Raw genomic sequence first — 56,747 nt, forward strand, 5'->3', positions numbered from 1 at the left:
TTATAAAGATGCCGGATTCAGAAGTTATTAAATATGCACAGGAGATGCAGCATCTGCATGATTCAAAGCTGCAAGCACTCTTACGTGATGCAGCACATACGCAAATCGGTGATATGTTAAAATTTCTAAAACCGAATATTCATCTGCTGCGAGGTTTGCCAAATAAAATCATTCCCCAGTTTGCCCAAAAACTGCAAATTGATTTGATTGTTATGGGCACTGTCGCGCGAACAGGTTTGGCCGGAGTCATTATGGGAAATACAGCAGAAGACATACTCAACCAGATAGACTGTTCGGTTCTTGCCATCAAGCCTCCGGGATTTAAAACTCCTATATCCCTGTAGGTATGCAAATGATGAATATTATCTATACAGGTCTTGTAGTATTTTTGTTTCTAAACCTTATTGCAGGCATATGGCGTCTTGCCTATGGTCCGACAAATGAAGACAGAATCTTGGCATCACAGTTATTTGGTACGATTGCCATCATTATTTTGCTTTTGCTTTCGCAAATAAACGGACATGCCGCTTTGCGCAACATAGCACTGCTTTTTGCTTCACTCGCTGCTGTCACTGCAATAGCCTTTGTCCAAAGCAGTAGCAGAAAAAAACACAAAAGGCATGAAAATGATTGACATTCTCTCTATCATATTTCTCCTGTTCGGAGCAGTTTTCTTTTTAGCCGGCACAGTCGGGCTTTTACGGCTGCCGGATGTTTATACCCGATTGCATGCTTTGACAAAAGCTGACAATATCGGTGTCGGTTTCATTGTACTTGCACTCTGTTTGCAGGCAGATTCGTTCTTTGAGATAGAAAAACTGCTGCTTATCTGGTTTTTGGTTTTTTTGGCAGGAGCAGGTGTCTCACATTTAATCGCAAAAAACGCATTTCGCAACGGAATAAAAATATGGAAACGTTAGCAATCGTAGAATTTGTCTTTGACATGTTACTCTCAAGTTCATTGTTGTTTGTTGCCTATAAAACACTTACATGTAAAGACTTGTTTCAGGCTATTGTCTTTTTTATCGTCTTTGGTTTGTTAATATCTGTTGCATGGGGACGGTTGGGTGCTTACGATGTTGCTATGGCCGAAGTGGTTATTGGTGCCGGACTTACAGGGGCACTGCTGTTAAGTGCTTTGGTCAAACTCAAGAAAATGAATATAGATTAAAACAAGAGAGGGTATAAAGTATGGTACGTTTTTTTACATTCATTTTAACAGCCCTTCTTTTTGCAGGCTTAACGTATACCGTTTTATCTTTACCTCAACAGACACAGGGTCTTGCCCAAACAGTAGGCTCACAAATGCAAAACAGCGGTGTTTCCAATCCTGTAACAGCGGTATTGATGAACTTCCGTGCCTATGACACCCTCCTTGAGATGGCGGTTTTGTTTATTGCTCTTTTGGGAGTTTATTCATTGGGCAGTTCAGCAAGAGAGGCGAAGTCTCTTTTAAAAAGTCCTGTATTAAAAAGATTGGGAGGGATTTTGGTTCCTGTATTGCTTTTGCTGAGTGCTTATATTTTATGGATTGGAGCACAGGCTCCAGGCGGTGCTTTTCAGGCCGGTTCTATTTTAAGTGCTACTGGAATTTTAATCTTTTTAAGCGGGTGGAAACTTGATTTGTCTTATAAAAATTTCTTTGTACGACTTCTTGCAAGTACAGGTTTGCTTGCTTTTGTTCTTGTTTCGGCAATCACACTACTGTTTTCTGATACACTTCTTGAATTTTCTGCAACAGAGGCTTCTTATTTCATTTTTATTCTTGAAGCCGCTGCAACTGTTTCAATAGCAATAACTCTGTTTAATCTTTTTTTTACTATTTTTGCACAACCAAAGGAAGAGAAGTGAGCACACTGTTTTTCTATGCTGTCGCTGGAATCGGACTTTTTTGTACAGGTTTGTATACACTCATTGTACAGGCCCATCTTTTGCGAAAACTGCTTGCCATAAACATTATGGGAAGCGGTGTTTTTCTTTTACTTGTCTCCCTCTCCATGCGCACTGCAGGCACACAGCCGGACCCGGTACCGCATGCCATGGTCATTACGGGGATAGTTGTTGCTATATCCGCAACAGCCCTGGCCCTGGTTTTTATGATAAAAATTGCATTAAAAACAGGCAAAGCAGAGCTTTCAAGCCTGGAAGAAAAGTGATGTATTTAAAACTTGTATTAGCAACCCCTTGGGAAGTTTTTTTGATTTTATTGCCGATTTTAGGAGGATTATTCTCTTTTCTTTTGCCGAAATTCAATAAAGCTATCGGTATTTCCACACTCATACTCACACTCTTTTTTGTAGTTTTTATTGCTCTGAAACTACGTACGCAAGGTGCTTTTTATCATCTTGTAGGCGGCTGGGATGCACCCTTGGGTATAAACCTTTACATAGACGGTTTAAGTCTTGTTATGCTTGGACTGACTGCACTCATCGGAGTCGGAGCAAGTGTCTATGCAGGAAAATATTTTACGCAGACACAGTCTCTTTGGTTTTGGCCAATCTGGCTGTTTCTCATAGCCGGGATTAATGCTCTTTTCTTATCGCAGGATATCTTTAATTTTTATGTAACTTTGGAACTTATCGGACTGGCCTCTGCTGCCCTGACTGCTTTGAGCAATACAAAAGAGGCACTGACAGGAGCTATGCGGTATTTGTTAGTGACACTGCTTGGCTCGCTTGCTTATCTTTTAGGCGTCGCTCTGTTGTATCATGGTTTTGGAAGTGTAGATATTGCCATTCTTTCAAATACAATAGAATCTACCCCTGCAGCATGGGCTGCAATGGGTCTGATGAGTGCCGGTTTGCTTCTTAAAAGCGCTCTTTTTCCTTTGCATTTCTGGCTTCCGCCTGCACATGCCAGTGCTCCTGCCCCTATAAGTGCAGTATTGTCGGCGCTCATCATCAAAGCTTCCATATATATACAGCTGCGCTTATGGATATCTCTTTTTTTTCCTCTGCATAATTTTTATTTTGAAATATTTTTTGCTGTACTTGGATCCATAGCCGTTTTATGGGGCTCCGTTCAGGCACTTGTGCAGACTCGGCTGAAACTGCTCATAGCCTACTCCACAGTAGCGCAGGTAGGCTATCTTTTTCTTGCTTTTTCTTTGGCTTTGGGAGGGGTGTCTGTAGCATGGAGCGCACTTATCTATCTTATGCTCTCACATGCACTGGCAAAAAGTGCTTTGTTCCTTGTAGCAGGAAATTTATTGCATTTTCACGGGCATGACCGTATCATTGATTTGGACCGTATTGCACAAAGGCTTCCTTTGAGTACTGCTGCTTTTGCTTTAGCGGGAGTGAGTATTATCGGATTACCCCTCAGTGGCGGTTTTATAGGCAAATGGTTTCTCCTTGAAGCATCACTTGCAGACAACAACTGGGGAATAACCGCAGTAGTTCTTCTGGGCGGATTGTTGGCTGCAGGATATATTTTCAAGGTTTTAGGGTTCACTTTTACAAAGACCACTCGTACACAAAAGGCACAAAACATTCCTCTCTCAATGGAACTTGTACCTCTGTGTCTTGCGATAATGGCAATTTTGACAGGTTTTTTTGCCACACCACTGCTTTCGCTGATACATATCGGAAATCCTTTTGGAAACATTGGAGCAGCCCCGTGAGTTTTAACACATACATTCCCCTGTTTGTAGTTTTAAGTTCATTTCTGCCTGCTCTGATAATCTTCAGACTTTCAGAAAAGCAACATACTCTTCGTACACTTTTGAACCTTTCAGGGATTTTTATAACACTTGTTTTAGTCATATGGATGTTTGTCGGTGTCTATTACGGAGAACATTATGAAATACGTTTTGCGCTTATCCAGAATCTTGATATCAGTTTGCGTGCCGGACCTTTTGCTCTTTTTTTTACAGGGCTTTCAAGTGTTTTGTGGTTTATAACCACAATCTATGCTATTGGTTATCTGGAGGGATCTGCGCATAGCAGCCGTTTTTTCGGGTTTTTCAATCTTTGTATTACGGCCACTATTGGCATTGCCTTATCCGGAAACCTCATCACTTTTTTGCTTTTTTATGAAATACTGACACTTTCTGCCTACCCTCTTATTATCCATAGAGGTACTGAAGAGTCCCGTCTTGCAGGCAGCAGATACCTTCTCTATACTCTGATTGGAGGTGCCTTGTTATTGCTGGGAACAGTATGGCTTTATACATTAACCGGTACACTTGAGTTTACGCCAAAAGGATTTGTGCAAACAATACTGCAAGAGCATTCTTCGGCTCTTGTAATAATTTTCATCCTTTTAATTGCAGGATTCGGTGTCAAAGCAGCACTCTTTCCTCTGCATGGATGGCTGCCGCAAGCCATGGTGGCTCCGGCACCGGTAAGTGCTCTCTTGCATGCAGTCGCCGTTGTCAAAGCAGGAGCATTCGGTATAGTACGCGTTGTATATGAAGTATACGGACTTGAAACAGCAGCTTTTCTTGGTTTGACAACACCTCTGGCTGTTATAGCTTCCATCACTATCATATACGGCTCTCTCAGAGCACTTTTTCAGGATAATCTCAAACGAAGGCTGGCTTTTTCTACAATAAGCCAGGTTTCTTATATCATCCTTGGTATTGCCATAGTGGGTCCCATCGCAACAACAGGGGGAATTATACATCTTGTGCACCAAGGTGTTATGAAAATCACTCTCTTTTTTGGAGCAGGAAATTTTGCAGAAACACTTGGCGTATATCAGGTAAGCCAAATGAACGGCATCGCAAAACGCATGCCCTGGACTATGGTGTCTTTTACTATCGGCGCCCTTGGCATGATCGGTATACCTCCGATTGCAGGATTTATTACGAAATGGTACCTGGGACTTGGTGCTTTGGAATCCGGGCAGGGGTGGGTAATAGCTGTACTTGCTGCGAGCAGTCTCCTGAATGCAGGATACTTTTTACCTATACTTTATCGAGCATGGTTTTTGGCACCTCCAAAATCCTGGCCTGATGAACATAATTTTTCAAAAGGGGAAACAAAACTCAGTCTCTTATGGCCGCCGCTTATTACAGCATTTTTTGCTCTTTCTTTTGGTCTGTTCGCCGCTTCTCCCTGGAGTCCTTTAGCATGGGTGCATCTCATTACCCAGCGGGAGTTTTTTTAAAATGTATGAAACGTCTGTAAACAGCCTGCTCTTATTGGGTGTACTCTGGCCTCTAATGCTGGTTCCCCTGTTGTCTCTAAAAAAAATCCGTCCTATAACTTTATCGCTTGCTGCATGGGCAGGTATCCCTGCACTTTTTGCCGCTTTACTTGTCTCGCCTAGCATCGCTCATTGGAATTTTCCATGGTTGCTTCTTGGTATGAAAATCGGACTCGATGCCACAGGAACTCTTTTTTTGCTTGACAGTGCACTCCTTTGGTCTGTTGCCGGCATCTACACAAAAGCATATTTTTCCAAAGAAGACAGACAGATCTCTTTTTATAGTTTTTTTCTGCTTGCAATGGCCGGAAACTTTGGACTTGTAATATCTCAGGATATTTTCAGCTTTTATCTTTTTTTTACTTTAATGAGCTTTGCTTCATATGGACTTGTCGTCTTTAATAAAGACAAGGAAGCCTTTGATGCAGGATTAGTCTATATAATTTTGGTTGTTATTGGCGAAGTGATGCTTTTTGTTGCTTTTTTATTACTGGCGCAGACATCTGATGTAACTTCATTTGAATCTGTACGAACAGGATTTATAAACAACCCGAATAAAAATTTAGTAATCCTGTTGCTTTTTACTGCTTTTGGTATAAAGGCAGGGATTATCGGTTTACATGTATGGCTGCCTCTTGCGCATCCCGTAGCGCCCACACCTGCAAGTGCAGTTCTCTCCGGTGCAATGATAAATGCCGGACTTTTGGGATGGTTGCGATTCCTTCCATTAGGAGAGATCATCTCCCTCTACTGGGCAGCAGGCATTATACTTTTAGGTCTTTTAGCACAATTTTACGGAGTCATTATAGGCTTGACACAACGTAATCCCAAAACACTTTTAGCCTATTCAAGCATAAGCCAGATGGGGATTATGACTATGCTTATAGGTTTTGGATTTTATCTGCCTGAGCATTGGAAGAGTATCTTGGCCGGTATCACTTTTTTTGCTTTGCATCATGGCCTCAGCAAAGGAGCTCTTTTTTTAGGTGTCGGCATGCTTGGCAGCACAAATAAACTGCAAAGATATGCGATATGGCTCGGACTCTGTATACCTGCTCTTGCATTGGCAGCTGTGCCCTATAGCAGCGGCATGACAGCAAAATATTTGGTAAAAAGTTATACCGCGTACTTTGCAGCACCTTGGAGCAGTATGCTTTCCGTACTTCTTGTTATCGGCACTGTAAATACAACATTGCTTATGATAAGATTGCTGTATTTGGTTCGGCCGGCTGCAGCTCCTTTTGGGGTCAGTACAAGTTTTTCTCTGCTTTGGCCTTGGATTTTGCTTCTTGCAGGCATTCTCTCTTTGCCATTTTCTTTAGACTTTTCTGTAGAAATTATGAGAGAGCTGAATGCCCTCCCTTTCCTGTACCCCTTGTTTTTGAGCATCTTTATCACTCTTTTTATAAGGAAAATAAAAAAGTTTCAAAATATAAAACCTGTACCGGCAGGTGATATAGTCCTTTACTATGAAAAAGTTCTTCTTTTCTTAATCAGAAATGGCAAAAAATTTAATTTTATTTTGCTTTACTACACTCGCTTTCTCTCTTTTTTAACTGCCAAAATCACAAAATTCTCAGATAAAATAGCAGCATGGATAAAATAAACCAGCTAAAAAAGCATCCTACTATTTACAAATTAACAAATATATTTGGTATAATATATTATTACTTTTAAAATAAGTAATAAATATGGGGCTGACCTGGTTTCGACGGGATCTGGTGGCTCCCAACTGCATGTCGGACTGAGCATTCCGTTAGACGGCTCACAATTGCTTAAACGCAAACAATACAAATTATCGCCCAGCTTTAGCAGTAGCTTAAGTTTTAACCCCTCGTAAGAGGCGGGCTGCTTCACCTGTGGATTCTAAATAAGCAGGACTCGAAGTATAACCCTTCATTTAGATATATCTTAAGTCTGTCTCAGCTCAAGACGAATCCTTGAGACTGGTCTTGCGTAGCTTTGCAGGTTGTGTGAAGCAAGACGAGATTAAACAACCTTTCTAAGCATGTAGACGTTGGGAGTAGCCAGGTTTCGGACTGCGGTTCGATTCCGCACAGCTCCACCAAACAGGACTGCAACATCTTTGGTAAAAAACTTGAATACATTTTTATAGCTGTCATCTTTATTTTTGGGAGTATTCTCATTTTCAACTCTTACCAAAGCTATCAATTTAAGCACAATCCTCTTCCACAAACATATATCAATCAAATACAGGCAAAAGAGCAGGATGTTTTACAACACATGCAGGACAATTTTGGTTTCATTTACAGGTTTCCAATTATTATTACAGATAAAGTGCCGGGAAGACTTTATGGTCTGACCTCTTACAAAAACGGAAAGATAAAGATATTTTTAAACAAAAAGGTAATGCAGGAGAGTATGCCTTATATGATTTCGGATGTAATCCCTCATGAATATGCCCATGCTCTTCTTTTTAAACTCCATCAAAATGCTGTAAGAAATGATGGGCACTCCAGACTTTGGCAAGAAACCTGTAAAAGTCTGGGAGGAAAAAACTGCAGGCGCTATGTAGATCAAAAAGAGATTATCATGTCAAAAATGCCCTTTAAATAATCTCCCTATTCGTCAATATCTCTTTGGGCATCTTGAAAATAATATCCTGGAAATTCTATTTTTTGTAAAGATTTCAGCCCCTCTTCATTTTCTATGACTTTATACAGTTCCCCGTAAATAATCTGCGGTTCAAAAACAAAATTTTCTACAGTAGCTTTATTCTCCTGTGTTGCCAGGGATTCTGGTAAAAAAGTATCACAGACTACATCATAGTAACTCTCACGCAATAAATCATACTCATCCAGGTCTGTACTGCAGTCAAAATAGGAAAAGCTCATAGCCTCATCGCTGTTGTTTATTTCAAGACTCAGCATTATATTTGCTTTTCCCTGCTCTTTTCTTAGATATATTATATCGCCCTTGCATGCCTTTGTTAAGAGGTTTTTAATAGGTTTGAGTGTTTGATTGACCAGTTTAAAACTCTCCATTGAAATTTCTTTTTCTTCATTCTCTTCATCAGCACATGCAAGATACTCAATCTCCTCACCGTTCATGACTTTATATGTACATACGTCAGTTACAGCATCAAGCTCACCGCTTTGCGCATAAGCATCAATCTCTTCCATAATGCTTTTTATTTCTGATTCTTCGTTGATTTCCTCGTTTTCTAAATTAAATTCCTCAAAAGTCCCGACATTGCTCAGACTTACTATAGAAATATCACCTTCGATTATAATTTTTCTTTCCATTGTATACTCCTGTCTGTTTTTTATGATTATACATCTTTTGGAATAAAAAGCAATGGAACTTAAGTAACAAATATGTGATTTTTTTATAAATTTTGTTATGATGGTGCTCGATACTGGATTTGAACCAGTGACTCCTACCTTGTCGAGGTAGTACTCTACCACTGAGTTAATCGAGCTGTAGTAAATGAAGAGTAAAATTCTACCAAAAAATCCTTAAACCAATTTTCTTTTTCAAACTTTTTGCGAATATCTTTTTCTTTTCTATAATATTTTGAAAAACAATCTATTTTACTTTTAATTTATGTTTAGAAGTAGTATAATTTCGCTCTAGAGATGATACACTGCTAAAAAGTATCAATTATTACATATACCACAAGGTAAACTATGAGCATAACAAAAGAATTAGAAGATTTAGGACTTAAAAATGTCGGAAAAATTTATCATAACCTTGACTATGATGAATTAATCAAGCATGAACTTGAAAATGGTGAAGTAAGAAAAACCAAAACAGGTGCAACTGCTGTAGATACAGGTATATTTACAGGCCGTTCACCCAAAGACAAATATTTTGTTGACCGTGAACCATCTAATAAATACATAGCATGGGGAGATGTCAACCAAAAAATCAGTGAAGAAATTTTCAATGAGCTTCTGGATCTTTCCCGTGAACAGCTTTCTGGGAAAAATCTTTATGTGACTGATGTATACAGTGGCGCAAGTCCCGCTTCAAAAAAATCTATTCGTTTTGTGACAGAGATTGCCTGGCAGTCTCATTTTGTTAAAAATATGTTTATTCGCCCCACTCCTTCCGAACTTGCATCATTTAAATCTGATTTTACTGTTTTAAATGCCTGTAAAGCTGTCAATGACAAATGGAAAGAACACGGCATGAACTCTGAAGTTTTTGTTCTCTTTGATATCGAAAGAAACATGGCTATAATCGGTGGTACCTGGTATGGCGGTGAGTTGAAAAAAGGTATTTTTTCAATGATGAACTACTGGCTGCCGCTTGACGGAAAACTCTCCATGCACTGTTCTGCAAATGTTGGAGAACGCGGAGACACTGCTCTGTTTTTTGGACTGAGCGGAACCGGAAAAACAACACTTTCAACAGATCCAAAACGTGCCCTCATCGGTGATGACGAACATGGTTGGGATGATTACGGCGTCTTTAACTTTGAGGGGGGATGTTATGCAAAAGTCATTAACCTTGACGCAAAAAGTGAACCTGAAATTTACGGTGCAATCAAAAAAGATGCACTTTTGGAAAATGTTGTTATGCATGATGACGGTGAAGTTGACTATGATGACGGTTCCAAAACCGAAAACACCCGTGTTTCTTATCCTATTGAACACATAAAAAACCACAAGCCTGATTTAATGGCAGGACACCCTGAAAACATTATCTTTCTCTCTGCCGATGCGTTTGGTGTACTGCCTCCGGTTTCAAAACTGACCCGAGAACAGGCAATGTACTACTTCCTCAGCGGATACACTGCAAAAGTTGCCGGAACAGAACGTGGTATTACCGAGCCGGTTGCAACGTTCTCTGCATGTTTCGGTGAAGCATTTATGACGCTGCATCCTACAGTGTATGCCAAACTTCTCGGCGAAAAAATTGACAAACACAATGTAAATGTTTATCTTGTCAACACAGGTTGGACCGGTGGAGGATACGGTGTCGGCAAACGTATGAGTTTAAAAGACACCCGTGCATGCATCAATGCCATACTTGACGGTACCATCAATGAAAGTGAATTTGATACAACAGAAACATTCAGACTGCAGGTACCTAAAACGCTGGGAGATATCAACCCTGACCTTTTAAACCCCAGAAATGCCTGGGAAGACAAAGAGGCCTTTGACGCAACCCGCGACAAACTTGCAGATATGTTTGTGGAAAACTTTAAAAGATACCAGGATGCCGACAGCGAATTTGACTTCTCTGCAGCAGGTCCCAAGGTAGAAAAGTAAAAAGCTTTTTGGCTTTTTACTCTTACTCTCTTTCAAGCTATTTTTTTTTCGTAGCCTTTTCCAGATAGATCCAAACTGCTCCGCCGATAGTAAGCAAAATTACAGGGGCTATCCATTTGTTATCATTAATATACAGGGCAAACTTACTCAAAACAGCCCCGAAGTAGTAACTGCTCAAACCAAATGCCAAAGCCCACACAGCAGCTGCAAAAATATTTAATATTGCAAACTTTTTAAAGTCATATTTTGTCAATGCTATTGCAATCGGTACGACAGTTTTTAAACCGTATATAAACTTTTGAATAAAAATAACCCAATCCCCATGTTTTTTTATAAGTATATGTGCAAGTGCGAGTTTACGTCTATGTTTACGCAGCCCCTCAACCATCATAGACTTCTGGTATCTTGTCAGCCAAAAAAGTAAAACATCTCCAAGCGCATTGCCCAAAAAGGCAATACTGATTGAAAGTGTCAAATCCATCTTCCCCATAAAACTCAAAACACCTGCTGCTACAAGTCCGATGAATCCGCCGCCTAAAGAGTATAAAAAAAGTCCTATATACCCGTATGTTGCCAAATTACTGAATGTATCTTCCATATTTTATTGTTGCTCCTTATTTATTGCTTTTTGCTTTCTAAATTGCTATATTTTTTTGTAACCCAGTCTTGAATCTTGAAAGACACAAAGCCCGCACTGAAATACGGGTTCCAAAAAGCAAATCTAAAGTTTTTTAATTTTTGTGATTTCATCACGCAGTCGTGCCGCTTCTTCAAAATTTAGCTCACGGGCAGCCTCTTTCATTTTTAAGGAAAGCTCTTTTATCATTGCTTTTCTTTCACTTGGCGGTATTTTATCCTGTTTTTTGTATTTTTGGTAGAGCCCGCCATGATCTTCAACTTTAAGATTTTCATCCAGGGCCCGTTTTGTTGTTTTTGGCGTTATGCCATGCTTCTTGTTATACGCTTCTTGAATTGCCCGTCTTGCATTTGTTTTGTCGATGGCTCTTTGCATAGAGCCTGTCATTTTGTTTGCATACAGAATAACCCGACCGTTTTCATTTCTCGCTCCGCGTCCTATAGTCTGTACAAGTGCCGTTTCACTTCGTAAAAATCCCTCTTTGTCCGCATCCAAAATTGCCACAAGAGAAACCTCCGGCAGATCCAGACCTTCACGCAACAGGTTGATGCCTATAAGCACGTCAAACTCACCCAGACGCAATGAACGAATAATTTGGTTTCGCTCGATTGTATCAATATCTGAGTGCATATACTGTACTTTAATGCCCAAATCCGCCAAATATTTTGTCAGGGCCTCTGCCATTTTTTTCGTCAAAACCGTAATTAAAACACGTTCGTCTTTGACAATGGTCTTTTTAATCTCATCATGGATATCTTCTACCTGATTGTCTGATGGTTTTATCTCTATAACAGGGTCAAGCAGTCCTGTGGGACGGATAATCTGTTCCGCTTTGACTGCCGACATTTCCAACTCATATTCAGAAGGCGTTGCTGAAACAAAAAGATAATACGGTGCTTTGTTTATATACTCTTCTGCCTTTAGCGGACGGTTGTCGAGGGCTGACGGCAGACGAAAGCCGTAATCGACAAGCACCTCTTTTCTGGCTCTGTCACCCGCATACATCCCCCTGTATTGCGGCAGAGAAACATGGGATTCATCTACGATAACAAGATACTCTTTATGGTTTTGTTCAAAATAGTCAAGCAATGTAAAAGGGGCTTCTCCCGGTTTTTTATTTGTCAAAAGTCTTGAATAGTTTTCAATACCCTTGCACATTCCGGTTGTCTGCAACATCTCCAGGTCAAATTCGACACGCTGTTTGAGTCTTTGATACTCGACTAATTTTCCCTCTTTTTGAAAATATGCCAAACGTTCATCAAGCTCTTCTTCTATGCGTTTGACAGCCACAGCCATTTTTTCCTGAGAAACACTAAACTGTGAAGTCGCATAAACAGTAACACTTTTATGCTCTTCAAGACGTTTGTTATCTATGACATCAAAGGTATAAATTGCCTCTATTTCATCACCGAAAAATTCGACACGGATTGCTTCTTGTTCAAAATACGGCGGATAGATATCTATGCTTTCTCCGTTCACGCGAATATGCCCGCTGTCAAAATAGCTGTCATTTCGGGAATATCCCATTTCCACCAAACGCAAAAGCAGTTTCTTCTGCGCTATTTCATCACCGACGGCCAAAGACTGCACCATGTTTTGGTACTCCTCAGGATCTCCCAAACCATAGTTTGCAGAAACAGAGGCGATGACGATAACATCATCATACGAAAGCAGGTTTGCCGTAGCGGAAAGTCGAAGACGTTCAAGTTCATCATTGATAGCGGAATCTTTTTCTATAAAAAGATCCTGACGCGGGATGTAGGCTTCAGGCTGATAGTAATCATAATAAGAAACAAAATATTCGACATGATTGTTTGGAAAAAACTGACGAAATTCTGAGTAAAGCTGTGCGGCAAGCGTTTTATTGTGTGTCATAATGATAGTCGGCATTTTTACATTTTCTATAACGCGTGCCATCGTATGGGTTTTTCCGCTCCCCGTGACCCCTTCAAGTGTCTGATAGCGATTCCCTTTCAGTATGGAGTCGGAGAGTTTTTTTATAGCTGTCGGTTGATCACCCGCCGGTTCATAGGGTGATACTACTTTAAATTCTGGTTTCTTTTTCATTAATGGAATTATAGCCAAATGAAAGAAACATCAAAGATTATAATGTATTTCTGATTGATTTATATCAAGTAAACCTCTGCTATTATATAATATAATTTTATACAAAACAGACAAACGAGGTTTTATGCAATACCAAACTATTACGAAAAAAAACATTCGCGTTATGGTTGACCGCTTTTACAGCAGTGTACTCAAAGACGACCTTATCGCTGATTTTTTTATTGAAAAACTTGGGGATGAGATGATTTCGGATGAATGGCAGCATCATCTTAATCTTCTGACAGACTTTTGGGCAGCGATGACAACAGGCGACAACAGTTATAACGGTACCCCATAACACCGCACTTGGATATGCCCGGACTTAACAAAGAGAGTTTTCAAAGATGGCTGGAACTTTTTTCAGAAACTATAGACAGACTGTATGAAAAAAAAGCCGCAGATATTTTTAAGATCAGAGGTGAAATGATTGCAAATAATTTTATGAAACAATTGAAACTTTAAATTTTTTATTTTATAAATTTAGCACAACTGTAGGCACTTGAAAATGCCCACTGAAAATTATAGCCCCGAGTTCGCCCGTTACATCTACAACTTCGCCTATAAAATAGAGACCTTTTACTTTTTTTGATTCCAAGCCATTATATGTAAGCTCATCTGCCAAAACACCGCCTCTGCTTACCTCCGCTTTGCTAAAACCAAAATTTCCCGCAGGAGTAAAGGTATAATTGTGCAATGTTTTTAATGCCTCTTTGTCATGTTTGCTCAGTTTTGTACACTCTTTGTCTTTAAAATCTATCGCGGACAAAAGAGCTTTTGCAAGTCTTTTTGGCAAGGGGATGAGTGAACTCACCAGTTTTTTACTCTTTTGCACCAAATCTAAAATATTTTTATTGGGCAAAAAGTCTATGCTTATTTCCCCTTTTTTCCAATAGAGTGAAGCAGAAAGTATGGCAGGACCGCTAATGCCTTTATGCGCAAAAAGCATCTCTTCTTTGAGCATTTTATCTGCCACCTTTACATGTACATAGCAGCTCAGCCCGCTGAGCTCTTTCATCCAAAACTGCTCTTTTTGCAGTGTAAGCCCGACAAGTGCAGGCGTAAATTCTTTCACACCGATACCAAAGCTTTTTGCAATTTGCAACCCTACATCACTTGCACCAAGCGTTTGAAAACTTTTTCCACCGGTGGCTACAACAACTTTTTTTGCCGTGTATTTGTTTTTGTCTGTCGTAACTGTAAAAAAATCTTCTGATTTGCTTACATGTAACACTTTGTTGTTCAAAATAATTTCACTGTTTTTTGCATTTTTTTTCAATACATTGATAATATCATCCGAAGAGTTTTTACAAAAATAGTAGCGTCCTTTTCTCAGCTCCAACGCTACCCTGTTTCTGTCCAAAAAGTCCAATAAATCATCTTTCGTGAATTGTTTAAAGGCTGCTGAGAGTAATCTCTCTTCACCGTCAAAATTATTTATCTGCACATTGACATTGGTAATATTACATTTACCTCCACCGGAAATTTTGAGTTTCTTGGCAGCTTTTTCATTGCCCTCGATTATAGCGATGCTCATTTTTTTACTTAGACTGCCTGCACACATCAGTCCACTCGCCCCGGCACCAAGAATAATTACATCATAGTTTTTCATAGGCTAATTATACGGTATAATTACACAAATATATCGTAATTTAAAATCAATTTTGATCTTATTGCCTTAAATGAAGCAGCTTTTTTGGAACGCGGACTTCAGTCCGGGCTGAGAGTGGCAAGACTATTGCAACAGCCGGCACTGAAGTACCGGTTCCAAGAGGGCATTAAAGTACGGGTTTCAAAAAAGCCATTCAGAAAATGAATTTTAAATTGCCATGAAGCAAAAACAATACAAAGAAGAGATATGAGCAACAAACTCCACATAGTTTCACTCGGATGTACCAAAAACCTGGTCGATACAGAAGTGATGATGGGAAAACTACAAAATTTTGAACTCACAGACAATAATGAAGAAGCCGATGTCATTATTGTCAATACCTGCGGTTTTATTGACGCGGCAAAAGAAGAATCAATCAATACCGTGCTTTCTCTGCATGATGCACGAAAAGAGGATTCACTTCTTGTGATGGCAGGCTGCCTGAGCGAGCGCTATCAAGAGGAGTTGATGGAGCAGATTCCCGAGGTTGATATTTTTACCGGTGTGGGTGATTATGACAAAATTGATGAGCTTTTGGTTGAGAAAAAGAGCCGTTTTTCTGATGAAGTGTACCTTATTGACGGTGCTGAGCGTGTTGTAACAGGTTCTACATACCATGCCTACATCAAACTCTCAGAAGGGTGTAATCAGACATGCAGTTTTTGTGCGATTCCCTCTTTTAAAGGTAAATTAAACTCGCGTAATTTAGATTCTATCGCCAAGGAAGTTGAAGGACTTGTCAAAAAAGGCTACTGGGATTTCTCTTTTGTTTCACAGGATTCAAGTTCTTATCTGCGTGACCAAAATATCAAAGACGGACTTTCTCTGCTTATTCAGAGAATTGAACTGATTGAGGGTGTCAAATCTGCGAGAATTCTCTATCTCTACCCTTCAACTACAAGCATGAAACTTCTGAAAAATATTGCAAAAAGCAAAGTGTTTCACAACTATTTTGATATGCCTATCCAGCACATTAACGATGAGATGCTGCGTATTATGAAACGCGGATTCGGCAAAGAAAAAACACTCAAACTGCTGAACTACATGAGAAGCCTGCCAGACTCTTTTGTACGCACAAGTTTCATCGTCGGACATCCGCATGAAACAGAGGCAATGTTTGATGAGATGTGTAATTTTGCACAAAATTTCGGCTTTGACCGCATCAATGTTTTTTCCTATTCTGATGAAGAGACGACTTCAGCCCATGATATGCAAGATAAAATCTCAGAAAAAGTCAAAGCTGAACGTGCACAGATTCTTGGTGATATTGCAGCAGAGTGCACAAAAAAATCTCTTCAAAAAGAGGTCGGCAAAACCACACAAATCGTCATAGACGGGGAGAGTGATGAACATGAGTATCTTTTAAGCGCAAGAGAACTTATCTGGGCACCGGAGATTGACGGTGAAATTTATGTCAATGACAGAACGCTTGATGAAGATTTGGATTTTGGCAAGATTTATCCTGCTAAAATTACCGAGCTAGTCGGAAATATTCTTACAGCAACCGTAGACAATGCTCAAAAGCAAGACTAAAAAGGCCTTACAAACAACAAAAAACCTGCTGGCATTTTCTGCCGGAGGCGACTCTACTGCCCTGCTCTTTCTTCTTTTGGAAAATGACATCAAATTTGATATTGCTATTGTTGATTACGGAATAAGAGAACAAAGCAAAGAAGAGGTAGTCTATGCAAAAGCCTTGGCAAAAGAGTACGGCTTTACATGTAATGTCCATCACGCACAAAAAATTACAACTAATTTTGAAGCCAATGCCAGACAAATTCGCTATGATTTTTTTGAATCTCTTATACAGCAGAATAGTTACGACACCCTCCTTACAGCCCACCATTTGGGAGACAGGTTTGAATGGATGCTTATGCAGTTTTGCAAAGGTGCCGGTTGTGCAGAACTTGCCGGCATGCAGGAAAAAACACAGCGCAACGGCTATATGCTTTACAGACCACTGTTACATGTAAACAAAGAGGAACTTCTTGAATATTTGCATGGAAACAACATTAGATATTTTGAAGATGCAAGTAATGCGGACGAAAAGTATACACGCAACATTTTTCGGCACAACTACACAAACCCTCTTTTACAAAAATATGCACAGGGTATCAAAAAAAGTTTTGCCTACATGGATGCGGATGTAAGGGATTTGATACAGAGTACTTCCTTGCAAAAGATAAATGAACTCGCCTGCTTTCAAAAAACACCTACAAGAAGAAATGACATCTATCATATTGACAAATATCTCAAATCAATCAATCATCTCATGAGTGGCGAAGAAAAAAAATTGCTACAAATTCTAGACAGTTTAGTCATAGGCAGAAAGTATGTGGTGACGATGATGGCAGAGTATATTTTGATTGCACCCTATATAAAACCCGTCAATATGCCAAAAAATTTTAAAGAAAGAATGCGTTCTTTACATGTAGAACCGAAATTACGGGGCTATTTACTCACAGACCCGGAAGCAGTAGAATTTTTATCTTTGTTATTGGTATAAACTTTCATTGTGAATGATGACTTAATCATTTCTCCCTCACGCTTAAAATCTATAGGAAAATTTACGCCTATAATCCAGTCAGCCTTGTTGAGTGCATCTAAAAAATTATAGAAATTTTTTGGTGAACTGATTTTGGATGTTGTATTAACTTCATATGTTGCAAAACCCTCTTCATCTTTTGAGCGCTCCACTTTCATTACATGTAAGGATGAAAAAAAAGTTTTATATTTTTTTTCAAACCTGTCAGGGTTAAATGTCATATCAAATGCAGTTATAATATGTCTGTTCTTACTCTGTAAATCTTTGAGTGTTTTGAGGGTTTTGTCATAAAAATCCTGATATTTACGCAACTCTGCATTCTCTTTTCGCAGCTCAAGCCTGGATTCGCGATACTCTTTTCCTTTAGGAATAAGCAGTCCAAAAGAAAAAACAAGCACAAACAGAAACAGAAAAACAGATATCAGTAAAATATATAAATAGTGACGGGAAATTTTAATTTTCACTGTCTAACTCCTCTGTCTGTGATTCATCCATATAGTTTGTCGATACAAACATAAGCCAACCATTCTTTGCAGGATAAAAGCTGCTGTATGTTTTATGAAAAATTGAACGTAATGGCGCCTGGAGCATAAAATTATAAACATCTTTGTTTGGTGTTATACCATACAGTATCAAACCGTTTTTTAAAAGTTGTGCCCGCGAAAGCGTGATGCGTTGCGGCACCAGGTCAAACAGGTTTGCGATAGAATCTTTTAATACCATATTTTGTGTAAATACTTTTTCTGCTAAAGCCTTTTGCTTTTGAATAAAGCTTATTTGATTCTGCATATGACTGATACTGGCTTCAAGTTCTTTTTTGTGTTCTATGATTGATTGCTTATCCTGTATGAATGTATAATCTTTATAAAGCAAGAACGAATATGTTGCAAGAAGCATTAACAGTGTCATCGCAAAAAAAGTGAACACTATTTGCAATTCCGGTGTCAGAGGCGTCTTTTTTCTTGGTTTTATATAGCTGTATTTCATAAACCAAGCTCCAGCTTTGTGAGTTCACATAACTCGGCTCCAAGATCAGCCTGTCTTACATAAACATTAAAGAACATCTCTTCTTCAAGGTACTTTTTTAAATCGTTTGTCACCCCTGTACCATCGGCAATATAGACATTCTCTACAAATCTGCTTTCATATTTTTCATCTTTGTAAAAGTGTGAAACAGCCAACTGAATGAGTGTAAACCGCTGATAGTCTTCATTAAAAGATTCATTTTGTTCATCTTCAGGCAACGCATTCTCACTCTCAAACAGTTCTTCTTCAACATCTTTACTTTCGGAAAACTCATCGATGTCCTCAATCGAATCCAGATCTTCAATATCACCAAAATCATCTAAAGAATCCAAGTCATTCTCATCAACATCTATATCTTCCAAATCAATACCCTCATCAAGGTCCAGATCAAGATTTGTATCAATATCTTCATCTATTCCTTCATGAAGTGTAATATCTTCAGCTTCATCAGATGCAATCATATCCAGATGTTCTGCATAAAGAAGATTTGAATGTTCAAAAATAGCCACAGAAATTACATTGTTTTGAACAAGAACATACATTGCAAGATTTCCATTAATTTTATCCTGAAAAAAATTTGCCAAAAGAACAAAAGGAGAAAATATCATATCAACACCAATATCTTCATATTTGCGTTCTATCTCATAAATATCATTTTTTGCAGTATAAAAAGTCCATCTGTTTTCAAAGCATTTGTATTTTGACATAGACAAATCAAAATAATGGTCCAACTTGTTTTTTTCACATGAAGGAAGAGCTCCCTGCACCAAAGATGTATCTAAAACAGCTATGTAAAAGTAGGGAGACTCTTTTGTGTATTCAGAAATAAAATCATACATTTGTGTGGTGAGAGAGGTTGTTTGAAATTCAGAGTTTACCTCATCGATTACTCCTTTTTTTCCATATAATTCTATATGAACCAGGGTACTCTCTTTTTGGACAACAATATTCACCAGGACTTTAAGGTAAAAAGATTCCAGTAATCTGCTCAGCACTCGTTCTCCCCTAAGGGGTGTGCTTTGTTGTAATTTTGTTGTTTCAATGCACTGCCTAATTTTGTATATATCTGCGTTGTTGCCATGGATGCATGTCCCAACAGTTCACTGACATCCACTATCGGTGCACCTCCGTTTAACAAAGAGGAGGCATAAGAGTGACGAAGCTGGTGGGGTGTGACTTTCAAGGCTACACGCTTAAATATTTTAGTTATCATATATCTTAGACTATTTTCGCTTAATCTTTCGCCATTTTTTTCAAAAAGAAATTTTTTTAGCACAAAAGTTGACAAATATTCATCAATGAGTGTTCTTGTGGATTTGAGAAGCGGTATATCTCTTTGTTTATTACCTTTTCCTGTAACCCGTATCCATTCACCCGAAATATTTTCCAGTTCCAGTGATGCAAGCTCAGAAATACGCAACCCCACAGTATAGAACATACTCACCAGCAGTTTTTCTTTTAAATCACACTTTTGCAAAGCTTCCAAAATATGTTCATGAGAGATGGGCTTTGGCAGTGTCTTTGCAACCTTTATACTCTCATCCGCCTGCAAGGTTACATGTAAACCCTGTTCTTGTACAAATGCAACAAAACTTCGAACAGCGCTTAATTTTTTACTAATTGTTTTTGCATTTAAACCAGCGATGAAAATCCTGTAAGGCATCAAATTTAAAACGGTATGCCCGTTTTCCTCCACTGTCTCTATGTATCCGAATGCTTCACTCAGAACATCTGCATAGGTTTTTATCGTTAAATCTGAATAGCCTCTGTGCTCTTCCAGGGAGGTGAGAAAATCTTTTTTGTATTTATCTATTGACTTTTTCAAGAAGCTTCTCAAAATCTTTATAATATTTTGCTGCTTCACGTACTAACTTTTTATCTGTAATTACGCTTGGAGCAAGTTTTTTATAAGAATCCACCATTATCTCACTCATCAGTTTTATTTTGGCTCTGTCCGCATCACTTATGGTCTCTTTAGCTGCTATAAGATTAATCTCAGTCATATACTCTTTTGCCTGATCTATGTATTTTTTATACTTTATGGAAGTTTTGGACTGTGCCATTATTGTTGCAGCCATGCGATTGTATATGTCTAGGCTGAAGGCCTCATTGGCACGTTTATAGGCTTCTTCATAATCACCAATCTCATAATAATATTTCGCTTCTATAGACTTTTCATAAGAGGGATTGACCAAAAAGTAGATACCCATAATTACTAAAAAAAGAGCAGCCAAAGCCGGAAAAAAAATTTTATTGTTCATGTTTGAGTAACCCCTTTTTAATCAAGTCTCTGGCCTCTTCAAGTTCAAGCCCTTTTATATCCAGCAAATCACTTATATAATAGGTAATTGTACCAAAAGGTTTGGGAATTACAAACTTATCCCATGAATTCAGCTGCCAGTAACTGCTCGGTTTGATCTCTACAAGGGTAATTTTCACATCTGCTTTTTGTGCCATGACGATGATCCCGTCAGCAACCTCATGCCGTGGGCCTTTTGGCCCATCCGGGGTAATGCCCAGGTCATATCCCTCTTTTAAAGCCTTTATCCCTTGCAAAAGCGCTCTTGCAGCATTGCGTCTGCTTGAACCCCGAATCGTTTTAAAACCAAAATAACTGAGTATTTTTGCGATGAGTGTGCCATCAAAATGATCTGAAATTATAAGTTTTACATGAGGAGTTTTTCTGTAGTGTAAATAGGCATAGGGAATCATCAAAAGTTCCCCGTGCCAGCAAGCCATTATGAAGTTCTCTTCACCAAGTGTTGCAGGCGCATGAAAAACTTTTTTATTTGTAAGGTAGAGTAGTTTTATAAGCAAAGAGCCTGTAAAGGGAAGGAGGTAAAGTGCAAGAGAACGGCTTGTCTTCTTAAGCAACGACTTCGCCTGTTAAAATTGTTCTGCCGATAGAAGTAATTTTAACATCTCTAAACTCTCCTAACAACTCTTCGCTCCCTTTGACTTTGATTACGAGGTTATTATCACTTCTGCCTGAAACAAAATTATCTTTATTTAGATTTTCAAAATAAACACGAAAAGTTTGTCCCAAATACTTTGCATTGATCTCATCTAAAAGTTCATTATGCAATGATTGCAGATACGAAAGTCTCTCTGAAGCTACTTCTTCATCTACCGTATTTGTAAAATGCTGTGCTTCTGTTTCAGGACGAGGAGAATATTTGAATGAAAAAATCTGATCAAACTTTACCTGTTTCATCACATCAATTGTATCTGCAAAATCTTCATCACTCTCACCGGGAAAGGCTACTATAATGTCTGTTGATATACTTACATCAGGACACTCTGCACGCAGTTTTTGCACACGGTTTAAGAACCACTCTTTTGTGTACCCGCGTTTCATATCTTTGAGCACTTTGCTTGAACCGCTTTGCAGTGGCATATGCATAGATTTGCAGATTTTAGGATTTTTGGCAAATTCTTCTATAAATTCATCATCCATATGAAAAGGGTGCGGTGAAGTAAAACGGATACGTTCCAGGCCCTCTATTTTTGAAAGTCTTCGCAATAATTCCGTAAAATTTACCTTTTCATGTTCACTTGATGAAAAACGGCGCCCGTAATTGTTGACATTTTGCCCGAGTAAAAATACTTCTTTTGCACCGTTGCTGACTGCGCGTTTTGCTTCATTTATAATCAAATCATCAGGAATCGAAATTTCATCTCCGCGTGTTTTTGGAACAATACAAAATGTACACCGCTTGTCACAGCCTATTGAAATGTTGATATATGCTTTATAGGGGGATGTTCTAAAATCATCAAAAGCAAATTCACTCTCATCATAATTTATGTCTATTTCCACAGCTTTGTCTTTATGTAAGACTTCACCGATTTTAGAAACATTTCTTGCACCCAGAACAAAATTAACATAGGGTGCCCGTTTTATAATCTCTTCACCGAGATGAGAAGCGGTACATCCGCATACACCGATTTTAGCCGAAGGTTTTTTTCGTTTGTTAAAACCGCCGAGCTCGGAGAAAAGCTTATGAACAGGACGCTCTCTTACAGAACAGGTATTTATCAAAATAAGGTCGGCCTCTTCAAGGGTCTGTGTCGTTTCATACCCCTCTTTTTCGCGTAACTGTGCTATCATATGTTCAGAGTCACGAGAGTTCATAGCACAACCCAAGGTTTCAATAAATAACTTTTTACTCATAAACTGCTCTTTAGCTCATGATGTGAACTTGGTACATGTAGTCATTGTCTGACAATCCGTACTTTACTTCACTCATATAAAAACTTTTTCCCATTGCTTCGTAATGGTCTTGCAGTTCGAGTAAATCTTTATGTGAATTTTCTCTGTCAAAATAAAATATTATACTCTCATTTTTTTCTACTTCTGCATCCAATTTAGCTAAATCAACTTTTTTCGGTTTTGCTTCTAAATCAGTTCTTGCAAATTTCAAATCCATTACTTATTCCTTTAATTTATTCTATACATTCAAGGGAACCTTTTTATTCCCTATTTACATGCCAAAGAAAATATACCCTCATGGGGTACCTTGATTCCTTTGACTGCGTTAATACCCCGAGGGTACTTCCTCGCTTCACTTACAGCGCACAGGTTTCCTTCGACAGGAAGTCCACGCCGCATTGCGGCTTTTTATAACTCATAAAAGTTTTGGATTATACTCAAAATCTACTAAAAATTGGGTTAAAGCTATTTTTAGTAGATTTTGGATACAATTATATACTTCAATTAAGAAATCCCCCGTCATAGCAATTATCAATGTCAGATTTCTTAAAAATACTAAGGAAATACCTATGGAAAAAATTTTAGATATAGCCGAAGCAATCGGTCATGAAAAGGGTTTACAACCTGAAAAAGTAATGGAAGCACTGAAAACTGCTTTTGTACAAACTGCAAAACGTGTAATCGGACAAAACTTTGCTTTTGAAGCAGATGTTGATGAAGATACAAAAAATTTAAAAATTATTCAGACAATCACAGTTGTTGCTGATAATGATGAAAAACTCCAGGATGAAGAGATTGCCCCCGCATATATTTCACTTACCGAAGCAAAAGAGTATGATGATCAGGTAGAAATCGGAGATCAACTCCAAATTGACCATGACCTTGAGGACTATGGCAGAACAGCCGCTTCACAACTTCACCGTGAAATAGAGTACCATATACAACGACTTGTGGAAGATGAAATTTATAACAAATACAAATCCAAAGTAGGTACACTTGTCAGCGGTCGTGTTACACGTGTTGATGCACAAAATAACACATACATCGAAGTGGATGAAATTCGTGCAGTTTTACCAATGAAAAGCCGTATAAAAGGCGAAATATTTGAAGTGGGTGATCACATAAAAGCGGTTGTAAGGCGTGTAAATATGGACAAAGAAAACGGGATGCAAATCGAACTTTCTCGGACAAGTCCAAAATTTTTAGAAGCACTCTTGGAACTTGAAGTGCCAGAAATTGCAGAGGGTTCGGTCATCATAGAAAAGTCAGCCCGTATTCCGGGTGAGAGAGCAAAAATCGCTCTTATAAGCACACACCCGCAAGTGGATGCTGTCGGTGCAACAGTCGGTGTCAAGGGTGTGCGTATCAATGCGGTAAGCCAAGAGTTGATTGGTGAAAACATTGACTGTATAGAGTATACTACCATTCCTGAACTTTTTGTATCACGTACAATGAGTCCGGCTATCATCTCTCATGTAGAAATTGTCAAAAACGAAGAGGGCGAAAATGAAAAAGCCATCATTACACTGCCTGCCGACCAAAAAAGCAAGGCAATCGGAAAAAGCGGTATCAACATCCGTCTGGCTTCAATGCTCACAGGTTTACAGATAGAACTTGTAGAAAATGATGCTGTCACTACAAATGAAGACGGTACCGTAGAAGAGAAAAAAGAGAGTGTTGATGCGTTGGAGGCACTTTTTAACTAGAAAAATTTTTGGAATCGGTGCATTAATGCCGGCTGTTGTTACACTTATACCAATTTCGGCCCACCCTACAGAAAAAAATTTAGTTTTTTTCTAAGTTATGCTTTAGCATTAAAAGGATGGGTTCCTTGGGGTCCGGAATCGGTACTGCAGTGCCGACTGTTCTTGCTTACTTATGTTCTATTCATATAAGGATTTAATTTCAACAAAAGCAGATCTGCCAACATATTTCCCAGTAGTGTCAACAATGCTGTTATCATCAAAATCCCCATAATGATGGGGTAGTCTCGTGATAATGCCGAGATGTAAAAAAGCTGTCCCATCCCCTCTATACCGAAAATAGACTCCAAAATAACACTCCCACCGATGAGTCCGGGCAAAGAAAGCCCCAACAGAGTTATAACAGGTGGCATCAAATTTGGTAAAATATAATATCGCAACAGCTCTTTTTTTCCTAAGCCACGGGCACGTGCAAAAAAGTAATAATCACTTTTGAGTATCTCCAGAGTCAGTGACCGGATATAAATTATCATACTTCCCAAGCCTGTAAAAATCATTACCGACACTGGCAAAGTCACATGCCATGCCATATCTGTATAATTTGCAAAACCCTCTTTTGCTTCAATCGAATGAAGTCCCGCTATAGGAAACCATTCAAGTTTTATGGCAAAAAGAATAATAAAAATCAATGCAAGATAAAATGAGGGCATAGAAAAAGAGACTAAAGATATTTGACGAATAATATAGTCGCTCTTTTTTTCATACGAGAGTGCTGCTTCGATACCCAGATATAAAGATAGCACAAAAACAACAACCAAAGAGATACTGTTCATCCAAAGAGTTACAGGCAGGCGTTTGAGTATCTCAGAACTTACATCCTGACCACTTACAAATGATATGCCAAAATTAAGCATAGTAATGTTTTTCACCCAAGAAATATACTGCTCAAGAAGTGGCTTGTCCAGTCCATACACAGCTTTTAGTTTTTCTATTGCCTCTTTCGTCATATTCGGATTCAATTCTCCCGCTCCAAAAAAACTGTTTGGTGCAGCGTGAATAGCTAAAAAAGAAATGATTGAGATGAGCAGTAACATAAAAAGGATGTAGGCTGTTTTTTTCATAAAAAGTGTCATATCTCTGCTATAAACCCTTTCGTATATATTCAGAGTATTGTCTTATATCACTACTCTCTGTTTGATTATTTTTTGCATAGGAGCCAAACAGATATGCAAATTCTATTTCATTAATTTTTGCCATAAAGATATTATATCATAAGTTAAAAAAATATCTTTGTTAGTTTTTTTGAAGAAGAGGAGAAAAGACTAACTCCCGAAAGGGAGCTAGAAAAGTTTAGACTAGAAGTTTAAAGTTAAATATGCTTGTACTATATTGTCATTTGTTGCTGCATCTGTATTAATAAATACTAATGTTGCATCTAATGGTCCAAATGATTTGCCAGCAGTTACTGTAAGTTCTTTAAGATCTTGACTACCAGTTGCTTTATGGTTAACATCTGTATAATAAACACCTAAATCAAATAAACCCTGTACAGGTGATGTAACTGTTAAGTGGATTGAATCAGTATCACTCATAGTAACCTGTCCATAGTTCCACCATACTTCTGTGTAAAGTTTTGTTTGTGCAGTAGTCATATTCGTTGCCGTATTAAAACCTGCATAACCAATTGAACCATCATTATTTACTGATGAGTAAGAGAGACTTGCAGCAAACAAGTCTTTCATTGCATACCCTACCTGTAACGCGTATACCGTGTCAGCCGTTGCACCATTTGCTACAGATTTCACACTAGAGTATTGCGCACCTAAAGTAAGACCTTCTATACCTAAATCTGTAGTATCTAAATCAGCTTGCAACCAATAAGCATCTGCAACACGCGTAACACTGTAATACCATGCTTGTGCAGTTAATGGTTTAAATGAGTTATTTATTACACCTACTGCATAAGCACCATTCGTACCGTATGTAGTAAATGTTCCTTCGCCGTTAACTACAGCTGCTGAAGCCAATCCAAGTGTTTGAACATTACTTTGTGCATTTTGTCCAAAAACTTCTGTACCATTACCGTTTCCGATATATGCACCTACTAATGTAGTATCTGGAACATCTTGATTAATTACTACAGCTGCTTCAAAAGTATTTTTTTCAATAGACCATGTTTCTGTAAATGCCAAAGGAGTATCTAACTCCATACGACCAATTTTAGCAGTAGTTTTTCCTGTTGTTGCTGCAATCCAAGCTTCATTCATCCAGTTTGCATTTTCAACTTTTGCTCCACCTAATACTTGTCCATATGTAGAACCTGTACCTGTTACCGCAGTATGTGCACCACCCCATACATTTGATACAAGATTATTTTCCAATCCAAGCGTAGAGAGTACTGTATAACCAGCACCAGCACTAATTGCAACTATATTATTTTTAGCAAGATCAGCTGTAACATTTAAATTTAATGCTGCATCTGCTGAACTTGAATCTTTTGAAAAAAGTGAACCAGTATCATTCGTTCCATTTGTAGCATTTTTAATAGCTTGTGCACCACTTACACCATCAGTAGTTTGATAAAATAGCTTAGCATCACCACTAACTTTTATATTATCAATTGCAAATGCACTTGAACCTATTAACAGTGCTGCCACCAAACTCATTTTTGTAAATTTCATATTTTCTCCTTATCCTTTTACAAATTTCACGGGTAGTATAGCATAATCAACTCTTAACTTTTCATTAAAGTGATGAATTATTATACAAAATAAGATATAATTACAATATGAAACAATTAATTACAACATCACTAACAATACCACTCTTTATATTACTCAGTGGATGCGCGACAGACGCTCCTGTGGCACCATCACAAAACAGTGATTTAAATAAGATAAGTAACTCAAACGGCAAAGCAAAACCGGGATTAATACAAAAAAATCTCGACAGTTGGCTCAAAAATGAGTGGACACCTACTGTAAATGAAGACAGAAAAGTGCAAAAAAAATATATGAAAAAAGTAGATATGAACGCTACAAATACCAGCAACGACAGGGAAGAAAAATATGTAGAGGACAAGGAAAGGAACTTTACACTTCAAGAGTATGTTGACAAAGCGGCAGCATATTCAAAATTACATCCTTCTGATGAAAAGGATTCTCATGTGAAAAAACTGGAAAATATGCCTGTTATAGGGAAATAATCCCGTTTTTTTGCAGTTTAGCCCGCACTGAAGTACGGGTTCCGGGTTTTTTCGGAATCGGTACTTTCTATGCTAAAGCATGACTTGTGAGAAAAACTAAATTTTTTTCTGTAATGCCGACTGTAACTTTGTTATCTTCTCAGCCCAGATTGAAATCTGGGTTCCAAAAACTTAATTAACTTACATGTAAGCTAAGAAATCCTATTTTCTGGTATCCCATGCCAAGACAGTTTTGCCTTCTTCGTTAGTAGCTGCGGCTGCCATACCCATGATGTTGTACCCTGCATCCACATAATGCACTTCACCTGTTACACCTGAGCTTAGATTGCTCAACAGATACATTGCAGAGTTGCCGACTTCGTCTATTGTTACATTTCGCTTCAATGGAGCATTTGTTTCATTCCAGTTCAGTATCTGCTTAAAATCACCTATCCCTGCAGCGGCAAGTGTTTTGATAGGTCCTGCAGAGATAGCATTGACACGTTGCCCTTTGGCACCGAGTTCAACTGCCATATAACGTACACTCGACTCCAAAGCTGCTTTTGCAACGCCCATTACATTATAATTTACAATGTATTTTGGTCCGCCAAGATAGGAAAGTGTCAAGATGGAAGCATCATCAGACAAAACAGATTCCAAGCGATTGGTCAAATCAATAAAAGAGTAGACAGAAATATCCATGGCAATCTGAAATGCACTTTTTGTTGTTTTCATAAAAGGTGCAGAGAGTGCCTCTTTTGGTGCAAACGCAACAGAATGGACCAAAAAGTCGATTTTTCCAAAATCTTTTTCAATTTTAGCAGCAATCCCGGACATATGCTCTTCATTTGAGACATCTAACTCATATACACAGTCACTTCCAAACTCTTTTGCTATAGGTTCTACTCTTTTTTTCAAGGCATCATTCAAATATGTAAAAGCCATTTCAGCTCCCTGTGCCGCACAGGCTTTTGCTATGCCGTATGCTATGGATTTATTGTTTGCCAGACCTACTATTAAGCCTTTTTTTCCTTTCATTATCATTCGATTTTTTCCTTTATAATTAAAATTTTAGTTTTAAAGACGCAAAGCCCGAATTGGAGTACGGGTTTCGGTTAGATGTGGTCTAACTCGTCTGCCGACTCTATCATTGTACAAAAATGTTCAGCATATAATGCTGCACTGCCGACTAAAACACCGTCAACATTTTTTACCTGCAAAATATCTTTAACATTGTTGACTTTCACGCTGCCACCGTATAAAAGAGGTGCAGATGATTTTTTCTTCAATTCGGAGTGAATATCCTCTATATCCTCTAGCGTCGGTATTTTGCCCGTACCTATAGCCCAAACAGGTTCATAGGCAATAATCAGGTTTTCATATTGGGTATCAATGCCTTCATATTGTTGATATAAATATGCAAGCATCTCCTCTTTTGAAGACTCTCTCACAGCCAGTGGCTCGCCTACACAATAAACAATTTGGAATCCTTGTGCTTTAAAATATTCAAATTTTTTTGCTATAAATTCTTGAGATTCACCCAAAATATGACGGCGCTCACTGTGCCCTATCAGTATAGTTTTGATGCCAAACTCTGCAAGATGTTCCAGCCCTATTTCACCCGTGAAAGCTCCTTTTTCAACAGGATATGCATTTTGGGCACCTACAGTGATATCCGTCTTATAAGCATCAAGGGATGATATTGCAGGAAAAACTATAACCTCTTGTGAACTCTTTTGCACACAGGAATCCAACTTTTGCATATATTTGTGTGTCGCTTTTCTTGTAAGGTTTGTTTTCAAATTCGCTGCAATAATCATCTTAGTCCTTTTTATCTGTAGTTTCTACCATCAAAGGTTGTACACCCGGAAGAACCTTGCCCTCAAGCAACTCCAATGAAGCACCGCCGCCTGTAGATATAAAGCTGATGTCTTCATCAACGCCCACTCTTTTTACCAAATCAGCAGTATCACCACCGCCTACGACTGTCGTGGCATAGGTATCTGCTACAAAATGTGCTATTTTTGATGAACCTCTGGCAAATTTTTCCATTTCATAGACGCCCATAGGTCCGTTCCACAGTACTGTCTGGACATCATTGAGCGCCTCTCTGTACAGTCTTACAGTTGCAGGACCGATGTCAAGTCCCATCCATTTTTGTGGAATCTCTTGCACTGTGACAATTTTACTGACAGCATCTTCAGAAAATTTTTCTGCTGCTATAACATCCACTGGCAGATAGAATTTCACACCCAGTCTTTTTGCTTCATCCATAATATTTTGTGCTTCTTCCAGTAAGTCATCTTCCACAAGAGAAGCGCCTATTTCATAACCCATCTGTTTTAAAAATGTAAAAGCCATGCCTCCGCCGATGAATACTTTGTCAACTCTAGGCAGCAGATTTACAAGTGCTTCAAGTTTACCTGAAACCTTGCTTCCACCGATAATAGCAGCAAACGGACGGACAGGATTGTTCATAAGTTTTGAAAAGTACTGAATCTCACGCTCAAGCAAAAAGCCGGCTGCTTTGTGCTCATTGTCAAAAAACTTTGTAATGCCGTGTACAGATGCATGCGCTCGGTGACTGACACCAAAAGCATCGTTGATATAAAACTCTGCCATTGATGCAAGCTTTTTTGACAACTCTGCATCATCTTTTGTCTCCCCCGGCTCGAAGCGCAAATTTTCAAGCAAAAGTACCTCATGCCGGGGCAAATCTTTTGCTTTTTGCATAGCATCTTCACCGACAACATCTTTTGCCAACGCTACATGACGCTTTAAAAGTTGCTGTAAACGCCTTGCGACAGGAGCCAAAGAGTATTTTTCTACAACTTCTCCTTTCGGACGACCAAGATGAGATGCCAATATAACAGCACAGTCCAAATCAAGACAATAGTTGATAGTGGCTATGGCAGAACGAATCCGACGGTCATCTGCAATATTTCCAAACTCATCCATAGGCACATTAAAGTCACATCGAATGAAGACCTTCTTATTTGCTATATCTAATTTTTTAAGGTGTAATAGTTCCAAATTTTTTGTCCTATTTTGAAATATGAAGAGCCATATCTAAAAGTCGTGACGAATAACCCCACTCATTGTCATACCATGCCATAACTTTTATCATGTTACCGCCGATAACCTGTGTCAAATCTTCTGCCACAACTGCACTGAACTGCGAGCCTACAAAATCTTGAGAAACGCGCATCTCTTTATCCATATGCAAAAGCCCTTTGAGTCTTGTATCTGCCATTTCGTTAAAAACAGCCGTCACTTCTTCTTTTGTTGTATTTTTGGAAACGACAACATTTAAATCAACCATAGAAACATCAGGTGTCGGTACACGTACTGACTGCCCATGCAGTTTTCCTTCAAGCTGAGGCATTACAAGGCTGATGGCTTTTGCTGCGCCTGTAGTTGTAGGAATCATGTTTATAGCACCGGCACGGGCACGGCGTTTGTCTTTGTTGTGTTTCACATCTAAAATATTTTGATCGTTGGTATAAGAGTGGATAGTCGTCATTAAGCCTTTTTCAATACCGAATGCATCATCAAGAACACGGGCAACAGGACCCAGACAGTTTGTTGTACATGAAGCATTTGAGACAATTTTTTGTCCCGCATATTTTTCTTCATTGACACCCATCACAAATGTCGGTGTTGCTTTGTCTTTCGCAGGAGCAGAAAAAAGAACTTTTTGTATACCGTTGTCAATATGCACCTGCGCGGACTCCTGTGTCAAAAAGACACCGGTACACTCCAAAACCATATCAGCGCCACATTCGGCAAATTTCAGGTTTTTTGGATCACGATCAGAAAAAACTCTTATTTTTTTCCCGTCAATTGCAATGTTTTCATCATCAAGCTGCACAACTTCACTCTCAAATGTTCCGTGAACAGAGTCATTTTTCAATAGATAGATCATCATATCTATATTTGCAGTGTCATTTATAGCGACAACTTCCACATCATCTCTTTTGTGTGCAATACGTGCCACACAACGACCTATTCTACCAAATCCGTTAATTGCTATTTTTAGTGCCATTATAGTTCCTAATATAAAATAATTGGGTAATTTTATCCAAAATTAGTTATAATTCGCATTAAATGAAAACGATAGCACTTTACGGAGGTTCATTTGACCCTCCACACATCGCACATGAGGCAATAGTCAAGGCTTTGGGCGAACTGGACTTTATTGACAAAGTAGTGGTAATGCCTACTTTTTTAAATCCGTTTAAAAAAACTTTTACTGCTCCGGCTGAGTTACGGCTGCAATGGCTGAGAGATATTTTTTCATCTTATAAAGATGTGGAAGTCAGTTCATATGAGGTCGACTTGAAAAAAAAAGTGCCGACAGTTGCGACAGTCAAACATTTGCTGGATAGTTATGACAAAATTTATTTGGTTATCGGTGCAGATAATTTAAAATCACTGCATCAATGGTATGCTTATGATGAACTGAAAAAACTGGTAACTTTTATAATTGTCACAAGAGACCGTATAAAAGTACCAAAAGATTTCATTCAGCTTAACATAGATGAAGACATATCTTCATCTATGTTAAGAGAAAATTTTGACAGTTCAAAAATACCAAAAAAAGTCAGAGATGAAATAACACAATATTACAAGGAACACAATGCAAGACAGAATACAAAACATAGTAAACACACTCGATAAAAACAAAGCGGAATCCATAGAGGTTTTTGATCTCCGTGACAAAAACTATTTCGTTGATTATGCGGTTATAGCCTCTTCTCTTGGACAAAAACACACCACTGCCCTTTTGGACCATTTAAAAAATGAACTCAAACCTGCCGAACATTTTAACAATGTAGATGAAAGCGGTGACTGGATTGTTGTTGATTTGGGCGATATACTTATTCACATCATGACTCCGGAATACAGAACAAAGTATGATATGGAAACATTTTTAGGGGAGCTTGGAAGTCACTAGATCAGTTTTCAACACCTTGTTTTGTTTATCTAAAATATCTTTATAGTTATAGATGGACTCAACATATTTGACAGGCTCTGCCCCTCTTGCATATCCGTATTTTAAAGTTCTGTAATACTTTTTTTGCGAGAGCAGAGGCAGTACTATTTTCAAATCACTCCAGATATTTGGATTAAGTCCTAGTTTTTTTGCAAGCTTTTGCGCATCTTTTATATGTCCCATACCTATATTGTAAGCAGCCAGGGCAAATTTTAGTCTGTTCTCCCCTTCTACTTCTTTGGGAACAAATTTTATCATCTGTTTTAAATGCCGTGTTCCGCCAATTACACTCTCTTTCGGATTCAATCTGTTTTTCACACCTAACATCTTTGCTGTACGTTGTGTCAGCATCATCAACCCGCGAACACCTGTAAAACTTTTGGCTTTTGCATTCCAGTGTGATTCTTGATACGAAACAGATGCCAACAGTGTCCACGGAATGTCAAATCTTTTTGCAGCATACTTAAAATATTTTTCATACTTTGGCAGTCTGCTTTTCATTCTTTTGTAAAACATTTTTGTATTATAATAATCAAAGAAAAGAATATAGCTGTAATAGTGGTCTTTAAGCTGTGTCATCTTGCCTTTTTGGTTATAATCATTGAGCCAGGCATACATATCAGCTTCTAGCTCTTTTGCATTTTTTGGGAGCAGCCATGCCAACTGTTCTCTTTTACTGATGGAAAAAGCAAGTGCTATTTCAGGAAAATACCGCAAATTAAGTGCATAGATATTTGAATCCGCTATTGTGCAGTCTATATCATGTTTGGCAACTTTTTCAAGTAACTCTTCTGTTGAATATTCTGAAGTTGTCGTTGCATTTATTTCATATCCGTCTGCCTGAAGTGATTTTATCGTTTCGCTGTAACTCGTATCAGCACCTACCATAATATTTAATCCTGCCAACTCCTCCACATTTCTTGGAAAATTTGATCCGCGCAACATTCCTCTGTTACAAATCACCTGCTCTTCGACTTCAAAATACGAAGGTCCAAAGTGAAATTTTTTTTCTCTGTGTGGTGTTTTTGACAAAGATGCAGATGTGATATGAATATTTGGATTTTTGGAGAGTGCTATCGCTTCTTTGACAGTATGTGCTGTTGTAATATTCAAATCCACTCCCAAATGTTCTGCATATGACTGTAACAAATCATATTCAAAACCCTGTGGACCATCTGGACCTATATAGTAGGTCGAAGGAGCATTGAGCAGAACAACGTTTAAAGTTTTGTTTTCGCGAATTGTATCAAGCAGTGTTTGCTCCTGCTCTTTTTCATAGGGCACATAGGCAGTATGGCTCACCCAGCCAAATGCAAAAAAAGAGAGTGCAAAAACAAGTAATATGAAGCTGTACATGTATCTATTCATTGCATTAGTTTACATTTTTAAACTTATGCAAATATAAAACGGTTGACTCCGTTTTCATACTCATGCGCCAAAACCTGCCCATGTGCTTTAAGGATAGAGTCAACAAGATACAGTCCTAATCCAAAGCTGTTTTTCGATGGGTTGTCTTTTGTAAAAGGCTCTATGTAATACTGTAGAGGATGCGAAAGGCATGCACCTTTGCTTTCAAAACAAAGTTCGTTTTTGTCATTCATACGAATTGTAATATGAGAATCGGTAGCATATTTCATTGCATTGTCAATCATATTTTTAATAGCTGTCGTATAAAGTCTGTAGTTTACATGTACTTTTATTTTTCCGCTGATTTTCACTGTGACATGTTCTTTGTCAACCATAGCCATATCTATAGCTCCATCAATTACATCAAGCAGCCTGTACTCGGAAAAATCTTTTTTATCGCTCAGACTTGTCACCTCTTCTATCATTGCAAATTCAGTTACAAGTGTCTCCAGGCGTTTAAAAATAGAGCTGAATCTGTCTTTTTGTTTTTGCGAATCAAGCATCTGTGTGGCGATAGTCCCTTTGGCTATAGGCGTTTTCAACTCATGCATCAAATTTCTTAAAAAGAGTGTACGGGATTCCAACACAGTATTTATTTTCTGTCGTGCATTTTCAAGTTCATTGGCAACTGCACCGATTTCATCTTCACGGTTTGTTTTAAAAGAAATGTCCATATTTCCGTTACCGTACAATTCAATCTTTTTTCTCAATCTGATTAAAGGACGCAGTCTTTGAAGTATCAGAATAAAAGAAAGACTGATAATCATAAATATTGTAATATAGGAATAGAGCAGATTAATATAGCTATAAGGTTTTAAATCGTTGTCTTTGATCAGGATATCACCACTTGGTGTTTCTATATGAAAGTATATATTTCTTTTATACTGAATCATAGTCGCTCTGAGATTTGTTACGATATTTTTCGTATATAACCCTTTGTCATTGATAAGCAAGGAGGTTTTAAAACTTTTAAATCCCTCTCTTTTGAGAACTTTTCCTTTTTCAAATATCTCTTTTTTCAGTTTTTCATCTTTGGTGACTTCAAGATTATACACAGCCAGATTTGCCTCAAGCATAATCTCTGAACTCTGGCGCTGCTGATGTTCACGGTATATTTGGGTGATTACTGAGTATTTTGTAAAAATGTGGTTTATATACTGTTCTTTGTTAAGTTTGTAAAACTCCCAAAAGATTGCACTCAGACTTGTCAAAGAGACAACAAGTGCAAAAAGTACCGTAAATAAAACAGCATGACGTTTGATCATTTGAGGAGCTTGTATCCTACACCGCGGACAGACTCTATGAGGGATTTGTCTCCGAGCTTGTTTCTGATGCGTCCGACCATTACATCTATACTTTTGTTGGATGAGTCTTCATTAATGGCATTGACATTATGAATCAAATCTTCACGAGACACAACCAGACCCTGTTTGCTTATCATATAAGACAATATTCCAAACTCTGCATTTGTCAGCTCAATCTTGCGACCTTTATAGGTAATGGTCATCGTCTCTTTATCGCATTTGAAATCACTTTTTGATTCTGCTTTTTCTTCACTTTTTGCTTCATAACGACGCAGTACTGAGTGAATCCTTGCCTCAAGTTCTCTCGGGTCATACGGTTTTGGCAAGTAATCATCCGCACCGAGTTCCAGTGCTTTTATCTTGTCTGTCACATCACTTCTCGCACTTGAAATGATTATAGGAATATCCTGGCGTTCACGAATTGCTTCACAAACTTCCAGCCCGTCCATACCCGGCAATGTCAAGTCCAGTATAACCAAGTCAAAAGGCTCTAACTTTAATATACTTACTGCTTTAAAAGGGTCGTCTTCAGTGACAACCTCAAACTCAAATTGTTCGAGATACTCTGTAAGTATCTCTGCCAATTCCAAGTCATCTTCAATCATTAATATTTTTTGCATAATTTATTTTAACCAATCTAATCTAATAATGGGTTAATAACCCAGTAAGAGTGTTATATGATATGCTAAAAAAGCAAGAACATATGCCGTAATACTCGTAAATGCCAACAGATAAAAGAAATACTTCAAGCCACCTGCTTCACGGGTAAATACAACAGAAGCGGCAAAACACGGAAGATATACCATGATTATTACGATAAACGCCACAGCTGATGCAAAAGAGATGTTTTTGCTGATGGCATCTTTTAGCGAATAGGTTGTCTCATCGACATTTTCACCAAGTGCATACAATACACCAAGTGTTGAAACAATGACCTCTTTTGCCGCCAAGCCGGTTTCAAGTGCCACCGCCATTTTCCAATCCAGTCCAAGCGGACGAAAAAGCGGCTCGGAAAATGCACCGATTCGTCCCAAATAGCTCTGTTGTAAATTTTTACTTGCAAATTCGTTTGTCAGTTTTGCTTTTGCCTCTGCTGTTTGTGCCTGTTCTATTTTTACTTCATATTTTTTTTCTAACTCCGTATTGTGTGGATAATTACTTAAAAACCAGATAAGTATGGTAGCTCCGGCAATAAAAGTCCCCGCTTTTTTCAGATACATCAATGTTTTTGAAACTACCGTATGCCAGACAAGCTTGAAAGATGGCAAACGGTACTTTGGCATCTCCATAACAAAAGGTTCATCTACCCCTTTAAAAGCCGTAATTTTTAAAATTTTGGCAGCAATCAGCCCGAGCATTGCACCTGTAATATAGATAGCAAAAAGAACATTGCCTGCAATTGATTCACTGAAAAATGCTCCGGCAAAAAGCACATACACAGGCAGCCTTGCCCCACAGGACATAAAACTGATGATAAAAAGTGTGAGCAGTCTGTCTCTGTCATTTTTGAGGATTCTCGCACTCATATAAGCAGGAATGGAACATCCAAAACCGGTTACCAAAGGAATAAAACTCTGTCCGTGCAAACCAAATTTATGGAAAAATCCATCGAGCAAAAAAGCAACCCGCGACATGTAACCGGTACTCTCAAGCAAGGCTATCCCTATAAAGAGGATAATGATATTCGGTGTAAAAAGCACAACCGCTCCCACTCCCGCAATAAGCCCGTCAACAACCAAAGAACGTATATCCTCATTAGTGATTGTTGCACCGATGGCATCTCCAAACCAACCAAAAAATCCGTCAATCCACTCCATAGGTACTGCACCCAGTACAAAGGTAAGCTGAAAAAGCCCCCACATTAAAAACAAAAATATAGGAATACCGTATAAAGGATGAATCAAAACAGAATCGATCTTTTCCGTAATTGTCTTTTTCTCTTTTTCCTGTTTTGTTACTTTCACGACTTCAGCAACAATACCTCGGTTAAAAGAGGCATATTCTTCGGCAAAAGCTTCCTTGATGTCATCTGTATCATGGTGCAGTTCTATATGTTTGGACGCTTCTATCAAAATAGGCTGCAACTCTATCCAAATAGGATCATCATGCAGTTTTTCATAAGTTTTTCTGTTTTCCTTTAAAAGATTTATTGCAATATTTCTATAACTGTTTTTTGCTTCATATTTGTGTTTTTTCAGATAAGAGACTATCTTTTGTATCTCTTCTTCAACCGGTTCGCTAAATACAAGCTTCGGTTCAAGTTTGGGATTTTCATGCACATCAACAACCATGTTTATCAACTCTTCTATCCCTGTTTTTTGTGCTGCTGAAACTTTTACACAGGGGACATTGAGCAGTTCGGACATATACTCGGCATTTATCTCTATGCCCTCTTTATCCGCTTCGTCACTCATGTTCAGGGCAATGACCATCTTTTTACTCATCGTAAAAAGTTCTGCTGTGAGTTGGAGATTTTTTTCCAGATTTGTAGAGTCTACGACATTGATAATAATATCATAGTCTTCCGCGCAAAGATAATCTCTTGTGACTCTCTCTTCTATTGTATAGTCCGTAAATGCATAGGTTCCGGGCAAATCAACAACAGTAAAATGATAATGTTTATAATCAAACAACACCTCTGTTTTATCCACTGTCACACCGGAAAAGTTTCCTACATGCAAGTGGGCATTGGAGACAGAGTTAATCAGCATACTTTTACCGACATTCGGCTGTCCCACCAGTGCTACTTTAATATGATTGGCAATAATCGGGCATACTTTTGTTTCTTCATTCATATTGTTTCAACCTCAATAAGTTCTGCTTCTTCGGCACGTAAGGCAATTCGCATTTTTCCTACTTTTACTTCTATTGTTTTTTTTCGCGGGGCATGCTCTAGTACCTGCAGTTGTGTATCTTTCATAATGCCAAAGGAGATAAGTCTTTGTTTTAAATCATAATTTGTCGCCAACTTTAAAACCTTTACTTTTTCGCCTTTTTCACAGTCTATTAATTTTTTCATTTTATTCACTTTGTCTCTTTTAAAAATTATAATTAAGCATAAACTGAACACGATTCCAGTCATGGTCTGTATTTACAGAGTTTTCTTTATCTTTTTGCATACTGTATACACATGCAAACAATAATTCATTATCTATATTATACTCTAAACTTACATCTTGTTCTGTTATATGTGCTTTCTCACCCAAACTGTTTGCATTTCCTTTAAAATCACCATAGGCATACAAAAGAGTAAAAATCTCTGTTGTATAACCAATTGAGGATACCAAAGCATGCGCATCCCTGTCATCCGCAATATCATCCAATATGAGTGTATCCATACTGCTAAAAAGTGTTCCTCCGCCAAATCCGCTAAAACTTGCTGTGGCAGGGTCGTTTAAAGATTTGTCATAGGCAATACTCAAACTGATTCCCTTTACTACAAATTCAAACAACCCGCCATAAATCGTAGTGTCATAAGCACTTGAAGCCAACTCTCTTTCATTTAAATACTGCAAAACACAGTGAAGAATCATATCCTCATTAAAATGGTACTGAATCCCTCCATCGAGGTAAAATGCATTTGTTACATCTGTAATATTATAAACCCAAAGATTTAATTCCCATACATTATGATAGCTTAGCCCGCCAAAATTTGTCCCTCGGCTACCCGTTTTTTCCCATGGAGTATCCAGTCCGGCATCAACTCCCTGCCATGACTGAATATTTCCGGCCATCATCTCTAACCCGCCATCCGAATAAGATGCAACATACGCTTCAAAAGTATTACTTATCATACGGATATCATCACTGTCAGCCAGTGGAGTGTCTAAAATCTGGCGTCCTGCCCTTATGTTAAATGCTTTATATTTATAATTTATATATGCTTCGGCAAGCTGCGTATAACTGCCGTCACTTGAAGAGAGTTCACTGTTGTGCCGAGTTCCCTCACCTGTTGCAAAGCCTAGATCATGTGATATGTAAACAGCCGCACCCGCATTAAAACCCTGCAGTTCTGCCAACTCATACTTTAACTTTCCGCCAAGTGCAGTCGCATAATTATTCGCCACATTTTGTTCTTTTTGCTCATATCCGGCAAACATAATCCTAAGCTGACCTGAGACTCTGGCATCTTCAAACATGTGTTCAATATTATTTATTGGAGAAACTTTTCTCACCTGCATCAAGGCCTCTTTGTCTATATTTTTTCTTACAGAGTGAAGACGTTTCTCATTGACTAATGTTTGTTCGGCAGCACTCAGCAATGCTGTAAAAGAAAAATATAATATACTGAGTCTAATAATTTTTAGCATAAAATTCCTATTTATGATTTTGATATGCAATAATAATTCAGTTCTACTTACAGTAAGCTTAATGATATTGATAATATTTATCATATCTTTCTATTCTGTTTAATATGATTTTGCTATAATTGCATTTATATTTTACAAAGGCAGCTATTTATATGAAATTTTTATGGACACCCTCTTCTCACTTTAATCTCGCAAATATGTTTACCTTTGTCAACATCACAGCAGGACTCCTTGCAACCTATTTTATCACACAGAACAATTTTACTTTGGCGATAGTTTTGGCATGGATTGGCGGTGCTTTTGATATATTTGACGGAAAAATTGCAAGAAAGTATAAACTCTCCAATGAGTTTGGGGTACAACTTGACAGCTTTGCAGATTTTTTAAGTTTTGTTCTCGTTCCTGTCTTTTTGATATTTCAAGCCGCATATGCACCTTCTTTGCATGGGTTGTGGTTTATTCTTGCGGCAATTGCAAGTATCTACTATGTGATATCAGGGCTGCGCCGTCTTATCCATTTCAATTTGCATACCGACGCCGGTGCGGTTGATAAATATTTTACGGGTGTACCGACGCCGCTTGGAGCAATTCTGCTCTGGCTTGTCTATTTGTTAAATACTTACAATATTTTACCGGCATACGGAGTTATCGTTTGTATGTTGCTTATCGGCTGGAGTTTGAATTCTACTATAAAAGTAAAACATCCCTAAGCATCAGGCTTTAAAGACACAAGCCCGCACTGAAGTACGGGTTCCGAAAAGTTCCTTAGTTTAATAGCATTCAGACTGAAATCTATGCTGCAAAAAATTTATAAGCTGCCATGGCAAACTTACATTTTAAGCACCCTTGGAACCCGTACTTCAGTGCGGGCTTTAAGCTTTAAAATCTCCATTTTCTATTTGGAATTTACAGCGTATTTTCCGCTTCCAAGAAGTATGACAAGCAGAGACAGTATCAGATAAAGCAACGGTGTCTCCCAGGACAAACCTCCAAACTTTGAAAGTGTCAGTGAAAACCCATATGCCAAATAGATTGCCGCAAACATATTCACAACCAAGGCAGTCGCCGCCACTCTGGCATAGAGCCCTAAAATAATAAAAATTGGCGCTATCAACTCCCCAAAGTAGACGCCATAGGCTAAAAACTCAGGCAATCCCGCACTGACAACCAGACTTTTAACACCGCCTATACCATGTATGACTTTGTGAATTCCGTGAAACAGGATCAACACACCCAAACTTATTCGCAACAGCAGTTTTGCAATATCCTGATTTTGAAACATTTTATCCCTTTTTCTCTGTTATTTTAAATTTGCATGAACCGACACTTATTACCTTACCCTTTTTCACAGCCTCTTTTATATAAGCAAAAACACCCTCTACATCATCATTGCCTATTTCTTCTTCTATTATTTTTAAAATATCCTTCTCAGATGTCAGCGTCCAGCTCTTTTCATAATTGTACCTTGTCTCTATTTTCATGTATCGTCTCCATCATCTTCACTCTTGAGCGGCAACTCTTTTTTCGGCTTTAATCCCAGTGCTTTCATATTTTGCGCTCTTTTGATAACATTGCCGCGTCCCGTGCTGAGTCTGTTCATCGCCTTGTCATAAGAGTCCTGTGTTTTTTGCAGGTAGGCTCCTATGTGTTTCATCTCTTCAACAAATAATACAAGTTTGTCATACATCGCTTCTGCTTCTGCGGCTATCTTTTTTGCATGTTCTTCCTGCCTTTGCGTTCGCCAGATGTGCTCTATGGTTCTGAGCGTTACAAGCAGCGTAGAAGGAGATACGACTAAAATATTGTTTTCATAGGCACGCTTGAAAAATTCTCCGTCTTGTTCAAGTGCCAGTAAAAAAGCTCCCTCAATCGGCATAAAAAGCAGAACAAAATCAAGCGTATTGACCCCTTCAAGTTTTTCATAGTTTTTTGCACTCAGCTCTTTTATATGTGAAGAGATACTTGCAATATGCTCTTTTAAGGCTTTTGCTTTTTCTTCAGGCTCATCCGCATTGACAAACCGTTCATACGCAGTAAGTGAGACCTTGGAATCCACTATAATATCTCGCTTTTGCGGCATATGTATTATGACATCGGGTCGGTATGTTTTACCCTCGTTTGACTTGAGTGTGGCCTGGAGTTCATACTCAACACCTTCGCGCAAACCTGACTGTTCAAGTATATTTTCCAAAACCAGTTCACCCCAGTTTCCCTGCGTTTTGTTCTCGCCTTTGAGGGCATTGGTCAGGTTGAGCGCTTCTTGTGCCAGTGTTTCATTCATCATTTTCAGGCGATGCAGTTCATCTTTGAGCAAATGGCGGTCTTTGAGTTCCACTTCAAACTGTTCTCTTGCCTCTTTTGAAAAATTTGTTATCTGCTCGCGAAAAGGTTTTAAAAGCAGTTCCAGCTGCTCTTTGTTTGCACTGCTGAACTGTTTTGACTTGTCTTCAAATATTTTATTTGCCAAAATTTTAAATTCCTGTGAAAGTTCTTCTTTTGCTTTTTGTAAAACTTCCAATTTCTCAGCCGATGCTTTCATCTCATCATTGTATCTCGCATTTAAAACCGCATATTCAATCTCCAACGCGTTATAGTCTTCTTTTAACTGTTCATACGAACCATTGAGTGTAAAATAACTGCTTTGCAACTCTTCTGCCTTTACATGTAAACGTTTGTTCGTGTTTTTTTCTTTTAAATAAAAATATAAAACCAGTAAAAATGAGAGGAGCAAAAAAGCAATAACGACTAAAGAGATGTTTTCATTCATATAAAACCTTCTATAATTTTCTTTTCTGTATTATACTGGATTTTGCCCAGACTTGAAGTCTCAATGCCGTTAAGTTAAGCAAAAAACTGCTGAGAAACTTCTCGGAATCGGTACTTTAGTGCCGACTATGAACGCTCTTTTATCATTCCAGACCAGACTACAAAAAAATTTACCTGCTCTTTTGTAGCATTATAAACTTAAGTAATTAAAAATATTTGCAACTTTACTGTAAATATTAAAAAATTTAGCTATAATTCCATAAATATTTTAAGGGGAAGATGCCCTGATAGACTTAAAGTGGAAATTTTAGTAGAACTTGCGTCATCTCCTTATGTATAAAAAGGCTTCAAAAGCCTGTTAAAAAAGGATAATGATGCAAGAAACTGCACAAGAAACACAAACAACAACTACAGAAGAACCTACAATCACATTTGATTCGTTAAACCTAAAACCCGAAATACTTAAAAGTGTAAAATTCGCCGGCTTTACAGTCCCCTCTCCTATTCAGGAACAGGCAATTCCTATCATACTTGAAGGCCGTGATATGGTCGGACAGGCACACACGGGTACAGGAAAAACAGCAGCTTTTTCACTTCCTGTTCTTTCAAACATGAAACTCAACGGCAAAGTGGAGATGCTTGTCATCACACCAACACGGGAACTCGCAACACAGGTCAGTGATGAAATATTCAAATATGGCCGTAATCTGAATGTAAAGACAGTTACCGTATACGGGGGAAGCTCTTATAAGCGCCAACTTGACCTTATCGGTCGCGGTGCAAGTGTTGTCGTAGCAACACCCGGAAGAATGCTTGATCTCTTAAAAAGAAATATGCTCAACAATTTTGCACCGAGTGTCGTTGTACTTGATGAGGCAGATGAGATGCTTGACATGGGATTTTTGGATGACATCACTGAAATTTTCTCTTATCTTCCAACAGACAGACAGACTCTGCTTTTCTCGGCAACTATGCCTCAGCCGATTAAAAATCTTGCAAACAAGATTTTAAAAGACCCTGCTTTTGTCTCTATCACAAAAGGGGAGACAACAAATGCCGATATCGAACAGGAGTATTATGTCATTGATGAGCACGAAAGAGATGATGCGATTATTCGTCTTATGGATGCTGAAAACAGTACAAAATCAGTTGTCTTTTGTAGAACAAAATCAGAAGTTGACAGATTAAGCAATGTTCTTTCAAATGCAGGATATCTGGCGAACGGTCTGCACGGTGACATGGAGCAGCGTCAGCGTGAGACTGTTATCAAAGGTTTCAAAAACGACTCTGTCAAAGTCCTTGTGGCAACCGATGTGGCTGCCCGCGGTATACATGTAAGCAATATTTCTCATGTATTCAACTATCATATTCCTTTTGATCCTGAGTCTTATGTTCACCGTATCGGGAGAACAGGACGTGCAGGAACAAAAGGAAAGGCTATCACACTGTTGACACCTTTGGAGTTTAAAGAACTGCAGCGTATCAAACAAAAAGTCGGTACCTCAATGAATCATGCATTCGTGCCAAGCAAAAATGATTTGCGTGAATCTACTGTGGAAAAAATGGTCAAAACAATTGAAGACCAAAAAATATATGATGAGGCACATAAAATTCTTGACCGTCTCAAAGAAGATATAGATGAAGAAAAAATCATGTTCAAACTCATCTCTATGATTCTTGACAGACAGGATATAAAAGGACCGAGCAATATCGGTATTCCTGCTGACAAACTCGCTGCTATCCTGGAACGTGCTGGAAAACGCAATGACAGTCGAGGAAAAGGCGGCAGAGGTCGTGGCGGGTTCCGCGGAAACAGCCGTAACCGTTCGGGCGGAGACAGAAACCGTTCTGGCGGCGAAAGAAACCGTGACGGCGGCGGATACAGAGGCAACAGAAGTTCTTCAAACAGAAACCGAAACAGAGACTAGTTTTTATGGACACTCTCATCATTTATGAAGATGAAAACTTTTTTATAGAAAAAGAAGAGAGTGAAATTCCCTGGCTCAAAATCTTCACAAAAAAGCCTTACAAAGAGCTTGGAGACATGCCAAAAGAGCTGCGCCTGCAGCTCTTTGAAATCTTTGATATCATCGAAGATGAAATGAAAAAATATTACAAACCTTCCAAAATAAATATGGCTTCCTTCGCAAATATGCTTCCGCGCGTCCATTTACATGTAATGGCAAGATTTGAAAATGACAGCTGCTTTCCTAATCCGATGTGGGGTGAAAAGCTAAGAGATGCTGTTTTAAACCTGCCGGATGAAGCAGAATTTTATAAAAGAGTTGTTGTAGCTTTAAAACAAATCAGCCTGGGTTAAAACCTAGCCTACGTGCTCTTTTAGAAACGGTGCTTTAGCATTTTAACAAAATATCATCGGAACCGGTACTTTATTGCCGGCTATTGGCGTTTTTCTGCCACTCTCGCCCGCACTAAAGTCATAAGTATCTACACAACTTAAAACTCCATCTGCATAAAGTCATTGAGTTCTTTTTTAATGCTATGGAGTTCTTCAATATCATAAAGTTCAAGCATATCCATAGCAGAGAAGAAGTTCCATAAACCTGCTAACAGAGCCGGAGAGGTAGATATCTTCTTTCTTGCTACCAATCTCCCGCTTAATCGAACTAAAAACTTTCTAATTGCCAGCATGTTTTTACTATTTGTATGTTCAATTTCCCATACAAGCAAACAGGCATAAGAGGCAACAAACAAGCGTTTAAATATAGCCTGTGCACTCTCTTGCTGCCATTTTTCCAAATTAAACCCTGAGCTTTTTAACAGTTTAAAATACGTTTCTATATTCCATCTGTAATAATACCACAATCCTATCCTTGTTATATCCACGGTAATTCAAGTTTAATAACCAGTTAAATAAACTAGAACAAAATTTGCTTACTCCTATAAAAATTAGGAGGAGCAGATGCAAGTATTATTGGAAGAGTTTAGACAACTACCAGATTATAGAAAAAATAAAGTGCGATACACACATCCAGGAGAGATATTATTTTTATCACTTTTGGCTCTCCTTTCAGGTGCCGGGAGCTATGAAGATATTGCAACATGGATGAAAGAGAGAAAAAGAGAACTCTCTAAATTTTTGGGTCGTGCTTTTAAAGCTCCGGCATATACAACAATAAGAAATACATTTTTGGGAATTGATACACAAGCAGTAGAGAAGATGCAACAAAAATGGATTCATCAACTTTCAAATACTCCAAAAGATTCACAAACATTGACAATAGTTGCAACAGATGGGAAAACCATGAGAGGTTCTGCAAATAAAGAGATGAGTGAGAAAGCCAGACATATAGTTTCGCTCTTTCTAACAGAATCTAAACTTACATTGGCACAAGCCCAGGTACAAGAGAAAACAAACGAGATTCCCGCACTTGTTGAACTATTAGATGCTTTAAACCTCACAAATTGTGTGATTACCATGGATGCTATGCATACTCAAAAAAAACATTGAATAAAATAGTAAAGTGTGGACATGATTATATTGCACAGGTAAAATCGAATCAGAAAGAGCTTTTAAAATGGGTAATATTCAATACCTCTCTTGAAGATGCTAAGCCAATAGATACTTATGCCCATTATGAGCATAACACTCATGGGAGATATGAAGAGAGGGTTTGTGAAGTCTATGATGACCTCTATCAAATCAAAAAGAGTTGGTTATCTGTAAAAAGGGTTGTAAAGATTACAGCAACAACACTATCGTATGGAAAACATACGACAGAGTATCATTACTATATTTCAAGTCTTGATGTAGATGCAAAAACTTTTGCACATATTATCAGGAGCCATTGGAAAATTGAGAACTCTTTACACTATGTAAAAGATGTCAGTTTCGATGAGGATAGCTCAAGAGTTCGCACAGGTCAAGCACCTTTAATCTCTACAATGTTAAGAAGTCTTGCCATAAATATCATGAATATTAACAAAATCTCCAATATTAAAAAAGCCAGAAAGGTTTTTGGATGGAGTCCTCATAAGCTTTTCAGTCTTAGTAGTAGACTTGGGTGAGTATTAAACTTGAATTACCGTGCAACATCTTTTGGAAGATTGCTTAACAGAAGCCAGGTAGCAACTGTATTGTTCTTCTCATCTATGAGTCTTTGGACTATAAATCTGTTTTTTATTGGCTTGCCTTTTACTTTTTGTTTTATTGTTTTACCTTGTGGCGTATCTGTCTTTTGATAGCTGTCTCTTGTTATAAGTATATCTACCGTATTAACATAAATTTTTACTTTTTTATTTTGATACTGTATAGTTTTTACATATTTGCCTTTATCCATTTTTTTGGACAACTCTTTTTGGGTAATATCTTCATCTTCATACCTGACTTTGACATTGTCTAATGCTCGTACTATATATAAATCCTCTTTTTGCAGTCCTCTGAAAAACCCCGCACTGTCTGCTTCTCTGTCAATTACATGTACAATTTTCTTTTGTATGTTGAGGGATTGATTGATATAAGCTATTCTTTGTGTTAATTCACCGAGATGGGTAAGATGACTCTTCATTGTAGGATTATAGCTTGAGAGCACTTTATCTTGTGTCTTTAGGTTCTGTACCAAGGGAAGGATTGGTTTGCCGCTGCTGCTCTCAATTGCAAGGGAACTTTGCAACTCATATCCTCTTGATGAAGCATTATTTACATTGCTTCTGCGTTTTCGTATACAATCTGTTTTTGCCGTATGGTTTTTATAATTTATGAGTGACCAGTCATGGGCTACAAGTATATATTCATCACTGCTTTTATTAATAGTTTTAATCCCTCTTGTAAGCATTGGCTCATTGAGTGACTCTATATCTACATGCTCATTATTGTAAAATCTCCAAGCACTTTGTGCTTGTGAAAATCCTTCAGTCTTTTGTAGCAGGTTTAATCCATTGGTACTGTGTTGTTTATGATTCATATGACTTTTTACCAGTCTCATATATCTTTTTTTTTAAACGCTCTTCCATTGCATAAACTCTCTTGTTTTTTAAAATCTTATGCAATATCTATTCCGCTTTCTTTGCTTTTTTGAGTTGTGTAGATACTTATGACTTCAGTGCCGGCTGAGAGTGGCAGGACTATTGCAACAGCCGGCACTGAAGTCATAAGTATCTACACAACTTAAAACTCCATCTGCATAAAGTCATTGAGTTCTTTTTTAATGCTATGGAGTTCTTCAATATCATAAAGTTCAAGCATATCCATAGCAGAGAAGAAGTTCCATAAACCTGCTAACAGAGCCGGAGAGGTAGATATCTTCTTTCTTGCTACCAATCTCCCGCTTAATCGAACTAAAAACTTTCTAATTGCCAGCATGTTTTTACTATTTGTATGTTCAATTTCCCATACAAGCAAACAGGCATAAGAGGCAACAAACAAGCGTTTAAATATAGCCTGTGCACTCTCTTGCTGCCATTTTTCCAAATTAAACCCTGAGCTTTTTAACAGTTTAAAATACGTTTCTATATTCCATCTGTAATAATACCACAATCCTATCCTTGTTATATCCACGGTAATTCAAGTTTAATAACCAGTTAAATAAACTAGAACAAAATTTGCTTACTCCTATAAAAATTAGGAGGAGCAGATGCAAGTATTATTGGAAGAGTTTAGACAACTACCAGATTATAGAAAAAATAAAGTGCGATACACACATCCAGGAGAGATATTATTTTTATCACTTTTGGCTCTCCTTTCAGGTGCCGGGAGCTATGAAGATATTGCAACATGGATGAAAGAGAGAAAAAGAGAACTCTCTAAATTTTTGGGTCGTGCTTTTAAAGCTCCGGCATATACAACAATAAGAAATACATTTTTGGGAATTGATACACAAGCAGTAGAGAAGATGCAACAAAAATGGATTCATCAACTTTCAAATACTCCAAAAGATTCACAAACATTGACAATAGTTGCAACAGATGGGAAAACCATGAGAGGTTCTGCAAATAAAGAGATGAGTGAGAAAGCCAGACATATAGTTTCGCTCTTTCTAACAGAATCTAAACTTACATTGGCACAAGCCCAGGTACAAGAGAAAACAAACGAGATTCCCGCACTTGTTGAACTATTAGATGCTTTAAACCTCACAAATTGTGTGATTACCATGGATGCTATGCATACTCAAAAAAAACATTGAATAAAATAGTAAAGTGTGGACATGATTATATTGCACAGGTAAAATCGAATCAGAAAGAGCTTTTAAAATGGGTAATATTCAATACCTCTCTTGAAGATGCTAAGCCAATAGATACTTATGCCCATTATGAGCATAACACTCATGGGAGATATGAAGAGAGGGTTTGTGAAGTCTATGATGACCTCTATCAAATCAAAAAGAGTTGGTTATCTGTAAAAAGGGTTGTAAAGATTACAGCAACAACACTATCGTATGGAAAACATACGACAGAGTATCATTACTATATTTCAAGTCTTGATGTAGATGCAAAAACTTTTGCACATATTATCAGGAGCCATTGGAAAATTGAGAACTCTTTACACTATGTAAAAGATGTCAGTTTCGATGAGGATAGCTCAAGAGTTCGCACAGGTCAAGCACCTTTAATCTCTACAATGTTAAGAAGTCTTGCCATAAATATCATGAATATTAACAAAATCTCCAATATTAAAAAAGCCAGAAAGGTTTTTGGATGGAGTCCTCATAAGCTTTTCAGTCTTAGTAGTAGACTTGGGTGAGTATTAAACTTGAATTACCGTGCAACATCTTTTGGAAGATTGCTTAACAGAAGCCAGGTAGCAACTGTATTGTTCTTCTCATCTATGAGTCTTTGGACTATAAATCTGTTTTTTATTGGCTTGCCTTTTACTTTTTGTTTTATTGTTTTACCTTGTGGCGTATCTGTCTTTTGATAGCTGTCTCTTGTTATAAGTATATCTACCGTATTAACATAAATTTTTACTTTTTTATTTTGATACTGTATAGTTTTTACATATTTGCCTTTATCCATTTTTTTGGACAACTCTTTTTGGGTAATATCTTCATCTTCATACCTGACTTTGACATTGTCTAATGCTCGTACTATATATAAATCCTCTTTTTGCAGTCCTCTGAAAAACCCCGCACTGTCTGCTTCTCTGTCAATTACATGTACAATTTTCTTTTGTATGTTGAGGGATTGATTGATATAAGCTATTCTTTGTGTTAATTCACCGAGATGGGTAAGATGACTCTTCATTGTAGGATTATAGCTTGAGAGCACTTTATCTTGTGTCTTTAGGTTCTGTACCAAGGGAAGGATTGGTTTGCCGCTGCTGCTCTCAATTGCAAGGGAACTTTGCAACTCATATCCTCTTGATGAAGCATTATTTACATTGCTTCTGCGTTTTCGTATACAATCTGTTTTTGCCGTATGGTTTTTATAATTTATGAGTGACCAGTCATGGGCTACAAGTATATATTCATCACTGCTTTTATTAATAGTTTTAATCCCTCTTGTAAGCATTGGCTCATTGAGTGACTCTATATCTACATGCTCATTATTGTAAAATCTCCAAGCACTTTGTGCTTGTGAAAATCCTTCAGTCTTTTGTAGCAGGTTTAATCCATTGGTACTGTGTTGTTTATGATTCATATGACTTTTTACCAGTCTCATATATCTTTTTTTTTAAACGCTCTTCCATTGCATAAACTCTCTTGTTTTTTAAAATCTTATGCAATATCTATTCCGCTTTCTTTGCTTTTTTGAGTTGTGTAGATACTTATGACTAAAGTACGGGTTCCGAAATAGTTGGCAATTGAGAAGCAAAAAAAATATTTTTCGCCTCTCAAGTTCTCATTTTTATTCTAGTTCAAGGCGGATATAAATATATTTGAGGAGCTTACTATAGTAAGTGACGAAAAGATATTATTATCCAACGCAGAAATTGGATAAAAATGTTACTTGAGTGGTGAAAAAGGGATAAGGGCGCTTCCCCAGGTTAATCCTCCGCCAAAGGCGTCAAGCAGCATCAGCTCACCAGGCTCAAGTTCCCCTGATTCATACAGATCATTAATAGCCATCGGAATGGAAGCTCCTGAAGTATTTCCATACTTTTGTACAGTGATTACGACCTGATCATCTCTCATTTTTAAAGCTTCGCCAACAGCTTTGATAATTCTCAAATTTGCCTGATGCGGAATAAAATGTTTGATATTTTCACTTTTTATGTTATTTTCTTCTAAAATTTCTTTAACATCTTTTGTCAACGTACGCACAGCTACTTTAAAAGTTTCATTGCCTTTCATCTGCATAAAACAGCTTCCCGCTTCACTTTCAAGTGCATCATGTGCAGAACCGCTGCCGCCGTTTGGTGTCATTAGCAAATCTGCATATTGACCGTCAGCACCTGTATGTACATCTATAATAGCTTCACTTTTATCATCTGTTGCAGAAATTACAGCAGCCCCTGCACCGTCACCAAAGAGTATACATGTACCGCGGTCACTGTAATCTGTAATAGCAGAGAGTTTTTCCGCACCGATGATTAAAATGTTTTTTTTCATCCCTGATTCTATAAATGCTTTTGCTATTGCCAAAACATAGATAAAGCCTGTGCACGCTGCAGAAATGTCAAAAGCAGTGGCATTTTTGATACCCAGTTTTGTAGCAATGACTGTTGCGGTTGATGGCATACAAAAGTAGTCGGGTGAAATTGTAGCGGTTATTACCATATCTATCTCAGAGCTCTCTATACCGCTTCGCTCTAAGGCTTTTTGCGCGGCTTTTGCACCTAAATCACTTGTAAATTCATCTTTAGCAGCAATGTGACGCTCTTTAATTCCCGTTCTTTTGGTAATCCATTCATCTGAAGTGTCCACCATATGAGAGAGTTCTTCATTTGTAAGTATTTTTTCGGGCACATAGGCACCAATAGAGCGAAATGCAGCGTAAGCCATTTAGATATCCTTTTGTTTTAACTCTTGAAGCCTTGCAATAATATGTCTGTTAACGCCGGTATCGACATAATCAATAGCCTGATAAATTGCATTTTCAATTGCCCTGGCATTACTTTTTCCATGACTGACAATTGCACAGCCTTTTATACCGATAAGAGGAGCTCCTCCTATTTCGGCATAATCTATCTCTTTTTTTAAAAGTTTGAAAACTTTTCTCATTAACAGTGCACCGGTAATGCGAATAGGAGATTTTTTTATATAGTCTTTAATCAGTTGTGAGATTGTAGAGGCAACACCTTCACTTGTTTTAAGGACCAGATTTCCTACAAAGCCGTCACATGTAATAACATCACAGCTTCCGTTAAAAATATCACCGCCTTCGACATTTCCTTTAAAGCCTTTGTAACCTTCTAAAATTTTGAAGGCTGCTTTTGTGACTTCGTTCCCTTTGGAGTCTTCTTCACCATTGGCTAAAAGCCCGATACTCGGCTCTGCTATACCTAAAACATCTTCTGCATAACAACCGCCCATAACAGCAAATTCTGCCAAATGCTCAGGTTTGGAATCTACATTTGCCCCCACATCCAAAAGAACAGAACGACGCCCTGTTTTTGTTGGCATCAATGTGACAAGTGCAGGACGGGAAACACCCTGCAGGCGACCAAGTCTTAAAGTGGCAAGTGTCATTGTGGCACCACTGTGTCCGGCTGAAACCACACCGTCTGCCTGACCGTCTCTAACTAAATCCACAGCTTTATAGATACTGCTCTCTTTGCGTTTTACTGCATCTGTTGCAGCATCACTCATTGCAATGATATCCTGAGACTCGACAATTAAAATCTTATCTCTATAACGTTTTGGTAACAGAGGTAAAATTTCTGATTTATTTCCTACAAGTATCGGAGTGAATCTTTTCTTTTTGAGTGCTTTTATGCATCCGTTTACAATCGGCTCGGGACCAAAGTCCCCGCCCATTGCGTCAATAGCAATTTTTACCATTGACTACTTATACTCACCGGTAGTTGGGTTAATGTGGTGTGGTAATCTATAAGTTCCGTCTTTATCTTTAACCGGACGGGCTAAAGAAATTTTATAATGAGTTCTTCTCTTCGCTGAACGGGAATGAGAGACTCTTCTCTTAGGTACTGCCATAACTTTTTTCCTTAATTTAATTTTTCAATTGCGCCGTTGAGACGACTAAAGCTTTGCCTCAAACGAGGCAAGAGTTTAAAACTCAATTTCTTCTGGTTTAGAGCAATTTCCACATGAATGGTAATCACTTTTGATAAGTTCGATCTCTGAGTGTAAAATCTCTTCAAGATCCACATTACCGTCCAAAGACTCAACAACATCCAAAAGAGTGCTGCTGTCATCTTCGTATATTCCGTCATTAATGAAAAATTCGACCTCTTCATTAACTTTAAGATTAAAATCCTGCGCACATATATCACAGGATTTTTCCAGTGTTCCACTGATGCTTGCTTTAAGCAGAATCAATTTTGCACTATGGTACTCCAAAAAACCTTTAAAAGTCATTTCATTCGAGGTGATTTCAAAGTCTAAAGGAGTTTTTGTTACTTTTCTAAGCACAATCCTCATCGGATATACTTAAGAAATTTCTCTCTCAGCAAAAAAGAATGCAATTTCATTCGCAGCATTTTCAACCGAGTCACTTCCATGAACTGCATTTGCATCGATATTTTCAGCGAAATCTGCACGGATAGTACCTGCTTCAGCCTCTTTAGGGTTTGTAGCACCCATTAAATCACGGTTTTTCTGCATAGCATTTTCACCTTCTAAAACTGAAACAACAACCGGTCCACTGATCATAAAATCAACTAAGTCGTTGAAAAAAGGTCTCTCGGCATGAACAGCATAAAATGCCTCAGCATCAGCACGGGAAAGCTGTAGTTTTTTTGTTGCTGCAATTCTAAGACCATTGCTTTCAAAACGATCTAAAATTTTGCCTATAACACCTTTTGCAACTGCATCTGGTTTGATTATTGATAGTGTACGTTCCATCAAATCTCCTCTGAAAATATAAAATTAGAATGGAATTGTATCTAAAAAAAGATTGTTTTTAGTTTAAAATGTAAATTTTATGGATTTAAATGAATTAAAAGGAGTGTTATGAGAGCACAGAAGTGCTCTTATAACTATTCTACTACCGGTTCGTGGTTTAAACGCTGTTCTTCAGTAATATCTTCACGGTGCTGTGGACTTGGCCCAACAACATCCCATGTTATACAACCCTCAGTCGGACAAGCAGTAGCACATGCAGGCTCATCATGATGTCCAACACACTCTACACATTTGTCTGGATACACATAATAAATATCCTCACCTGTTGGATTATCATCCTCATCTACGATTGCTTCTACCGGACACTCATCTATACAAGCTCCACAGTTAATACATGTATCATTAATTACAACTGACATTTTATTCTCCTTGTTTTTATTAAAATGCAACTATACACTGTAGACTTTTAAATACAGCTAAAAGCGCTCAGCTAGTTTAAAAACTGTAGTTTATAGGTTACACTTAAACTATATTAGATGCCTAAATACTCTTTTATTGCATCAACTCTGTCTGTTTTTTCCCAGTTGAAACCAAGATTTTCACGGCCGAAATGTCCGTAAGCAGCCGTTTTTCGATAAATTGGCTTTAATAAATCCAGTGATTTGATTATTCCGGCAGGGGAAAGATCAAAAAGCTCTTTTATACAGCTTTGGATTTTCTCTTCTGCCACTATGCCGGTATTGTGCGTGTCAACCATAATTGAGACAGGCTGTACTACACCGATTGCATAGGCAACCTGAATAGTCACCTTGTCACAAGCTCCTGCGGCTACAAGATTTTTTGCAACCCAGCGCGCTGCATATGCGGCTGAACGGTCAACTTTTGTCGGATCTTTTCCTGAAAATGCACCACCGCCATGTGGACAACTGCCTCCATAGGTATCAACAATAATTTTACGACCTGTAAGTCCGGCATCTCCCTGAGGACCGCCGATTACAAATTTTCCTGTCGGATTGATATGAAAAACAGTGTTTTCATCCATCATCTCCGCAGGAATTACTTTTCGTATCACTTCTGCTATAACATCTTTGTGGATCTGCTCTTGCGATACTTCAGGTGCGTGCTGTGTGGAAATAACAACAGTTTCTACAGAAACAGGCTTCTCGTCTACATACTTTACACTGACTTGTGCCTTTCCGTCAGGACGCAGATAGGGAATAATTCCCTCTTTTCTTACTTCTGCCAGGCGTTCTGTCAAACGGTGGGAGAGGTGAATAGGCAAAGGCATCAGCACATCTGTCTCACGACAGGCATATCCAAACATTAACCCCTGATCGCCTGCTCCGGTTTCTCCTCCGGCCTGATCAACCCCCTGATTGATATCAGGAGACTGTTCTCCTATGCCGTTTAATACTGCAGCTGACCTGTGATCAAAACCATACGTTGCATCGGTATACCCGATATCTCGGATTACTTCTCTTGCAATCTCTTGCATTGGGGCATACGCCGTCGTCTTCAGTTCGCCTGCAATTACACAAAAACCATTTGATACCAGTGTTTCACACGCTACACGTGCATTGGTATCATGCTCAATAATATAATCCAGAATTGCATCACTGATCTGATCTGCCATCTTGTCAGGATGCCCTTCTGTTACAGACTCTGAAGTAAATATATACTCTTTCGTCATCGATTTTCCTTATTGAAGTACAGGGTCCAGCCCCATAAATCGAACGAATTATAGCACACTCTGAAACTTTTATTCTTAATGAGAAAAAATTACAGATAAACTTTAGGGCTGCCCTTTATAAAAGCTGTTAAACTCTTCAAAGAGTTCCGGAAAGTGTTTTTTCAAAGCTTCAGGCTTGTCAAAATAACGCTCCGTGACTACGGCAAAGAATTCTGCCTCATTTGTTGCGGCATAGGCACCTAAAAGCTTGTATTTCCCCCAGTCACGATTTTTCAGGGCAACATCACTGAGTTTGTTAAACTCTCTTGAAAGCACTTTTGCCCACTCGTGATATTTTGCATACGGCAATGGCAGTGTTCCGTCTGCACTGCCGTCAAGAAAGTCTATTTCATGGGCAAATTCATGTAGCAACACATTGTTTTCATGGAGATGATAGGCATCTTTTTTTGCATCATGCCAGGAGATGACAACGGTATCACTTGCTGACTGTCCCTCAAGCAAAAATTCACCTTTGGTGTATATACCACCGTTGGCACTCACCTGCCTTGCAACCATAGTATAAGGATATATCAAAATTGTCGAAAGATTTTCATAACAGGCTGTAAACTCTACATGCAACACCAATAAACAGGCATGAAAAGCAATCACTATTTTCATTTCATCACTCACATCAATATTGATACCTGTAAACTCTTTTGTGTTGATAAAAATCAATATAGATTTATGTATGCGCTGTTGTTCTTCCTCTTTGAGTCTGTTATAGAGCACAATACGTTTGAGTATTGCTATATATTCTTGACGTATTGGCTGTTCTAAGATTTTTTGCAGTTTTTTTTGTTTGGAGTATGTGTAAATCACATAGGCACTCAGCAATGCAAAGCCGAGACCAAGCATAAGCGTTAAAAGAGCAAAATAGTAGTTCATTCCTAAAAATCGTCTTGTTCAAATTCTTGATCGGCTTTTTCATCTTCAATTCTCTGCAGTTCTTCATCACTGAGCATCATTGTTTTTATCTTTTTTGTCAAATTTGTTCTGTCCGGGAGTTTCGTCATGTAGGCATAGGCTCCGTATGCCATTACAATCACAGTGATAATCAGAATGCTTTTTTGCACCGGATTAAATGTCTGAATAGGCTCTTTAATTTTCATCTCACACACTCCGCCAGGGCAGTGTGTTGCCTTATTCTTTTTTACCAGATTAAAAATTTTACATCCCAGACAAATGGAAAAAGCTGCTTCAAAAAAGAGCAGTGCCATACAGATAAGGCAGACAAGAACTTTTAGCGGATTTGGCTGAAAATCAAGCACCAGATAATAAAACATCGGCCAGGCTATTATCATGCCCAGTGCCCAGGCAAAGCGTTTTTGTTCGGCTCCGACATATTCCGGTGTCTGATTGCTTACAAAAAAACGTCCCAATAACAGACTCGGAGCATAGCGTGGCTGAATCACTCTGAGTGTAAAATCAATAGCAAAAAACGTCACAAAGTATTTAGAAAACACTGCTGTCCCAAGCATCACTCCGTTTGTAAGCCCTATAAATGCACCTACAAAAAGAATTGCCGCGGCAGCTCTTGCTTCTCTCTCATTGAGTACCCGTACATCATAGCCGGGAACTTTTTCGCCATATGCAAAAAATTCTTTTAGTTTTTCCATTTTTTTCCTTCTCTAACTATCCAATTCAAATATCATAAAGTTTTTCATTAAAGTGTCGAATTATACATAATTCGGGTTTAACCTATCAAAACATTTTTCTGTAGTATTTTCATATCGCTGTCAAAATCATACATTATAATCTCGCCTGTCGGTATTTCAAATTGCACTATCTCCTGTGGAGTCATCTTTTCAAGTTCCATTACCAAGGCACGCAGAGAGTTGCCGTGTGCCGAAATCAATACAGTTT

The 56,747-nt window shown here is 38.2% G+C and carries 64 protein-coding genes, 1 tRNA gene, 1 other RNA gene and 2 pseudogenes (2 of these 68 only partly in view); 25 read left to right on the top strand and 43 right to left on the bottom strand.

Features of this window, described 5'->3' with window-relative positions:
* The 11 genes from ETP70_RS09340 to ETP70_RS09390 all read left to right on the top strand — a co-directional run.
* Positions 1-344, top strand: partial view of a universal stress protein gene (locus ETP70_RS09340; protein WP_188109980.1) — the 3' end only. The gene continues 631 nt to the left of window position 1, outside the view; 344 of the gene's 975 nt are visible here — the last part of the coding sequence; its start codon lies beyond the left edge, outside the window; the stop codon is at positions 342-344.
* An 11-nt stretch (positions 345-355) separates the two neighbouring features.
* The gene (locus tag ETP70_RS09345; protein ID WP_151900932.1) at positions 356-634 is read left to right on the top strand and encodes an MrpF/PhaF family protein; all 279 of its coding nucleotides are present in this window, start codon (positions 356-358) and stop codon (positions 632-634) included.
* Positions 621-920 (top strand): monovalent cation/H(+) antiporter subunit G, encoded by a 300-nt coding sequence (gene mnhG / locus ETP70_RS09350; RefSeq protein ID WP_151900933.1) that lies wholly within the window; start codon positions 621-623, stop codon positions 918-920. Before ETP70_RS09345 ends, mnhG begins: the two co-directional genes overlap by 14 nt.
* Positions 908-1,171, top strand: coding sequence for a Na(+)/H(+) antiporter subunit B (locus ETP70_RS09355; protein ID WP_151900934.1), 264 nt, complete (start codon positions 908-910; stop codon positions 1,169-1,171). Before mnhG ends, ETP70_RS09355 begins: the two co-directional genes overlap by 13 nt.
* Before the next feature lie 20 nt (positions 1,172-1,191).
* Positions 1,192-1,851, top strand: a complete 660-nt coding sequence (gene mbhE, locus ETP70_RS09360) for a hydrogen gas-evolving membrane-bound hydrogenase subunit E (RefSeq protein WP_151900935.1) — start codon at positions 1,192-1,194, stop codon at positions 1,849-1,851.
* On the top strand, positions 1,848-2,156 hold the full coding sequence (locus ETP70_RS09365) for a sodium:proton antiporter (protein WP_151900936.1): 309 nt from the start codon (positions 1,848-1,850) through the stop codon (positions 2,154-2,156). Before mbhE ends, ETP70_RS09365 begins: the two co-directional genes overlap by 4 nt.
* On the top strand, positions 2,156-3,622 hold the full coding sequence (locus ETP70_RS09370) for a complex I subunit 5 family protein (protein WP_151901545.1): 1,467 nt from the start codon (positions 2,156-2,158) through the stop codon (positions 3,620-3,622). The genes ETP70_RS09365 and ETP70_RS09370 overlap by 1 nt, the downstream gene beginning before the upstream one ends.
* Positions 3,619-5,112, top strand: a complete 1,494-nt coding sequence (locus ETP70_RS09375) for a complex I subunit 5 family protein (protein ID WP_151900937.1) — start codon at positions 3,619-3,621, stop codon at positions 5,110-5,112. The genes ETP70_RS09370 and ETP70_RS09375 overlap by 4 nt, the downstream gene beginning before the upstream one ends.
* A 1-nt stretch (position 5,113) precedes the next feature.
* Entirely contained in the window at positions 5,114-6,757 is a 1,644-nt protein-coding gene (locus ETP70_RS09380; protein WP_151900938.1) for a complex I subunit 5 family protein, read from the top strand.
* A gap of 87 nt (positions 6,758-6,844) precedes the next feature.
* Positions 6,845-7,219: a transfer-messenger RNA gene (gene ssrA, locus ETP70_RS09385) on the top strand.
* 176 nt (positions 7,220-7,395) lie between these two features.
* Positions 7,396-7,728: a SprT-like domain-containing protein gene (locus tag ETP70_RS09390; RefSeq protein WP_230973257.1), complete on the top strand. Its 333-nt coding sequence runs from the start codon at positions 7,396-7,398 to the stop codon at positions 7,726-7,728.
* 5 nt (positions 7,729-7,733) lie between these two features.
* On the opposite strand, the gene ETP70_RS09395 is transcribed toward ETP70_RS09390, so the two are convergent.
* Both ETP70_RS09395 and ETP70_RS09400 read right to left on the bottom strand, forming a co-directional pair.
* Entirely contained in the window at positions 7,734-8,417 is a 684-nt protein-coding gene (locus ETP70_RS09395; RefSeq protein ID WP_151900940.1) for a hypothetical protein, read from the bottom strand.
* Positions 8,418-8,518: 101 nt separating this feature from the next.
* Positions 8,519-8,593, bottom strand: a tRNA-Val gene (locus tag ETP70_RS09400).
* A 208-nt stretch (positions 8,594-8,801) separates the two neighbouring features.
* Between ETP70_RS09400 and pckA the strand changes: the two genes are divergently transcribed.
* On the top strand, positions 8,802-10,391 hold the full coding sequence (gene pckA, locus ETP70_RS09405; protein WP_151900941.1) for a phosphoenolpyruvate carboxykinase (ATP): 1,590 nt from the start codon (positions 8,802-8,804) through the stop codon (positions 10,389-10,391).
* A gap of 37 nt (positions 10,392-10,428) precedes the next feature.
* On the opposite strand, the gene ETP70_RS09410 is transcribed toward pckA, so the two are convergent.
* Together ETP70_RS09410 and uvrB are read right to left on the bottom strand one after the other, a co-directional pair.
* Positions 10,429-10,989 carry a DedA family protein gene (locus ETP70_RS09410; protein WP_151900942.1) on the bottom strand — a complete coding sequence of 187 codons (561 nt, stop codon included), beginning with the start codon at positions 10,987-10,989 and terminating at the stop codon, positions 10,429-10,431.
* A 123-nt stretch (positions 10,990-11,112) separates the two neighbouring features.
* Positions 11,113-13,095 (bottom strand): excinuclease ABC subunit UvrB, encoded by a 1,983-nt coding sequence (gene uvrB, locus ETP70_RS09415; RefSeq protein WP_151900943.1) that lies wholly within the window; start codon positions 13,093-13,095, stop codon positions 11,113-11,115.
* Positions 13,096-13,219: 124 nt separating this feature from the next.
* On the opposite strand from uvrB, the gene ETP70_RS12590 reads away from it, so the two are divergent.
* Together ETP70_RS12590 and ETP70_RS12595 are read left to right on the top strand one after the other, a co-directional pair.
* Positions 13,220-13,432 (top strand): globin family protein, encoded by a 213-nt coding sequence (locus ETP70_RS12590; RefSeq protein WP_230973258.1) that lies wholly within the window; start codon positions 13,220-13,222, stop codon positions 13,430-13,432.
* Positions 13,433-13,446: 14 nt separating this feature from the next.
* Complete coding sequence (locus tag ETP70_RS12595) at positions 13,447-13,596, top strand: globin family protein (RefSeq protein WP_230973259.1); 150 nt, start codon at positions 13,447-13,449, stop codon at positions 13,594-13,596.
* A 10-nt stretch (positions 13,597-13,606) separates the two neighbouring features.
* On the opposite strand, the gene ETP70_RS09425 is transcribed toward ETP70_RS12595, so the two are convergent.
* Complete coding sequence (locus ETP70_RS09425; protein ID WP_230973260.1) at positions 13,607-14,743, bottom strand: BaiN/RdsA family NAD(P)/FAD-dependent oxidoreductase; 1,137 nt, start codon at positions 14,741-14,743, stop codon at positions 13,607-13,609.
* Positions 14,744-14,989: 246 nt separating this feature from the next.
* On the opposite strand from ETP70_RS09425, the gene rimO reads away from it, so the two are divergent.
* Entirely contained in the window at positions 14,990-16,315 is a 1,326-nt protein-coding gene (gene rimO, locus ETP70_RS09430) for a 30S ribosomal protein S12 methylthiotransferase RimO (RefSeq protein WP_151900944.1), read from the top strand.
* A complete protein-coding gene (gene tilS / locus ETP70_RS09435) occupies positions 16,296-17,288 on the top strand; it encodes a tRNA lysidine(34) synthetase TilS (protein WP_151900945.1) in 993 nt (330 codons plus the stop codon). Before rimO ends, tilS begins: the two co-directional genes overlap by 20 nt.
* On the opposite strand, the gene ETP70_RS09440 is transcribed toward tilS, so the two are convergent.
* Genes ETP70_RS09440 through ETP70_RS09475 form a run of 8 tightly spaced genes read right to left on the bottom strand, consistent with a single transcriptional unit; the run spans position 17,234 to position 22,780 of the window.
* Positions 17,234-17,791, bottom strand: a complete 558-nt coding sequence (locus ETP70_RS09440) for a hypothetical protein (protein WP_151900946.1) — start codon at positions 17,789-17,791, stop codon at positions 17,234-17,236. The genes tilS and ETP70_RS09440 overlap by 55 nt on opposite strands.
* Entirely contained in the window at positions 17,781-18,314 is a 534-nt protein-coding gene (locus ETP70_RS09445; RefSeq protein ID WP_151900947.1) for a hypothetical protein, read from the bottom strand. The genes ETP70_RS09440 and ETP70_RS09445 overlap by 11 nt, the downstream gene beginning before the upstream one ends.
* Complete coding sequence (locus tag ETP70_RS09450) at positions 18,311-19,348, bottom strand: hypothetical protein (protein WP_151900948.1); 1,038 nt, start codon at positions 19,346-19,348, stop codon at positions 18,311-18,313. The genes ETP70_RS09445 and ETP70_RS09450 overlap by 4 nt, the downstream gene beginning before the upstream one ends.
* Positions 19,342-20,178 (bottom strand): tyrosine-type recombinase/integrase, encoded by an 837-nt coding sequence (locus ETP70_RS09455; RefSeq protein ID WP_151900949.1) that lies wholly within the window; start codon positions 20,176-20,178, stop codon positions 19,342-19,344. The genes ETP70_RS09450 and ETP70_RS09455 overlap by 7 nt, the downstream gene beginning before the upstream one ends.
* A complete protein-coding gene (locus ETP70_RS09460; protein WP_151900950.1) occupies positions 20,159-20,614 on the bottom strand; it encodes a hypothetical protein in 456 nt (151 codons plus the stop codon). Before ETP70_RS09460 ends, ETP70_RS09455 begins: the two co-directional genes overlap by 20 nt.
* Positions 20,604-21,227, bottom strand: coding sequence for a lysophospholipid acyltransferase family protein (locus tag ETP70_RS09465; protein ID WP_151900951.1), 624 nt, complete (start codon positions 21,225-21,227; stop codon positions 20,604-20,606). The genes ETP70_RS09460 and ETP70_RS09465 overlap by 11 nt, the downstream gene beginning before the upstream one ends.
* Positions 21,220-22,524: a tRNA (N6-isopentenyl adenosine(37)-C2)-methylthiotransferase MiaB gene (gene miaB / locus ETP70_RS09470; protein WP_151900952.1), complete on the bottom strand. Its 1,305-nt coding sequence runs from the start codon at positions 22,522-22,524 to the stop codon at positions 21,220-21,222. Before miaB ends, ETP70_RS09465 begins: the two co-directional genes overlap by 8 nt.
* A 10-nt stretch (positions 22,525-22,534) precedes the next feature.
* The gene (locus ETP70_RS09475) at positions 22,535-22,780 is read right to left on the bottom strand and encodes an HP0268 family nuclease (RefSeq protein WP_151900953.1); all 246 of its coding nucleotides are present in this window, start codon (positions 22,778-22,780) and stop codon (positions 22,535-22,537) included.
* A 352-nt stretch (positions 22,781-23,132) separates the two neighbouring features.
* On the opposite strand from ETP70_RS09475, the gene nusA reads away from it, so the two are divergent.
* Positions 23,133-24,269, top strand: coding sequence for a transcription termination factor NusA (nusA, locus tag ETP70_RS09480; RefSeq protein WP_151900954.1), 1,137 nt, complete (start codon positions 23,133-23,135; stop codon positions 24,267-24,269).
* Positions 24,270-24,439: 170 nt separating this feature from the next.
* Here the strand turns inward: nusA and ETP70_RS09485 are convergent, their stop codons facing one another.
* The 3 genes from ETP70_RS09485 to ETP70_RS09490 all read right to left on the bottom strand — a co-directional run bounded on the left by ETP70_RS09485 (position 24,440) and on the right by ETP70_RS09490 (position 26,947).
* Complete coding sequence (locus tag ETP70_RS09485) at positions 24,440-25,399, bottom strand: ABC transporter permease (RefSeq protein WP_151900955.1); 960 nt, start codon at positions 25,397-25,399, stop codon at positions 24,440-24,442.
* 7 nt (positions 25,400-25,406) lie between these two features.
* On the bottom strand, positions 25,407-25,523 hold the full coding sequence (locus ETP70_RS12830; protein ID WP_188109981.1) for a nucleotidyltransferase domain-containing protein: 117 nt from the start codon (positions 25,521-25,523) through the stop codon (positions 25,407-25,409).
* Positions 25,524-25,621: 98 nt separating this feature from the next.
* Positions 25,622-26,947: a hypothetical protein gene (locus tag ETP70_RS09490; protein WP_151900956.1), complete on the bottom strand. Its 1,326-nt coding sequence runs from the start codon at positions 26,945-26,947 to the stop codon at positions 25,622-25,624.
* A 107-nt stretch (positions 26,948-27,054) separates the two neighbouring features.
* Here ETP70_RS09490 and ETP70_RS09495 point away from each other — a divergent pair, with 107 nt between their 5' ends.
* A complete protein-coding gene (locus ETP70_RS09495) occupies positions 27,055-27,471 on the top strand; it encodes a hypothetical protein (protein WP_151900957.1) in 417 nt (138 codons plus the stop codon).
* 201 nt (positions 27,472-27,672) lie between these two features.
* On the opposite strand, the gene fabI is transcribed toward ETP70_RS09495, so the two are convergent.
* From fabI to gap, 4 genes are all read right to left on the bottom strand, one after another.
* Positions 27,673-28,494, bottom strand: a complete 822-nt coding sequence (fabI, locus tag ETP70_RS09500; protein ID WP_151900958.1) for an enoyl-ACP reductase FabI — start codon at positions 28,492-28,494, stop codon at positions 27,673-27,675.
* Between the two features lie 71 nt (positions 28,495-28,565).
* Complete coding sequence (locus tag ETP70_RS09505; protein WP_151900959.1) at positions 28,566-29,270, bottom strand: triose-phosphate isomerase; 705 nt, start codon at positions 29,268-29,270, stop codon at positions 28,566-28,568.
* Between the two features lies 1 nt (position 29,271).
* Positions 29,272-30,483, bottom strand: coding sequence for a phosphoglycerate kinase (locus tag ETP70_RS09510; RefSeq protein WP_151900960.1), 1,212 nt, complete (start codon positions 30,481-30,483; stop codon positions 29,272-29,274).
* Between the two features lie 10 nt (positions 30,484-30,493).
* Entirely contained in the window at positions 30,494-31,495 is a 1,002-nt protein-coding gene (gap, locus tag ETP70_RS09515; protein WP_151900961.1) for a type I glyceraldehyde-3-phosphate dehydrogenase, read from the bottom strand.
* Between the two features lie 62 nt (positions 31,496-31,557).
* On the opposite strand from gap, the gene nadD reads away from it, so the two are divergent.
* Both nadD and rsfS read left to right on the top strand, forming a co-directional pair.
* Positions 31,558-32,130, top strand: a complete 573-nt coding sequence (nadD, locus tag ETP70_RS09520; RefSeq protein ID WP_151900962.1) for a nicotinate (nicotinamide) nucleotide adenylyltransferase — start codon at positions 31,558-31,560, stop codon at positions 32,128-32,130.
* Positions 32,090-32,407: a ribosome silencing factor gene (gene rsfS / locus ETP70_RS09525; protein ID WP_151900963.1), complete on the top strand. Its 318-nt coding sequence runs from the start codon at positions 32,090-32,092 to the stop codon at positions 32,405-32,407. The genes nadD and rsfS overlap by 41 nt, the downstream gene beginning before the upstream one ends.
* Here the strand turns inward: rsfS and mltF are convergent.
* The 6 genes from mltF to ETP70_RS09555 are packed head-to-tail and all read right to left on the bottom strand — an operon-like array spanning position 32,384 to position 39,467.
* Complete coding sequence (gene mltF, locus ETP70_RS09530; protein WP_151900964.1) at positions 32,384-33,814, bottom strand: membrane-bound lytic murein transglycosylase MltF; 1,431 nt, start codon at positions 33,812-33,814, stop codon at positions 32,384-32,386. The two genes, rsfS and mltF, sit on opposite strands and share 24 nt — an antisense overlap.
* 23 nt (positions 33,815-33,837) lie before the next feature.
* The gene (locus ETP70_RS09535; protein ID WP_188109982.1) at positions 33,838-35,118 is read right to left on the bottom strand and encodes an ArsS family sensor histidine kinase; all 1,281 of its coding nucleotides are present in this window, start codon (positions 35,116-35,118) and stop codon (positions 33,838-33,840) included.
* Positions 35,115-35,777 carry a response regulator transcription factor gene (locus tag ETP70_RS09540; RefSeq protein WP_151900965.1) on the bottom strand — a complete coding sequence of 221 codons (663 nt, stop codon included), beginning with the start codon at positions 35,775-35,777 and terminating at the stop codon, positions 35,115-35,117. The genes ETP70_RS09535 and ETP70_RS09540 overlap by 4 nt, the downstream gene beginning before the upstream one ends.
* Positions 35,778-35,810: 33 nt before the next feature.
* Positions 35,811-37,952 (bottom strand): ferrous iron transport protein B, encoded by a 2,142-nt coding sequence (feoB, locus tag ETP70_RS09545; protein WP_151900966.1) that lies wholly within the window; start codon positions 37,950-37,952, stop codon positions 35,811-35,813.
* A complete protein-coding gene (locus tag ETP70_RS09550; protein WP_151900967.1) occupies positions 37,949-38,176 on the bottom strand; it encodes a FeoA family protein in 228 nt (75 codons plus the stop codon). The genes feoB and ETP70_RS09550 overlap by 4 nt, the downstream gene beginning before the upstream one ends.
* 19 nt (positions 38,177-38,195) lie before the next feature.
* The gene (locus ETP70_RS09555; RefSeq protein ID WP_188109983.1) at positions 38,196-39,467 is read right to left on the bottom strand and encodes an OprD family outer membrane porin; all 1,272 of its coding nucleotides are present in this window, start codon (positions 39,465-39,467) and stop codon (positions 38,196-38,198) included.
* 152 nt (positions 39,468-39,619) lie between these two features.
* On the opposite strand from ETP70_RS09555, the gene ETP70_RS09560 reads away from it, so the two are divergent.
* A complete protein-coding gene (locus tag ETP70_RS09560; protein WP_151900969.1) occupies positions 39,620-40,177 on the top strand; it encodes a CDP-alcohol phosphatidyltransferase family protein in 558 nt (185 codons plus the stop codon).
* 185 nt (positions 40,178-40,362) lie between these two features.
* Here the strand turns inward: ETP70_RS09560 and ETP70_RS09565 are convergent, their stop codons facing one another.
* From ETP70_RS09565 to ETP70_RS09575, 3 genes are read right to left on the bottom strand one after another with little or no spacing between them, the layout of a single operon-like run.
* Positions 40,363-40,749, bottom strand: a complete 387-nt coding sequence (locus ETP70_RS09565) for a DoxX family protein (protein ID WP_151900970.1) — start codon at positions 40,747-40,749, stop codon at positions 40,363-40,365.
* A gap of 1 nt (position 40,750) precedes the next feature.
* Complete coding sequence (locus ETP70_RS09570) at positions 40,751-40,948, bottom strand: hypothetical protein (protein WP_151900971.1); 198 nt, start codon at positions 40,946-40,948, stop codon at positions 40,751-40,753.
* Positions 40,945-42,234 carry a DNA recombination protein RmuC gene (locus ETP70_RS09575; protein WP_151900972.1) on the bottom strand — a complete coding sequence of 430 codons (1,290 nt, stop codon included), beginning with the start codon at positions 42,232-42,234 and terminating at the stop codon, positions 40,945-40,947. The genes ETP70_RS09570 and ETP70_RS09575 overlap by 4 nt, the downstream gene beginning before the upstream one ends.
* Before the next feature lie 373 nt (positions 42,235-42,607).
* Here ETP70_RS09575 and ETP70_RS09580 point away from each other — a divergent pair, with 373 nt between their 5' ends.
* Together ETP70_RS09580 and ETP70_RS09585 are read left to right on the top strand one after the other, a co-directional pair.
* Positions 42,608-44,161 (top strand): DEAD/DEAH box helicase, encoded by a 1,554-nt coding sequence (locus ETP70_RS09580; RefSeq protein WP_151900973.1) that lies wholly within the window; start codon positions 42,608-42,610, stop codon positions 44,159-44,161.
* A gap of 5 nt (positions 44,162-44,166) precedes the next feature.
* Positions 44,167-44,553 (top strand): HIT family protein, encoded by a 387-nt coding sequence (locus tag ETP70_RS09585; RefSeq protein ID WP_151900974.1) that lies wholly within the window; start codon positions 44,167-44,169, stop codon positions 44,551-44,553.
* Between the two features lie 137 nt (positions 44,554-44,690).
* Here ETP70_RS09585 and ETP70_RS09590 read toward each other — a convergent pair whose 3' ends face one another.
* Positions 44,691-45,080: a hypothetical protein gene (locus ETP70_RS09590; protein WP_151900975.1), complete on the bottom strand. Its 390-nt coding sequence runs from the start codon at positions 45,078-45,080 to the stop codon at positions 44,691-44,693.
* Positions 45,081-45,156: 76 nt separating this feature from the next.
* On the opposite strand from ETP70_RS09590, the pseudogene ETP70_RS12600 reads away from it, so the two are divergent.
* Positions 45,157-46,262: pseudogene (locus ETP70_RS12600) on the top strand (ISAs1 family transposase).
* A gap of 14 nt (positions 46,263-46,276) precedes the next feature.
* On the opposite strand, the gene ETP70_RS09605 reads toward ETP70_RS12600, so the two are convergent.
* Positions 46,277-47,158: a hypothetical protein gene (locus ETP70_RS09605; protein WP_151899462.1), complete on the bottom strand. Its 882-nt coding sequence runs from the start codon at positions 47,156-47,158 to the stop codon at positions 46,277-46,279.
* A gap of 203 nt (positions 47,159-47,361) precedes the next feature.
* Entirely contained in the window at positions 47,362-47,751 is a 390-nt protein-coding gene (locus ETP70_RS09610) for a hypothetical protein (protein WP_151900975.1), read from the bottom strand.
* A gap of 76 nt (positions 47,752-47,827) precedes the next feature.
* Here ETP70_RS09610 and ETP70_RS12605 point away from each other — a divergent pair.
* Positions 47,828-48,933 (top strand): annotated as a pseudogene (locus tag ETP70_RS12605) (ISAs1 family transposase).
* A gap of 14 nt (positions 48,934-48,947) precedes the next feature.
* Here the strand turns inward: ETP70_RS12605 and ETP70_RS09625 are convergent.
* From ETP70_RS09625 to ETP70_RS09675, 11 genes are all read right to left on the bottom strand, one after another.
* Positions 48,948-49,829 carry a hypothetical protein gene (locus ETP70_RS09625; RefSeq protein ID WP_151899462.1) on the bottom strand — a complete coding sequence of 294 codons (882 nt, stop codon included), beginning with the start codon at positions 49,827-49,829 and terminating at the stop codon, positions 48,948-48,950.
* Positions 49,830-50,134: 305 nt separating this feature from the next.
* Positions 50,135-51,133: a beta-ketoacyl-ACP synthase III gene (locus tag ETP70_RS09630; RefSeq protein ID WP_151900976.1), complete on the bottom strand. Its 999-nt coding sequence runs from the start codon at positions 51,131-51,133 to the stop codon at positions 50,135-50,137.
* Complete coding sequence (gene plsX, locus ETP70_RS09635; protein ID WP_151900977.1) at positions 51,134-52,132, bottom strand: phosphate acyltransferase PlsX; 999 nt, start codon at positions 52,130-52,132, stop codon at positions 51,134-51,136.
* A gap of 3 nt (positions 52,133-52,135) precedes the next feature.
* Positions 52,136-52,285 carry a 50S ribosomal protein L32 gene (gene rpmF, locus ETP70_RS09640; RefSeq protein WP_013326319.1) on the bottom strand — a complete coding sequence of 50 codons (150 nt, stop codon included), beginning with the start codon at positions 52,283-52,285 and terminating at the stop codon, positions 52,136-52,138.
* A gap of 75 nt (positions 52,286-52,360) precedes the next feature.
* Positions 52,361-52,732, bottom strand: a complete 372-nt coding sequence (locus ETP70_RS09645; RefSeq protein ID WP_151900978.1) for a DUF177 domain-containing protein — start codon at positions 52,730-52,732, stop codon at positions 52,361-52,363.
* Between the two features lie 9 nt (positions 52,733-52,741).
* Positions 52,742-53,155, bottom strand: coding sequence for a nucleoside-diphosphate kinase (gene ndk, locus ETP70_RS09650; protein ID WP_151900979.1), 414 nt, complete (start codon positions 53,153-53,155; stop codon positions 52,742-52,744).
* A gap of 134 nt (positions 53,156-53,289) precedes the next feature.
* On the bottom strand, positions 53,290-53,574 hold the full coding sequence (locus ETP70_RS09655; RefSeq protein ID WP_151900980.1) for a 4Fe-4S dicluster domain-containing protein: 285 nt from the start codon (positions 53,572-53,574) through the stop codon (positions 53,290-53,292).
* 113 nt (positions 53,575-53,687) lie between these two features.
* Complete coding sequence (gene metK, locus ETP70_RS09660; protein WP_151900981.1) at positions 53,688-54,845, bottom strand: methionine adenosyltransferase; 1,158 nt, start codon at positions 54,843-54,845, stop codon at positions 53,688-53,690.
* Positions 54,846-54,947: 102 nt separating this feature from the next.
* Positions 54,948-55,769, bottom strand: coding sequence for a M90 family metallopeptidase (locus ETP70_RS09665; RefSeq protein WP_151900982.1), 822 nt, complete (start codon positions 55,767-55,769; stop codon positions 54,948-54,950).
* A 2-nt stretch (positions 55,770-55,771) separates the two neighbouring features.
* Entirely contained in the window at positions 55,772-56,500 is a 729-nt protein-coding gene (locus tag ETP70_RS09670; RefSeq protein ID WP_151900983.1) for a DUF4395 domain-containing protein, read from the bottom strand.
* 77 nt (positions 56,501-56,577) lie between these two features.
* Positions 56,578-56,747, bottom strand: partial view of a 2,3-bisphosphoglycerate-dependent phosphoglycerate mutase gene (locus ETP70_RS09675; RefSeq protein ID WP_151900984.1) — the final stretch only. The gene runs 529 nt beyond the window's last position; the window shows 170 of its 699 coding nt (coding positions 530-699); the start codon falls outside the window, past its right edge — the gene reads right to left on this strand; the stop codon is at positions 56,578-56,580.

Origin of the sequence: Sulfurimonas hydrogeniphila (assembly GCF_009068765.1) — a bacterium.
GTDB classification, from domain to species: Bacteria; Campylobacterota; Campylobacteria; order Campylobacterales; family Sulfurimonadaceae; genus Sulfurimonas; species Sulfurimonas hydrogeniphila.

Excerpts from the sequence above, each read along its gene's own strand:
- ndk (WP_151900979.1), bottom strand. The coding sequence starts at position 53,155 with ATGGAACGTACACTATCAATAATCAAACCAGATGCAGTTGCAAAAGGT.
- miaB (WP_151900952.1), bottom strand. The coding sequence starts at position 22,524 with ATGAGTAAAAAGTTATTTATTGAAACCTTGGGTTGTGCTATGAACTCT.
- ETP70_RS09645 (WP_151900978.1), bottom strand. The coding sequence starts at position 52,732 with ATGAGGATTGTGCTTAGAAAAGTAACAAAAACTCCTTTAGACTTTGAA.
- ETP70_RS09665 (WP_151900982.1), bottom strand. The coding sequence starts at position 55,769 with ATGAACTACTATTTTGCTCTTTTAACGCTTATGCTTGGTCTCGGCTTT.
- ETP70_RS12830 (WP_188109981.1), bottom strand. The coding sequence starts at position 25,523 with ATGGCAAAAATTAATGAAATAGAATTTGCATATCTGTTTGGCTCCTAT.
- ETP70_RS09570 (WP_151900971.1), bottom strand. The coding sequence starts at position 40,948 with ATGAAAATAGAGACAAGGTACAATTATGAAAAGAGCTGGACGCTGACA.
- ETP70_RS09535 (WP_188109982.1), bottom strand. The coding sequence starts at position 35,118 with ATGATCAAACGTCATGCTGTTTTATTTACGGTACTTTTTGCACTTGTT.
- ETP70_RS09550 (WP_151900967.1), bottom strand. The coding sequence starts at position 38,176 with ATGAAAAAATTAATAGACTGTGAAAAAGGCGAAAAAGTAAAGGTTTTA.
- metK (WP_151900981.1), bottom strand. The coding sequence starts at position 54,845 with ATGACGAAAGAGTATATATTTACTTCAGAGTCTGTAACAGAAGGGCAT.
- fabI (WP_151900958.1), bottom strand. The coding sequence starts at position 28,494 with ATGATAATGAAAGGAAAAAAAGGCTTAATAGTAGGTCTGGCAAACAAT.
- ETP70_RS09505 (WP_151900959.1), bottom strand. The coding sequence starts at position 29,270 with ATGATTATTGCAGCGAATTTGAAAACAAACCTTACAAGAAAAGCGACA.
- feoB (WP_151900966.1), bottom strand. The coding sequence starts at position 37,952 with ATGAATGAAGAAACAAAAGTATGCCCGATTATTGCCAATCATATTAAA.
- nusA (WP_151900954.1), top strand. The coding sequence starts at position 23,133 with ATGGAAAAAATTTTAGATATAGCCGAAGCAATCGGTCATGAAAAGGGT.
- ETP70_RS09445 (WP_151900947.1), bottom strand. The coding sequence starts at position 18,314 with ATGAAATACAGCTATATAAAACCAAGAAAAAAGACGCCTCTGACACCG.
- ETP70_RS09425 (WP_230973260.1), bottom strand. The coding sequence starts at position 14,743 with ATGAAAAACTATGATGTAATTATTCTTGGTGCCGGGGCGAGTGGACTG.
- ETP70_RS09540 (WP_151900965.1), bottom strand. The coding sequence starts at position 35,777 with ATGCAAAAAATATTAATGATTGAAGATGACTTGGAATTGGCAGAGATA.
- tilS (WP_151900945.1), top strand. The coding sequence starts at position 16,296 with ATGCTCAAAAGCAAGACTAAAAAGGCCTTACAAACAACAAAAAACCTG.
- gap (WP_151900961.1), bottom strand. The coding sequence starts at position 31,495 with ATGGCACTAAAAATAGCAATTAACGGATTTGGTAGAATAGGTCGTTGT.
- ETP70_RS09670 (WP_151900983.1), bottom strand. The coding sequence starts at position 56,500 with ATGGAAAAACTAAAAGAATTTTTTGCATATGGCGAAAAAGTTCCCGGC.
- ETP70_RS09475 (WP_151900953.1), bottom strand. The coding sequence starts at position 22,780 with ATGGATTTGAAATTTGCAAGAACTGATTTAGAAGCAAAACCGAAAAAA.
- uvrB (WP_151900943.1), bottom strand. The coding sequence starts at position 13,095 with ATGAAAAAGAAACCAGAATTTAAAGTAGTATCACCCTATGAACCGGCG.
- ETP70_RS09345 (WP_151900932.1), top strand. The coding sequence starts at position 356 with ATGAATATTATCTATACAGGTCTTGTAGTATTTTTGTTTCTAAACCTT.
- ETP70_RS09395 (WP_151900940.1), bottom strand. The coding sequence starts at position 8,417 with ATGGAAAGAAAAATTATAATCGAAGGTGATATTTCTATAGTAAGTCTG.
- ETP70_RS12590 (WP_230973258.1), top strand. The coding sequence starts at position 13,220 with ATGCAATACCAAACTATTACGAAAAAAAACATTCGCGTTATGGTTGAC.
- ETP70_RS09655 (WP_151900980.1), bottom strand. The coding sequence starts at position 53,574 with ATGTCAGTTGTAATTAATGATACATGTATTAACTGTGGAGCTTGTATA.
- ETP70_RS09585 (WP_151900974.1), top strand. The coding sequence starts at position 44,167 with ATGGACACTCTCATCATTTATGAAGATGAAAACTTTTTTATAGAAAAA.
- rsfS (WP_151900963.1), top strand. The coding sequence starts at position 32,090 with ATGCAAGACAGAATACAAAACATAGTAAACACACTCGATAAAAACAAA.
- ETP70_RS12595 (WP_230973259.1), top strand. The coding sequence starts at position 13,447 with ATGCCCGGACTTAACAAAGAGAGTTTTCAAAGATGGCTGGAACTTTTT.
- ETP70_RS09580 (WP_151900973.1), top strand. The coding sequence starts at position 42,608 with ATGCAAGAAACTGCACAAGAAACACAAACAACAACTACAGAAGAACCT.
- ETP70_RS09380 (WP_151900938.1), top strand. The coding sequence starts at position 5,114 with ATGTATGAAACGTCTGTAAACAGCCTGCTCTTATTGGGTGTACTCTGG.
- ETP70_RS09495 (WP_151900957.1), top strand. The coding sequence starts at position 27,055 with ATGAAACAATTAATTACAACATCACTAACAATACCACTCTTTATATTA.
- ETP70_RS09355 (WP_151900934.1), top strand. The coding sequence starts at position 908 with ATGGAAACGTTAGCAATCGTAGAATTTGTCTTTGACATGTTACTCTCA.
- ETP70_RS09485 (WP_151900955.1), bottom strand. The coding sequence starts at position 25,399 with ATGACACTTTTTATGAAAAAAACAGCCTACATCCTTTTTATGTTACTG.
- ETP70_RS09605 (WP_151899462.1), bottom strand. The coding sequence starts at position 47,158 with ATGAATCATAAACAACACAGTACCAATGGATTAAACCTGCTACAAAAG.
- ETP70_RS09560 (WP_151900969.1), top strand. The coding sequence starts at position 39,620 with ATGAAATTTTTATGGACACCCTCTTCTCACTTTAATCTCGCAAATATG.
- ETP70_RS09565 (WP_151900970.1), bottom strand. The coding sequence starts at position 40,749 with ATGTTTCAAAATCAGGATATTGCAAAACTGCTGTTGCGAATAAGTTTG.
- ETP70_RS09575 (WP_151900972.1), bottom strand. The coding sequence starts at position 42,234 with ATGAATGAAAACATCTCTTTAGTCGTTATTGCTTTTTTGCTCCTCTCA.
- mbhE (WP_151900935.1), top strand. The coding sequence starts at position 1,192 with ATGGTACGTTTTTTTACATTCATTTTAACAGCCCTTCTTTTTGCAGGC.
- mltF (WP_151900964.1), bottom strand. The coding sequence starts at position 33,814 with ATGAATAGATACATGTACAGCTTCATATTACTTGTTTTTGCACTCTCT.
- rimO (WP_151900944.1), top strand. The coding sequence starts at position 14,990 with ATGAGCAACAAACTCCACATAGTTTCACTCGGATGTACCAAAAACCTG.
- ETP70_RS09460 (WP_151900950.1), bottom strand. The coding sequence starts at position 20,614 with ATGAACAATAAAATTTTTTTTCCGGCTTTGGCTGCTCTTTTTTTAGTA.
- ETP70_RS09555 (WP_188109983.1), bottom strand. The coding sequence starts at position 39,467 with ATGCTAAAAATTATTAGACTCAGTATATTATATTTTTCTTTTACAGCA.
- ETP70_RS09490 (WP_151900956.1), bottom strand. The coding sequence starts at position 26,947 with ATGAAATTTACAAAAATGAGTTTGGTGGCAGCACTGTTAATAGGTTCA.
- ETP70_RS09370 (WP_151901545.1), top strand. The coding sequence starts at position 2,156 with ATGTATTTAAAACTTGTATTAGCAACCCCTTGGGAAGTTTTTTTGATT.
- pckA (WP_151900941.1), top strand. The coding sequence starts at position 8,802 with ATGAGCATAACAAAAGAATTAGAAGATTTAGGACTTAAAAATGTCGGA.
- ETP70_RS09410 (WP_151900942.1), bottom strand. The coding sequence starts at position 10,989 with ATGGAAGATACATTCAGTAATTTGGCAACATACGGGTATATAGGACTT.
- ETP70_RS09625 (WP_151899462.1), bottom strand. The coding sequence starts at position 49,829 with ATGAATCATAAACAACACAGTACCAATGGATTAAACCTGCTACAAAAG.
- ETP70_RS09390 (WP_230973257.1), top strand. The coding sequence starts at position 7,396 with ATGCAGGACAATTTTGGTTTCATTTACAGGTTTCCAATTATTATTACA.
- plsX (WP_151900977.1), bottom strand. The coding sequence starts at position 52,132 with ATGGTAAAAATTGCTATTGACGCAATGGGCGGGGACTTTGGTCCCGAG.
- rpmF (WP_013326319.1), bottom strand. The coding sequence starts at position 52,285 with ATGGCAGTACCTAAGAGAAGAGTCTCTCATTCCCGTTCAGCGAAGAGA.
- mnhG (WP_151900933.1), top strand. The coding sequence starts at position 621 with ATGAAAATGATTGACATTCTCTCTATCATATTTCTCCTGTTCGGAGCA.
- ETP70_RS09630 (WP_151900976.1), bottom strand. The coding sequence starts at position 51,133 with ATGGCTTACGCTGCATTTCGCTCTATTGGTGCCTATGTGCCCGAAAAA.
- nadD (WP_151900962.1), top strand. The coding sequence starts at position 31,558 with ATGAAAACGATAGCACTTTACGGAGGTTCATTTGACCCTCCACACATC.